The following is a 57,671-nucleotide window of genomic DNA, read 5'->3' on the forward strand; positions in this document are numbered from 1 at the left end:
AGCGCTGCCGCTTCGGCGCGGCGCGCCATGAAGCGCTCGCGCCACAGGCGCAGGGTCTGGGCATAGTGCAGGCGCAACACCTCGATGTCGCAGACCACCAGGCCCGAGCGTTCGATGGCCGGCGTGAACTCGGACATCGACGGTATATGGCCGCCGGGAAAGATGTAGCGTTCTATCCAGGGGTTGTTGAAGTCCGGCACATCGCTGTTGCCAATGAAGTGCAGCAGCATCACGCCGTCGTCGCTGAGCAGCTCATGGCATTTGCGAAAAAAGGCGTCATGAAACCGGGTGCCCACATGCTCGAACATGCCGACCGAGACAATGCGGTCAAAGGGTCCCCGTGTATCGCGGTAGTCCTCCAGCCGGTATTCAAGCTGCGCGGCTTGCGGTGACTGTCCGGCCTTGAGCTGGGCCCCGGCCAGTTGTTCGGTGGACAGGGTAATGCCGGTGACATGGCCCGCACCTGCAACTTCGGCCAGATAGCGCGAAAGCCCGCCCCAGCCGCAGCCTATGTCGAGCACGCGCTGGCCTGGCTCGATGAGCAGCTTGGCCGCGATATGGCGCTTCTTGGCCAGTTGTGCGGTTTCGAGATCTTCATTGCCTTGCTCGAAATAGGCGCAGGAATACTGGCGCTCGCTATCGAGAAACAGCTGATACAGCCTGTCGTCCAGATCGTAGTGGTGTGCCACATTGGCGCGCGATTTGCTGCGCAGATTGTTCTGCAGCAAGGGCCGCAGCTTCATGCGCCAGGCATCCAGCATCTGCACGGTGGCGCTGACAGGCACATGCTTGGCACCGCGCAGCACCAGCTCCAGCACATCGTAGACCGTGCCTTGCTCGACCAGCAGGCGCTGTTGCATGAACATCTCGCCAAAGTTCAGGTCGGGGTCGCGCAGCAGCGCGAAGACGGCGCGTTTGTCGGTGAACCGGATGCGGGCCTGAGGCTGGCCGCCGTCGCCAAATGTCAGCGTGGTGCCTGCAGGCGTGACGACTTGCAGCTGACCAGTCCTGACCAATGGATCGAATGCGCGTTGCAGCAATTTTTCGGTCAACCGGTCCAGCATGTCAGCTCCTTGAAACAAGTTCGCGCGAGGCGTTGAAAGTGATGTTTATCCCGTGTGGCTGGCAGCGATATGCGCTACCAGCCTTTGATTCAATCCGTGTTGTCCAGCCTGCCATGCTGCCAGCGTGGCGGCATCAATCTGCGTGTCCTGTCCGTCTCCGGCACTCAGCAGGCGCTTCCACCAGGTGGCATAGTGCCATGACGACACATCACCTGTGATGTCACTGCCTGTGATCTGTCCGTGCAGCGCATCGATCAACTGGACAGCCTGCTGTTCCAGCATCTGGCCCTGGTCCCAGTTGGTGCGCACAACCTCGGCAGCGAAAACATCCTTGTCAATGCTCAGATAAGTGTCCTGTGGCCAGGCATGCAGATGGTTGGACAGCGCCTTCACCAGCTCCGAGATATTGGCAAAGCTGCGAAATGCCTTGCCCGCGCCCAAGCGCCTGGCCCAGCCGGTGTCCACGCCGCAGCTCCAGTAGGTGAGCTTGCCGGCACGCAGTGGCCGCAGATAGTTCTCCCAGGCATGGCCCGAACCAATATCCTGAGAGGTGATGCCCGCCACATGGACTTGGGAGACTGCAGGGTGCATGGCCACGCGCCGTACCCAGGAGCCGCAATGCACGCCCCAGGGAAAGCGCATATTGTCCGGATGGTTGTCCAGCACCACGACACGCAATGGGCGTGCTGCACTGAAGCCCTGCTGTGCAATGCAGCGCTCTATCAGCGGCCAGCTCAGGTGATGAAAATCACCGCTGCCCATGAGCACCGTGCCATGCCGCTCGGGCAGGGCAGTCTGCATGGCTGCGGTGAAGCATTTGAAGGTGCCAAGGCCGCAGCCAAAGCGCACCCTTTCCTGCCACGGTTGCAGCGGCAGGCGCAGCTCGTCGGCCAGTGGACCCACAGAACCATCCATGTCGAGTATTACGGGTTGCCACACCATGTCATCACTCTCCATAAAACCGGCGCGGCCAAGCTGCGGGACAGCGAGGAAGGGCCGCCCCGCACCGAGGCGGTCGTCCCCCTCTGGGGGAAGGCGCGTAGCGCCCCAGGGGGCTTACTTCCATTGGCTATCGCTTTCAAAATGCCCGGCAAAGCGGCGTCCCAACGCGCGCAGCAAAGGGTTGCGGATAAACACCGCGTGTTGAGTCATGGTGAAGCGGGCGCCAAGCTGGGCCTTGACTTCGGGGTCGGTCCAGCCCGCCACATAGTGGCTCAGGCCGCGCTCCAGTGCGTATTCGAGATTGACCATCCAGCTCACAAAATACAGATTGGCTTCGCGGGCTGCGGGGTAGGACAGACCTATGTATTTGTCGATCAACTTGCCGCCATGCTCGAAGCAGAGATTCCAGCCCAGCAAGGCATTGCTTTGCAGATCCCGGTATTCGAACACCATGCCGCCGTTGTCCGCATCGCGCAGCAAATCGGCAAAGAAAGCACGGGTGAGCTTGTCGAAATGAATTTCGCTTTGTGCATACACGGCTTCGAACAGCGCGTAGTACGCGTCCACGCTTGCGTCATCGGCAAATGCGGGGCCTGTGGGAATGCGCTTGATCGCCAGTTGCGCACGGCTTTTGAGCTTGCGCTTGAGGCTGCTGCGCCGGTTCTTGGACAGGCCCGCCAGGTATTCTTCCGGGCTGGTGAAATCAATGGACACATAGGCCAGGGCCTGGCCTTCCACGGCGATGAAACCCTGCTCCTTCAGCGCCTGCAGCAGTGTGGCGGACGCGGCGTTGTCTTCGCTGCTCAGTAGGGGCGAGGCCTGGGGCAAGTCCTTGACGATGGTGAGCATCCTGCGCCCGGCGTGGTTGCGCAGTTGCTGGGCCAGCTGCATGGCATCTTCAGTCTGAGGCAGCAACGCATATTCGCTGACCGTGGTGCCGACAAAGTCGGTCTGCAGGCGCAGCCTGGAGCTCAGCCAGTGACCGCCCGGAAACGACAAAAGACGCGCCTTGAGCGCGTCATCTGCGGTGGTCAACAGGTCGAATGGGGCGCTGAAGGCAGGTGCCGGCCAGTCCTTCAGCAAGGCAAAGCCTTCTGGGGGGTGGCTGGTGAACTGCCTCAACAGTCCGCTGGGTTCGAGCTGGTTGCGATAAGGCTTGTCCCTCATCATTTCAAGCATACGCAAACAATCAATTCAGTAGCATCAGGCGCTTGTTGGTAAAGCGCTTAATGCTATTTTGACTTGAGTTTTGCTGTATCAGGCAGCCTTTGCCTTGGTCAGCAATTGATCCAGCAGCACCATGGCTTCGTCGATCTCGGGACGCGTGATCATCAGCGAAGGAGCGAAGGTGATGACGTTCTTGTAGTAGCCGCCCACGTCCAGCACCAGGCCGCGTTTCTGGCCGTTGTATTCCAGACCGCCTTCGAGGCCGATGTCGACCATCTTGTCCAGCAGCGCCTTGTTGGGCGTGAAGCCGTCTTCGGTGCAGATCTCGGCACGCAGGGCCAGGCCCAGGCCGTCCACATCGCCGATTTCCTTGTGGCGCTTTTGCAGCTCCTTGAGGCCTTCGAGGAAATAGGCGCCCGATTCGCGCACCTGACGGCCGAAGTCCATCTCGTGGGTCATCTTCATGACTTCCAGGCCCAGGGCCGTGCCCAGCGGGTTGGAAGCGAAGGTGGAGTGGGTCGAGCCAGGTGGGAACACCGTGGGGTTGATCAGTTCTTCGCGTGCCCACAGGCCCGACAGGGCGTTCAGACCGTTGGTCAGCGCCTTGGCGAAGACCAACACGTCGGGGTTGACGCCGAAGTTCTCCACCGACCACAGCGTGCCGGTACGCCAGAAGCCCATCTGGATTTCATCGACCACCATCAGGATGCCGTGGTCGTCCAGCACCTTCTTGAGGCCCTTGAAGAAGTTGGGTGGAGGCACGACGTAGCCGCCCGTGCCCTGGATGGGTTCCACGTAGAAGGCCGCGTATTCGCACTGGTTGGTCTTGGGGTCCCAGACCGCGTGGTATTCGTTCTCGAACTTGCGTGCGAACTCGCGCACGATCTGGTCCGAATACTCCTCGGACGTCATGCCCTTGGGACGACGGAAGGGATAGGGGAAGGGGATGAACTGCGCGCGGTCGCCGAAATGGCCGAAGCGGCGGCGGTAGCGGTAGCTCGAAGTGATGCTGGAGGCGCCCAGCGTACGGCCGTGGTAGCCGCCCTCGAAGGCGAACATCAGGCTCTTGCCGTTGCTGGCGTTGCGCACCACCTTCAGCGAGTCTTCGATGGCCTGGGCTCCGCCCACGTTGAAGTGCACGCGGCCCTTGCTGCCCCACTTCTTTTCGGCGTCCTGGGCGATGAACTTGGCCAGCTCGATCTTGGTCGGGTGCAGGTACTGGCTGGCAACCTGGGGCAGCTCCTTGAGCTGCTCGATCATCTTGGCTTCCAGGCGCGGGTTCTTGTAGCCGAAGTTCACGGCCGAATACCACATCTGCAGGTCCAGATAAGGTGTGCCCGCGTCGTCGTACATATAGCTGCCTTCGCAGCCGGTGAAGATCTTGGGGGGATTGACGTAGTGGACGGTGTCGCCGAACGAGCAGTATTGGGCTTCGTCGGCCAGCAGTTGGGCGGTATTGATCACAGCAGAAAAGACTCCGGAAAGTATGCGGGCGCAGTGTGGCCGTGCAATCTTTCCGACCTGTCGAGCAATTGTGTGCGAATTGTGGAGGCATCCTGCCCAATCACCTTATCAGAGCCGTTGCAGTTACAGCTCCTCGCTTGTCTCTGTGCCATTTCAAGCGCGGCGATGTGTATCTATATCAAATGTGATCAAGTGGTGGATGGATCCAATCCATCCATGAGTTTCCCCATCCCATGCTGTCGATCTTTGCTAAGCTCATGCATCAATGACAAATCCGCCAACCGCTACAGCCGACCATGACGGCTACCGCTTTTCCGACCAAATCGGTCACCTGCTGCGGCGCGTTTACCAGCGGCATGCGGCGCTCTTTCAGCACTACATCCCCGACTCGCAGCTCACGGCGGCACAATTTGTGGTGCTGTGCTCGGTTCGCGACAACAGCGGCAGTTCGCTGGCCGACATCGTCAAGGCCACGGTCATTGACCAGGCCACGATACGCGGCGTGGTTGATCGGCTCAAGCAGCGCGAACTGGTGCAGGTGGACCATGACCGCATCGACCGCCGCAAGGTGGTTATCAGCCTGACCGAGGCTGGCCAGCAGTTGGTGCGCGAGATGGAACCTTTTGCCCAGCAGATCACTGAAAGCACCTATGGCCGGCTCAATCCGGCCGAGCGTCTGGCGCTGGATTTCCTGCTCAAGAAAATGCTGGAGGGCAGCGATTCCGGCTGAGCTGCTGAGCCCTTTAAAAAAGGTAATCCCCACCCAAACCGGACCAGAGTTACGCTGGTCCGACGATGAAACGATGTCCTGAATGTTCCGCAAGCAGGCCCTACAAACTGTCCGATGGACGGCTCAAGTGCCGTGCGTGCGGCAAGCGGTTCAGTTGGACGTCTGTGTGGGATTCGGTACGGTTGAGTAGCCGCAGCAAGACCGGTCTGCTGGAGTTGTTCGTGTTCGGTGTGCCGGTGTATCGGCAGCGTTTTGACACGTCGGTCAGCGATAAATCGCGCGAGCGCTTCTACCGACTGATCCGCGCCTGCATGGCGCAGCAGGAACAGTTGCGTGAGCCTTTCACCGGCGCTCTGGAATGCGACGAAACCACGTTTGGCGGGGCTCAGCACGGCAAGCGCGGCTGGGGAGCTGCTGGCAAGGTCATGGTCTTCGGCATCGTCAAGCGCAATGGCCAAGTGAAGGCTACGCCGATTGCCCGCCACGACCAGGCAGCCATCATGGAGCAGATCCAGGCCCATACCCGCGAGGGCTCGCTGTACTACACCGATGCCTGGCAGGCCTATGCCACCTTGCGGCTACGAGGTGGTCATGTAGTGGTGCGCAAGGAGAAGGGCAAACCGGTTGGACGAGACCACATCAATGGGATCGAGGGCTTCTGGAGTTACGCCAAGAACTGGCTGTATCCATACCGTGGTGTGCCCAGCAAATTTTATTTGGCAGAAACGTGCTACCGATTCAACCATCGCGATGAGGACCTGAAACCCTTGCTGCGTAAGCTTTTGCAGGCAACTCCCACCTTCGAAATTCAACCCATATTGGTCCGATCTGGGTAGGAATTACCTTAAAAAACACAAAGGCCAGAAGGAAAAATCCTTCTGGCCTTGTTGCTGAGCCAGCTCACCAGCGACGCCCTTGCCCTTGTGGCAAAGGCGACTCCGGCCGCTCAGGGAGTCATCAATCCAGCGCTCGGTTGCGCGACTCCACATCCACCGCCCAGATCGAGACCGCACCACCCAACAGCATGGCGGACAGCACGACCAGGGCCAGCGTGAAGTGGGTGGCCATGATGGGAGCGATGATGGCGGGGGCGAACAGGCCCCCGAAGCGGGCCACGGCACCGGCCATGCCCATGCCGCTGGCGCGCAGGTCAGTCGGATAGACCTCCGGGGTGAACGCATACAGCGCGCCCCAGGTACCCAGCAGCGAGAAGCTCATCAGCAGGGTGGAGCCGATGACCACGAAGGGCGACGAGCCCAGGCTGTAGAACATGCAGCCCACGGCGCTGAGCAGCAGGAAACCGATCAGCGTGGGCTTGCGGCCCCAGCGCTCGACGCCATAGGCCGACAGCGCGAAGCCCGGCAGCTGCACCAGCGCCAGCACCACCAGGAAGACCTGGCCGCGCATGAAGGCAAAGCCCTCGCTGCTGAGCTTGACCGGCAGGTAGACGAAGACCCCGTAGTAGGCGATGGAGATCAGCGCCCAGGCCAGGAACAGCGCGAGGCTGCGGCGGCGCAGCTCGCCCGAGAACAGCGCGAAGACCGACTTGCGCTCCTGCTTTTCGGGCTGCAGTTCGGGGATCGGTGCCGAGTTGCCGTTGACCTTGGCGACGCGCTCAAGCACCTTGCGGGCCTGGTCCGACTTGCCGTTGCGGTTCAGGAACATGGGCGACTCGGGGATGTAGAAGCGCAGCACCACGCCGATCAGCGCCGGAATGCCGGTCACGAAGAAGATCACGCGCCAGGCGTCGTCGCCCCAGGACACGGCCACCAGCGCCAGGATGGCCAGGAAGATGGTGCCCACGGCCCAGAACGACTCCAGCAGCACCAGCCAGCGGCCGCGGCGGTCGCTGGGCAGGAACTCGGCCATCATCGTGTGTGTAGTCCACCGGCAGCGTGCCACCCACGCCGATACCGGTCAGGAAGCGCAGGAACAGCAGCCAGGCGAACTCGGGGGCGAAGGCCGACGCCACGCCGCAGCACGCATCGATGACCACCGCCATCATCAGCACCGGGCGGCGCCCGATGCGGTCGGCCAGACGGCCGAACACGAAGGCGCCGATCAGCATGCCGATGAAGAAGAAAGTGCCGGTCTGCAGCGCCTCCGGAACCGTCTTGCCGAAGGTCTTGGCAATGGACGGCGCGCTGAAGCCTATCGACAGCACCTGCATGGCGTCCGCCAGCCAGACCAGTCCGAAGATTACGAAGAGCCGATATTGGAACTGGCCGACACCTGCTGTCTGGATGCCTTTTTCCACAGAAATAAATGAAGATGACATGTAGGAACTCCTCTTTTTAGTCACCGCAACGCTGTTGAATCCGCATTCCGCCAAGACGCCATTCGTTATCGACACGCGCCTTGCCAGAAAACCTCTGGCGCAATAAGCCCCCTCGGCACCATCCGCATGGTCCGATCACGAAAAACCTCTGTCGTTGTCTGGAGCCCCGCATGCAATGCGACGGCCTCTGCCCTGCTCCAGCATCTGATCGTCAGAAGCGGGACCCGAGGGCCGCCTCCTGTATCTGCGGCACCCCTATGCCGCCGCCCGTTTCCACCCTTATTCCGGGTGTGCGTGCACTTGGGCACGCAACCGGCTAATCGTCGTCGTATCGTCTGGCCAAGCTTTCTCCTCCGGTGCAAATCGTTCGCGCAAATAGCCGAGCAGATCGGCGATCTGCCGGTCGTCCAGGCTGTCCCTAAAGCCCGGCATATAGCCCAGGGCGTCATTGGCGGGTGTCTGTATGCCGTTGAGGATGACCTGGACCAGGTTGTCCGGCGCGGCGGCATGCAGGTTGGTGTTCAGGCCCAGCAGCGGCTTGACGCCGAACAGGGTGGGGCCGCTGCCGGCCTCGTGGCAGACGGCGCAGGCGTTCTGGTAGATGCGCTCGCCATTGATGTGGCGTTCGAGCACCCTAGCCGGCGCGTCCTGGACCTTGGCCTGGGCCTGCACCGGTATTTCATGAGCCGCCTGCGGCGCCTGGCCCGGCAACTCCATCAGATAGGTGACCATGGCGCGCACATCGGCCTCGGGTAGTTCGGCCAAGCCGTGGATGACGGGCGCCATGGGGCCGGCGGCCACGCCATGGCGTGCCGAGAATCCGGTGCGCAGGTATTGGTATAGCTCGTCGCGACGCCAGGGCAGCTTGCCGCCGGCCAGCTGGTTGAGCGCCGGCGCGCTCCAGCCTTCGGCCTCGCCGCCGCTCAGGTAATGGATGCCGGTCTTTTCGGCACCCAGAGCATTGCGCGGCGAGTGGCAGGCCGCGCAATGCCCTGCGCCTTCGACCAAGTAGGCGCCGCGGTTCCATTCGGCGCTGCGCGCGGGGTCGGCCTTGAAGGGTGTGGCGTCGTGGAACAGCAGGTTCCAGCCTGCCATGGCCGGGCGCAGGTTGTAGGGAAAGGCCAGCTTCGTCTCGGGAGCCTTGGCCTTCACGGCGGGCTGGGACATCAGGTAGCCGTACAGCGCCTGCAGATCGCCATCGCTGAATTTGGCAAAGGCCGTGTAGGGGAAGGCAGGATACAGCTGGCGCCCATCCTGATGGATGCCGTGGCGCATGGCACGCTCGAAGGCCGCGTAGGACCAGCGGCCGATGCCGGTTTCGTTGTCGGGTGTGATGTTGGTGGAGTAGATGGTGCCGAACGGTGTCTCCAGCCCGAAGCCGCCGGCATTGGCCGCGCCGCCCGGGGCTGTGTGGCAGACCACGCAGTCGCCCGCTGCCGCCACTAGGCGGCCGCGTTCCAGGGCCTGCGGCGAGTACAGGGAGACGTCGGGCCCCTCGGTCAGCGGCAGGGCCGGCTTCAGCGGCCAGGCCATGGCGGCCATGCCGGCAAGGCCTGCGGCGCCCGCAGCCAGCCAGCCCCAGCCACGGCCACGGCCGGACCCTGCAATGGATGGTTTGCCCGCGCCCTCGCCGACCAGTGCCAGGCGCAGCTGCTCGGGCTGGAAAGGCACTTCGCGCAGGCGCACGCCCGTCGCATGGTGGATGGCGTTGGCAATGGCGGCAGCGGCGGGCAAGGTGGCCACACCGTCCAGCGCCAGACTGCCCTGGCGGATGACTGCGACATCGCCGGGCGCATGCTGCGCCAGATCGGAGCCAGGCTTGCCGGCTGCAGCGGCAGAACCAGCCCAGTCATCAAAAGCGGGGGCCGTGCCCAGCAGCCGGCGCGCATCGGCCAGCAATTGCGGGTCCTGCTGGAAGATCTCGGGCCGGGTTCTGGCGGCCTGCGCCGCTTGCAGGGTGCGGCTGTCATGGCCGGCTACCACGCGGGTCACTTCAATCTCGCCTGTTTGCGGATGCACGGCCACCTCGGCCACCCAGGCGCTCCAGGCATGGAGGTCGGCGCCCTGCGCATCCAGGGTCTGCAGCTGGGCGGTGGCAAAGCCCCGGCCCAGCAGGCGGCCATCGGCGCCCTGGTAAGACGGTGCTTGCTGCGATGCCTGCGCACGCTCGGCCACCTGCTGCGCCAGATCGCGCACCGGGCCTTCGGGCAGGTGCTGCAGCCGCCATTGCACGGGATCGCGACCCTGATCCAGCGCCTGCTCATGCCAACGGCTTTCGCGGGCAAAGACCTGGGCGGCGTTTAGATCATCGACGCCGGCATGCCGCAGGCTGGCTGCCAGCTTGCGCTCGTGCACTTCACCGGCATCGAGTACGGTGGCCAGGGCAGCAGCGCGCGCCAGCTCGGGCTGGCTCAGCAGGCGCGCCATGCTGGGGCGCACGGCCCAGGGCGTGTCGGACTGCAGCAGGTCCGGCTGCGGCGATGTATTGACCACATGGAGCTGCGCCTGCGTGTCGGAGGCAAACCCCTGCGAAGGCTGCACATCCACGCGCAGCACCAATTCACGGCTGTCTGCGGTGCCCGCAGCCCAGGCATCGCAGGCCACGCTGACTGGCCGGCCCACAGCCTGCGACAGCAGGGCCGCATCTGCGGCAGCGTCCATGAGGTCCAGCGCATGCGGGGTGCCGGCCGCCGGGGCCGGCAGGCTGAACAGCCGCAGCGCGGACTCCGTACATTGCAGCAATGCGGCCAGTTCGCGGCTGATCATCTGCCGCACATCGGCATCGCAGGGCGGCAACCAGATGCTGGCATGGCCGTCCAGGCACCACACGGCTGTGCGTGCAACACCTTCGCAAGACATGGCGCCCGCCATGCGCCAGATATAGCGGCCGGAATCGGGCAGGTCGGCCTTGTCGGCCAAAAGGGGCACGCTGGCGGCCTTGGCTTCCTGTCGGTTATCCCAGGCAGGAGCCAAGCTGGCAGCAGCCTGCCGGGCATGGACAGGCGCCACGGCCACCACGCCCAGAAAATGCCCGCGCTGCACCGAGGCCACCACGCCGGCCATGGCCTGGGCGTCCTGCAGCCGTGCATGCAAGGGCACGCTGCCCCGATAGCGCAGCCCGTCCCAGGCCGCAACGGGCGGGCGCAGCGCCAGACCGTGCAACAGGTCGGAAGGTAGGGCGGGGGCGCTGGCGGCCTGGCTCATGGCTGGACCTCGCCCGCGCAGGAAGATGGAAATTCGGTGGGCGCCTGCAGCGCGGCGCGGTGCGCACGCAGCTCCACGGCCCGCAGGGCGGCTTGCATGATTTCCACATGCGTGCCACAGCGGCACAGGTTGTGGTGCAGCTCGTTGCGCAATTCCTGCTCGGAGGGATTCGGGATACGGCGCAGCAGGGCCTCGACGGTCATGATCATGCCGTTGAGACAGTAGCCGCACTGCGCTGCCTGGCAGTCGATGAAGGCCTGCTGCGTGGGGCCGGGGCACTGGCGCGAGCCCAGTCCTTCCAGCGTGGTGATCTCGCGGCCCACGGCAGCGCGCACGGGGATCACGCAGGAACGCGCGGCCACGCCATCGATCAGCACCGTGCAGGCACCGCACTCGCCCAGCCCGCAGCCGTACTTGGGCCCGTTCAGCTCCAGGTCGTTGCGCAGCACATGCAGCAGCGCCGTCTCGGGCGCTGCCGGCACCTCGCATGCGCGTGCATTGACCTGCAGGCGGATGGGGTAGGTGTTACTGCTGGAATGAATTGGAGTTCCCATGGGGTCAGGCTCTTGCAACTTGGCTGCGGTTCAGGATGTCGACGTTCTGCGGCCGAACAAGAGGGGCACGCCCCCTTTGTCCGGCAGGCAGCGAGTATCAGGCCGCTACCTTGACCTTGGGCTCAGCCAGGGGCACGTTGAACACGTCATAGCCAAAACACCACGACGGATCCTCGTTCGTGCGCAGCCAGGTGTTGTCGTGCGAGATGCGCTGCACCTTGCTGGCGCGCTCGGCCCGGTTGGCTTCGTAGAGCGCGAAGGCCAGCTCATGGTTGCTGGCGCCGACCTCCTTGAGGCAGCGTGCCAGCATGGCGCCATCCTCGATGGCCATGGCCGCGCCCTGGGCCATGTGCGGCTTCATCGGATGGCAGGCGTCGCCCAGCAGCACCAGACGGCCGCGGCTCCACAGCGGCAGCGGATCGCGCTCCAGCAGCGACCACTTGGTCACCTCCACCGTCGCGTCGATCAGCGCCTGCACCGTGGGGTGCCAGCCGGAGAAGGCCTCGCGCATCTCGTCCTTGCTGCTGGGCAGCCAGCGGTCGTCGAGGTCCCACTGCTCGACCGGCACGCCGGTCACGTAGTACAGCTCGTCGGCCTTGCCGGTGACGAAGTAGGTCATCATGTGGCGGTCGTCGCTCCACCACTTCACGCAGGCATCGAAGGGCAGCATGCCGGCCTTGACCTCGGGCGTGGGGAACACGGCGCGGTGCGCCAGGTAGCCCGCGTACTTGGGCAGCTCGGGGCCGAGCAGTTCCTCGCGGATGCGCGAGTTCACGCCGTCGGCGCCGATCACGATGTCGGCTTCCTCGGTCGTGCCGTCGGCGAAGTGCATCACCACCACATGGCCGCGGTCCTCGACCTTGGTCAGGTGCTTGCCGTAGGCCATCACGCTGTCGGGCAGGGCCTCGATCAGCAGCGCGTGGAAGTCGCCGCGGTGCACCGTCAGGTAGCTGGCACCGTATTCCTTGACGGCGTAGTCGCCCAGCGGGATCTGGGCCAGCACGTCGCCGGTCTGCCAGTGGCGGCTGTACCAGTAGTCGGGGTGCGAGCCCTGCTGGTTGAGTGCATCCTCAATGCCGATGCGGCGCAGGATCTTCATCACATTCGGCCCCACGTGGATGCCTGCTCCCAGGCGCGAGAAGCTGGGCGCCTGTTCATAGACACGGACATTGAAGCCTTCCTGCAGCAGCAGCTTGGCGGCAGCAGCGCCGCCGAGGCCGGCACCGACGACAGCGATACGAGGGGATTGGGACACGGTTTTCTCCTTGCGGGAATGTTGAGAGTCAGACAGAACGGCCGTCGCTTCAGCCGGGTCTTGCAGCAGGTACAGCAGGATCCATGCCAAGAGTCAAAAAGCCTTAATTCAGGTGTATACACTTGATTTTTGATCGGTATCAATTGCACCACGAGGCGGCAGAATAAATTGATTTATGCTTTTTATGGTGCAATTTATGCACCATTTAAGTACAAACACCGATAAAAATGAGGTTTGCAAGACGGCACGTCTTTTGCAAGAATAAAGCGTACACACTCATTTGATATTCATCAAACCCTCGCAAACCCGCAACAAGGCAAGTCATGACCAAAACGTTCCGCATCGGCCAGATCGTCCCCAGCTCCAACATCACCATGGAGACCGAGATCCCGGCCATGCTGCGTGCCCGAGAGGGCATCCTCCCCGAGGAAAGCTTCACCTTTCACAGCAGCCGCATGCGCATGCACAAGGTCACCAAGGAAGAGCTGGCCGCGATGAACAAGGAAGGCCTGCGCTGCGCCGCCGAGCTCGCCGACGCGCGGGTCGATGTGATGAGCACCGCCTGCCTGGTGGCCATCATGGCCATGGGCCTGGGCTACCACCGCCAGACCGAGCAGGAACTGACCGCAGTGGCGCGAGCCAACCAATGCCTGGCCCCGGTGATGACCTCGGCCGGCGCGCTGGTGGAAGGGCTGAAGATCATGGGCGCCAAGCGCGTATCGATCATGGCGCCCTACATGCGGCCGCTGACCGACCTGGTGGTGCAGTACATCGAGCACGAAGGCATCGAGGTCATCGATTCCATTTGCTTCGAGATCCCCGACAACCTGGAGGTGGGCCGCCGCGATCCGCTGCAGCTGCTGGACGACGTGAAACGCCTGAACACCAAGGGTGCCGACGTGATCGTGGCCTCGGCCTGCGTGCAGATGCCGTCGCTGCCCGCCATCCAGCGCATCCAGGATGCGACCGGTATCCCCACCGTCTCCACGGCCGTGTGCACGGTGCGCCGCATGCTGGACCACCTGGGCCTGGAGCCCATGGTGCCAGGCGCTGGCGCGCTGCTATCGGGCGCCTATCCCAGCAACTCCAAGGCCTGAGGAGCATTCGCATGAGCAATACCACCAGCACCTTCCTCCATGGCGGCAACGTGCACGCCAACGGCATCCGCCAGCACTACCTGCGTTACGGCGGCGCAGAGGGCGAACGAGCACAGCGCGACGCCGTCATCCTGATTCCCGGCATCACCAGCCCGGCTGTGACCTGGGGCTTCGTCGCCGAGCACCTGGGTCGCCAGTTCGACACCTATGTGCTGGACGTGCGCGGGCGCGGCCTGTCGTCCTCGGGACCGGGCCTGGACTACGGGCTGGATACTCAGGCCGCCGACGTGGCCGCCTTCGCCCAGGCCCTGGGTCTGTCGCGCTGGGCCCTTATGGGCCATTCGATGGGCGGACGCATCGCCGTGCGCGCTGCGCGCAGCCAGCCGGCCGGTCTCACGCGCCTGGTCATCGTCGATCCGCCGGTCTCCGGCCCCGGCCGCCGCGCCTACCCGGCCGCCCTGCCCTGGTATGTCGATTCCATCCGCCAGGCCACGCTGGGCATGGATGCCGAGGCCATGCGCGCCTTCTGCCCCACCTGGACCGAGGAGCAGCGCCAGCTGCGCGCCCAGTGGCTGCACACCTGCCATGAGCCGGCCATCGTCCAGAGCTTCGAGGACTTCGGCCGCGACGACATCCACGCCGACCTGCCCCACATCCGGCACCCGCTGCTGCTGGTCACGGCCGAGCGCGGCGACGTGGTGCGCGCCGAGGACGTGGACGAGTGGCAGGGTCTGGCACCCCAGACCGCGCATGTGCGCGTGCCGAACGCGGGCCACATGATTCCCTGGGACAACGAGGCCGGCTTCTATGCGGCCCTCGGTAACTTCCTCGGTGCACGGGTGGACTGAATGCCCGCCAACCACCTTTGTCCATCCACCGCGACGCCAAGGAGAGCCACATGTCCGTCAGCGATATCGATCTGATCCACGCCTGGAAGCAGGTGCTCACGCTGTCCCGGCTCGAAGCCGGCCAGACCATCACCGTGCTCACGGGTGCCGACACGCATCCGCAGACGCTGCGCTGCGCCATTGCCGCCTCCAGCGAAATGGGGGCGCGCGTCAACCGCCTGGACCTGCCGCCCGTCAATGCCGAAAAATCCCTGAGCCGCGACTCGCTGGCCTACCTGGGCACGACGCCGCTCACCGGCAACCCGGCCGCCATCGCCGCGCTCAAGGCCAGCGACCTGGTGCTGGACCTAATGACGCTGCTGTTCTCGCCCGAGCAGCACGAGATTCTGCAGACCGGCACCAAGATCCTGCTGGCCGTGGAGCCGCCCGAGGTGCTGTGCCGCCTGGTTCCCACCGAGGCCGACCGCGCGCGCGTGCAGGCGGCGGCCAAGCGGATCGAGGCAGCCAGGCAGATGCACATCACCTCGGCTGCGGGCACCGACCTGCACTGCCGGCTGGGCAGCTTTCCGGCCATCAGCGAGTACGGCTTCGTGGACCAGCCCGGCCGCTGGGACCACTGGCCCAGCGGCTTCGTGCTGACCTGGCCCGACGAAGGCGAAAGCAACGGTCGCGTGGTCCTGGACCGGGGCGACATCCTGCTGCCCATGAAGGACTACGTGATCGAGTCCATCGAGCTGGTCATCGAAAAGGGCTACGTCACACGCATCAGCGGCGGCCTGCAGGCCGACCTGCTCAAGGAGTACATGGCCTCCTACGAGGACCCCGAGGCCTATGCGGTCTCGCACGTCGGCTGGGGGCTGCAGCCGCGCGCCCACTGGTCCATGCTGGCCCACTACAACAAGGAAACCCACATCGGGATGGACGCCCGCGCCTTTGAGGGCAACTTCCTGTGGTCCATGGGCCCGAACAACGAGGCCGGCGGCAGCCGCACCACGGCCTGCCACATCGACATTCCCATGCGCCGCTGCTCGGTCGCGCTCGACGGCCGCCCGGTCGTTATCGCCGGCGTGGTGCAGGACGAGCAGGGACTGGCGCGCGCCGCCAGACAGCCGAAGCAACGAAAGGACATCGCATGACAACCACCACCAGCGCCCAGAGCATCCCCACCGAGGGTGTGCAGGGCGACATCTCCGCCTATGCCCGCCAGGGCTTCGGCACGCCGCTGCCGCTCAAGGCGCCCTTTGGCCTGCTCATCATCGACTTCGTCAACGGCTTTGCCAACCCGGCCGTCTTCGGTGGCGGCAACATCCCCGAGGCCATTGCGCAGACGCGCCATCTGCTGGCCCACGCGCGCGAGCGCGGCTGGCCGGTGGCACACAGCCGCATCGTGTTCTCGGACGACGACGCCGACAGCAATATCTTCTGCCTCAAGGTGCCGGGCATGCTCACGCTCAAGGAGGGCAGCCACGACAGCGCCATCGTGCCCGAGCTGGCGCCGGCGCCGGGCGAGTATGTGGTGCGCAAGGCCACGCCCTCGGCCTTCTTCGGCACGATGCTCGCGCCCTGGCTGGCCCAGCGCGGCGTGCAGACCCTGCTGGTGGCCGGCTGCGTGACCAGCGGCTGCGTGCGCGCCAGCGTGGTCGACGCCATGCAGTCGGGCTTCCGCCCGCTGGTGGTGGCCGACTGCTGCGGCGACCGCGCGCTGGGCCCGCACGAGGCCAACCTGTTCGACATGGCGCAGAAATACGCGGCGGTCATGCCATTGACTCAAGCCCTTTCCGACACCGACTCCCTCGCGCGCTGATCCCACCGCAAGAACGCGTCTATAGGGGCCGGCAACCCGTGGCCGGCCCCGCACGCATGCATGATTGGCGTGCCAGCGAAGAACACTGCCCCATGAACCTGCCCCAGCCCCAAGCCCTGCACACGCAGTTGCTGACCCGCCCCGCCACCTTGCTCGTGGTGCGCCAGCCGGTGGCGCCGCCACGGCCCGCGCCAGGCCAGCCCGGCACGGCCACCGACTATGTACAGTCCACGCCCGAGATATTCGTGGCCGTACTAGCCGACGACAGCGCCCCACAGGGCTGGCGTGCCATGGCCTTCAACGGCCATGTGGACCTGGGCACGGGCATACGCACGGCCCTGGCCCAGATCGTGGCCGAAGAGCTGGAAGTACCCCTGGACCGGCTGGAGATGGTGCTGGGCCACACGGCTGCTGCGCCCAACCAGGGCCCGACCATTGCCAGCGCCAGCATCCAGATTTCCGCGGTACCGCTGCGCCGCGCAGCCGCCCAGGCGCGCGAGCAATTGCTCGCGCTGGCCGCGCAGCAATGGAACGTGGCGGCAGGCCTGCTCCAGGCCCGCGAAGGCGTTGTGCGCTTCACTGACGGCAGCGATGCCCGCGCACTTGGCTATGGCCAGTTGCTGCGCGGCCAGCAGTTGCAGCTGACGCTGGCCCCGCCCGATCAGGACGTGAAGCTCAAGCCCGCCAGTGAATACCGGCTGGTCGGCCGTGGCGCGGCGCGCGTGGACATCCCCGCTAAGGCCTCCGGCGAGCTGAGCTTTGTCCACGATGTGCGCGTGCCCGGCATGCGCCATGGACGCGTCGTGCGCCCGCCGCACCCGGGCCGCGACGGCGGCGACTTCATAGGCCGCTGCCTGATCGCCGTGGACCGCGAGTCCGTCGCCCGCCTTCCCGGCAATGTGCAGGTGGTCACCGAAGGCGACTTCGTCGGCGTGGTCGCCGACCGCGAGGAGCAGGCCATCGCCGCCATGCGCGCGCTGCGCGTGCAGTGGCGAGCCGTTCCGCCCGCGCCCGACCTGAACGACTTGGCCAGTGCCATCCGATCCAATTCCGCCCAGCATCGCGCCCTGGTCAACGAGGGCGATATGGATGGTGCCTTCGCAGGCGCCGCCACCGAGCTGCGCCGCAGCTATGTCTGGCCCTACCAGATGCATGCTTCCATCGGCCCCTCCTGTGCCGTGGCTGACTTCCAAGACGGGCACCTGAAATTGTGGGCTGGCACGCAGAACCCGCATATGCTGCGCACCGACCTGGACCGGCTGCTGCAACTGGGCGAAGACCGCATCGAGATCGTGCGCCTGGAGGCGGCCGGCTGCTATGGCCGCAACTGTGCCGACGACGTCTGTGCCGACGCGGCCCTGCTGTCCATGGCCGTGGGTGCGCCCGTGCGCGTACAGCTCACGCGCGAGCAGGAACACCAGTGGGAGCCCAAGGGCACGGCCCAGCTCATGGACGTGAGCGCGGCCATCAATGCGCAGGGCGAACTGCTGGCCTACGACTTTGCCGTGCGCTACCCCTCCAACGACGCGCCGCTGCTGGCTCTGCTACTCACCGGCCGCATCCCGGGCCAGCCGCGCACGCTGGAGATGGGCGACCGCACGGCCGTGCCGCCCTACCGCTACGCCAGCCAGCGCATCGCATGCCATGACATGGCGCCCATCGTGCGCTCCTCCTGGCTGCGCGGCGTCTCGGCCCTGCCCAATTCCTTTGCCCACGATTGCATGATCGACGAGCTGGCCCATGCGGCGGGCGCTGATCCCGTCGACTACCGCCTGCGTCACCTCGATGACCCGCGTGCCGTCGAGTTGATCGAAGCCACGGCACGCCACGCAGGCTGGCAGCCAAATCAAACGGGAAGCCGGGGCAGATCCGGCACCGATGGACTGCTGCACGGGCGCGGCGTGGCCTATGCACGCTACGTGCACAGCCGCTTTCCCGGCTTCGGCGCGGCCTGGGCGGCCTGGGTCATCGACATCGACGTAGACCCCGCCAGCGGCCGCATCGCGGTACGTCGGCTGGTCGTGGGCCAGGACACGGGAATGATGGTCAACCCCGACGGCGTGCGCCACCAGATCCACGGCAATGTCATCCAGACCTTGAGCCGCAGCCTGATGGAGAAGGTCGCCTTCAATGCGCAAGGCGTGGCCAGTCGCGAATGGGGCAGCTACCCCATCATCGGCTTCCGCGACCTGCCGCCCATCGAGGTGGTGCTGATGCCGCGCCAGGACAAGCCCCCCATGGGTGCAGGCGAATCGGCCTCTGTACCCGGCCCGGCCGCCCTGGCCAATGCCTTGTTCGATGCCACGGGCCGACGCTTTTATGCGGCACCGTTCACGCCGGATGTGGTGCGTACCAGAATGCAGGCACTTGCAGCATAAGAACGTATCTTCTTACCTAGAACCATGACAACTACACATTCATATGCGCCGCGGCAAGGCCACGGCCTGCCCCACGACCCTTTCAACGCGATCGTGGGCCCCCGCCCCATTGGATGGATTTCCACCTGCTCCGCGGCAGGCGTGCTGAACTTGGCGCCTTACAGCTTTTTCAATGCGTTCAATTACGTGCCGCCCATCATCGGCTTTGCCAGCATCGGACACAAAGATACATTGGCCAATATCGAAGCGACCGGCGAGTTCGTATGGAATCTGGCGACCGAGGCCCTGGCCCAGCAGATGAACCAAAGCAGTGCCTCGGTACCTCCCGAGACGGATGAATTCACCCTGTCCGGCCTGACTCCTTTAACGTCTTCACAGGTGCGGCCACCCCGCGTGCAGGAAAGTCCCGTTTCCATGGAATGCCGGCGGACACAGATCATCCAGCTGCAAGGCGCTGATGGCTCGACCGTGCCCACATGGCTGGTGCTGGGCGAAGTGGTGATGGTGCATATCGACACATCGCTACTGGACAACGGAATTTTCCAGACTGCACGTGCCCGCCCGTTATTGCGAGCGGGCGGTGCGGGGGACTACTTCACAATCAGCATGCAAGGGCATCTTGATATGCGCAGGCCGAAATAAGCCGGCCGTTACACGCCAACCACCCTCAGCACCTCGGCGCCATAGGCCTCCAACTTCTTGGCACCCATACCGCTCACGCCTTGCAGGTCCTGCAACGATTGCGGATTGAGCTCGGCAATCGTCGCCAGCGTGGCATCGTGGAAGATCACATAGGCGGGCAGATTGTGCGACTTGGCCACTTCGGCGCGCCAGGCCTTGAGGTTGATGAAGCGCACCTGGGCATCGGGCCCCAGATTGATGGCCGCCGCATTCGCCGCCGACTTCTTGCTCTGCTTCTTGCTGCGCGATGCGGCCACGGCCTCGCGTAGCTGCACGGTCACCTCGCCCTTGAGAACGGCGCGCGAGCCGGGGGTCAGGCATAGCGTGTCGAACACATGGCCACTGTTCTCGCTGACCACCTTGTGCAGGCCCAGGGCGCCCGTGGCCAGCAACTGGCGCATCACGGCGCGCAGCTGCGGCTCGCTGTATTCCTTGCCTATGCCGAAGGTCGATACCTTGTCATGGCCGTACTGAGCAACCTTTTCGGTCTCCTTGCCGCGCAGCACATCCATGATGTGGCCCGCGCCATAGGTGAGTTTGCTGGCTTCGTGCACGCGGAAGATGGTGGACAGTAGCTTGCGCGCCGCATCCGTGCCATCCCATAGCGCAGGTGGCTCCAGGCAGTTGTCGCAGTTGCCGCATTCGGTCCTGGCCACGGCCTGCAAGGGGCGGCCTTCGCTGGCCGGACCCAGGCCGTACTGCTCGCCGAAATAGGCCAGCAGGCGCACGCGGCGGCAGTCCGTGGCTTCGGCCAGGCCCAGCAGCGCATCTAGCTTGCCGCGCATCACCTGCTTGAATTCTTCCTCGGCCGGGCTTTCGTCGATCATGCGGCGCTGGTTGACCACGTCGGACAGGCCATAGGCCATCCAGGCGTCGGCCGGCAGGCCGTCGCGGCCCGCGCGCCCGGTTTCCTGGTAGTAGCCTTCGATATTCTTGGGCATGTCCACATGGGCCACAAAGCGCACATCGGGCTTGTTGATGCCCATGCCGAAGGCAATCGTGGCGCACATCACCACGCCTTCCTCGCGCAAAAAACGGTCCTGGTGGCTCTGGCGCATGTCCTGGGGCAGGCCCGCGTGATAGGGCAGGGCATTGATGCCGTTCTGCACCAGGGTCTGGGCCAGCTCCTCGACACGCTTGCGCGACTGGCAATAGACCACGCCGGCCTCGCCCTCGTGCTCGCGCTCGATGAAGCGCAGCAACTGGTTCGTGACGTCTTTTTTTTCGGCGATCTTGTAGCGGATATTGGGCCGGTCGAAGCTGCTGATGAACTGCTGCGCGGCCTCCAGGCGCAGGCGCTCGATGATGTCGGCGCGCGTCAGCGCGTCGGCCGTGGCCGTGAGCGCGATGCGCGGCACACCCGCATAGCGCTCGTGCAGCACCGTCAGTGCCCGGTATTCGGGGCGGAAGTCATGACCCCACTGGCTCACGCAATGCGCTTCGTCGATGGCGAACAACGACAGCTTGCCCTGGGCGTGCAGATCGTCGAGCAGGCCCAGAAAGCGCGGCGTGTTCAGGCGCTCGGGCGCCGCATAGAGCAAGGTGATGTCACCGCTTTGCAGGCGCAGCTCCACCTCGCGGGTTTCGTCGTAGCTGAGGGTGGAGTTCAGATAGGCAGCGCTGATGCCGGCCTCGTGCAGCGCGCCGACCTGATCGTGCATCAGCGCAATCAGCGGCGAGACCACGATGCTCACCCCATGGCCCAGCTGCTGACGCGCAATGGCCGGCACCTGATAGCACAGCGATTTGCCGCCGCCCGTGGGCATGAGCACCAGCGCATCGCCACCCGCGATCACATGCGAGACGATGGCCTGCTGCGGGCCACGAAATTGCTCGTAGCCAAAGACGGCTTGCAGAATGGATTGCGCGGAAGACACCGGGTACTCTTTAAACAATAGCTGAAAGCGCTTGATCCTATTGGGTTAGAGGTCGTTTTTCCTCTAAGCCTGCAGCGCAAAAAATAGCGCCTATTGTGCGCTGCGCGGGGCAGAGCTGCCCATGGCGGGTTATGAGAGGCTCAGGCCGAGCCGACCGCCGAAGGGGAAAAATGTGCGTCCAGTTCGTACAGGTCGGCGGGAAAGGTCAGCCGTACAAAGGTGATGGGCAAACGCCCGGTCCAGGTGCAGCGGTCTATGACCAGGCAGGGAAAGCCTGGGGCCACCTTGAGCAGGCCCGCCGTTTCTGCGCTGGCCGCTTCGGCGCGGATGCGGTGCTCGGCCGAGCTCCAGGGCACATGGTTGACCATCCAGGAGCTGGGGCTTTGCTCCGTGAACATCTCCTGCTCGGCATCCGGTACGGCTTCGAGGTTGATCAGGCGGTCCTCGATACAGAATGGGCGCATCCCCGCCATATGCAGGCATAAGGCATGCACCACGGAGCTGGTCTTGGACATGCGCATGGCGTCCATGTCTTCGCGCGTGCTCCGGCGCTGGAGACGGCTGAGCAACTGGCTGGTATATTCCTGCCCCATGCCCAGCACCACCTGGCGCAGATCGGGAATCTCCAGCACGGCAGAGCTGGTATGAGGCCGCGTGACAAAGCTGCCTGCCTTGCGCTTGCGCTCCAGCAAGCCAGCCTGGGCCAACTGTGTCAGCACCTTGTTGACCGTCATGCGTGAGCAGCCGTAGTGCACGGTAAGCTCCATCTCCGAGGGGATGCGGAAACCCGGCGGCCAGCGGCCGCTGAGAATGTTCTGCTCGATCTCGGTGAGGATTTTTCCGTGCAGCGACATGGCGGAGTGTTTATCCATGCGGCAATTACACCAGCAAACACCCCGGTATCGGCATCATGGCAAAAATTTGCGCTCACACCCCCTGAAGAACCGAGCGCGCGATGATGGTGCGCTGGATCTCGGAAGAGCCCTCGTAGATGCGCAGAATGCGCGCGTCGCGCACATAGCGCTCCAGTGGCATCTCACGCGTGTAGCCATAGCCGCCGTGGATCTGCAGCGCTTCGTCGGTCACGAAGCCCACCATTTCCGAGGCGTAGAGCTTGGCCATGGCCGACTGCTGGGTGAAAGGCTGGCCGGCCTGGCGCAGGGCAAGTGCCTGCATGGTCAGGCCCCAGGCCGCTTCGAGGCGCAGCTTCATCTCGGCCAGCTTGAACTGAATGGCCTGCTTGGTGGCGATGGGCTCGCCGCCGACCAGGCGCTGATTGGCCCAATCGACTGCCGCCATGAGCGCGGCCTCGGCAATGCCCAGCGAGGTGGCGGCCACATCGAGGCGGCTGTTGTCCAGCACCTTCATGGCGATCTTGAAGCCCGTGCCTTCGGCCCCCAGTCGGTTGGCTGCGGGCACGCGCACGCCGTCCAGCGACACCTCGAAGGCATGGCCGCCGCGTATGCCCATGAGCTTCTCGGGCGAAGACACCTGGATGCCAGCCAGATCGCGCGGCACGATGAAGGCGCTGACGCCGCGCGCGCCGGCCTCCAGGTCCGTCTTGGCAAAGACCACCATGAAGGCCGCTTCCGCGGCGTTGGAGATAAAGTGCTTGACGCCCGTGATCACGTACTCGTCGCCATCGCGCACAGCGCGGGTGCGCATGTCCGCAGGGTGGGAGCCGCCGCGCGGCTCGGTCAGCGCGAACGCGGCCAGCCACTCGCCGCTGGCGCAGCGCGGCAGCCATTGCGCCTGCTGCTCGGCGCTGCCGCCGAGGTGAACCGCATCCGTGCCCAGGTAATGGGCACCGATCATGGACGAGGTGGCCGCGCAGGCACGCGAGATGGCCACCAGCGACATCAGCATGGCCGTGGGCGTCACGCCCGGGCCGCCCAGGGACTCGGGCAGGTTCATGCCCATCACGCCCAGCGCCGCCAGGCCCGGCACATGGCGGGTGGCGGAAAACGCCTCCTCGTCCATGGCCTGGGCCACGGGGGCCAGGGTTTCGTCGGCAAAGCGCGCCACGGCGTCGGCAATGGCCTGGTCGTCCTCGGTGCTTCCCAGTCTCAGAAAGTTCATATCGTTAGCTCGCAAGGTGAAAAGTGGATTCGCGGGTCAAGCGTCAATGCGCGGGGCCCAGGGCGCCGGCCTCGCGCAGCGCGGCTATGGCCTCGCCGCTGCGGTTCAGCCAGCTCGAAAGCAGCAGCTCGGTGTGTTCGCCCAGGGCGGGCGCACGCTGGGCGCGGTTGGCGCAAGCGCCGTTGAAATGAACAGGCTGGGTGGGCAGGCGCAGGCCGGGCAGGCGTTCGTCGTCGACCTCGCGCAGCAGGCCGCGCGCCTGGATCTGCTCGGACTCGAGCGCCTGCGCTATGTTCCAGATCGGCGCCACGGGCACGCCCGCGGCCTCCAGCCTGGCCACCACCTCGGCCACCTCGTGCTGCATGGCCCAGCCCTCGAGCGCGGCGCGCAGCGCTGGCTCGTGGGCAGAGCGGCTCTCGTCCGTGGCAAAGCGCGGGTCACCCGCCAGCTGCGGCAGCTCCATGGCCTGCACCGTGGCGTCGAACAGCTTCTTGTTGAGCACGGCCAGCGCAAAGTGGCCGTCGCGCGCTTGGTAGACGCCGAACGGGGCCGACAGCGGATGGCGGTTGCCCACGCGCCGCGCGGGCTGGCCGGTGAACAGATAGCGCGACATGGAGGTGGCCAGAAACGTCAGCGTGGTGTCGAACATGGACACGTCCACATGCTGGCCCTCTCCAGTGCGCTGGGCCTGCAGCAGCGCGGCCAGCGTGGCCCAGGAGGCGAACAGGCCAGCCACCACGTCGCTGACGGCCTCGCCCACCAGCGTAGGGGCGCCCTGGGGCTCGCCCGTGGCTTCCATCAGCCCGCTCATGGCCTGCACGATGATGTCGTAGGCCGGGCGGTGGGCCAGCGGGCCGGTCTGACCGAAGCCCGAGACGCTCACATAGACCAGCCGGGGATTGAGGGTGCGCAGCGCCGCTGGCCCAATGCCCAGGCGCTCGGCCACGCCGGGGCGGAAGTTCTCGACCACCACATCCACCTGTTGCGCCAGTTCATGCACCACGGCCACGGCCTGCGGATGCTTGAGGTCCAGCACCAGGCTTTGCTTGTTGCGGTTCATCACCGTGAACAGCGCGCTCTGGCCGTTCCTCATGGGGCCTATGGCGCGGTAGTCGTCGCCCTGGGGCGGCTCCACCTTGACCACTTCGGCGCCCAGGTCGGCCAGCAAGGCCGTGGACATGGGGCCGGCCAGGACCCTTGTGAAGTCCAGGATGCGGATGCCGTCCAGCGGGAGCGGCTTGGATAGGGTTTGGGCAGCGGTCATGGGATTGCGTGTCGGGCCTGAAAAGAGGGTCCATGCTGCGCCGATATCGAATCAATGGAAAATATTCATTTCACATGCATTGAATTCAAAAAATTGATTCATCTCAATCTGCGCCAGCTCGAATACTTCGTGGCCGCGGCCCGCCATGGCAGCACCTCCAGGGCGGCACAAGCCATCAACGTCTCCCAGCCTTCGATCTCCAAAGCCATTGCCGATCTGGAGCTGCAATGGAAGGAGGTGCTGTTCGTGAGAAAGCATGCCAAGGGGCTGGATCTGACGGCTGCGGGCGCGAGCCGCAGCCAGGAGGCCATGGCGCTGCTGGCCGCCGCCGAAAAGCTGCAGCAGCGCCGCCAGCACGGCCTGGCCGGCGTGCTGCGCCTGGGCTTTCTGAGCACGCTGGGCGCGCTGTGGATTCCGCAGATCCTGACCCAGATGCAAAAGCGCCATCCCGACATCCGGCTGGAGCTGGTCGAGGGCGATATCGCCTCGCTCACCCGTCAGGTGGAGCAGGGCGAGCTGCACGCGGCGCTGCAGTACGGGCTGGGACTGGAGAGGCCGGGCCTGAGCACCCTGGCCGTCGCGGCCTTGCCGCCCTATGTACTGCTGCCACAGCGCCATCCGCTGGCAGCGGCGGCCAGCGTGAGCGTGGCCGAGCTGGCACGTTCACCCCTGCTGCTGATCAATCTGCCGCAGAGCCGCGAGTACTTTCTGTCCCTGTTCCGCGAAGCCGGCGTCACGCCCACGGTGAGCTATGAGTTCTCGTCGCTGGAGCTGCTGCGCTCCATGGTGGCCAACGGGCATGGGGTCAGCATTCTGACCACCCGCCCCGCCGTGGATCGCACCCATGACGGCAAGCGCCTGGTCTGCAAGCGCATCAAGGGCCGGGTGGCCAAGCAGCCCGTGGTGCTGTCCGTGCCCAGCAGCAATGCCTCGCCGCTGATTGCACCGTTTCTGAGCGTGGCCAGAAGCGTGATCGCACCGCAATAGGGCCGCCCGCCGGCTTTCCACCCCGCTGCGCCGGCCTCTTCGGGCGCGGCCGGGGCGCAGGCAAATTGGCACGCGGCTTGCAAAGACAACGGTGTCGGCTTGGCAGTTCTACCGGTTAACCCTGTGCTCTTCGTCAGTCTCGGGTAAGCCTGTATATACATGACTGCACAACAAAAACACACTGCGTTGTCCGTACTGCCTGCCAGGCCGACAAACCCATTTCTGCAATCTTGCTACTCACCCTGATCGAGGAGGGTCTTATGACATCGACAAACCCATTGCGTCGCATCCCCGCCTGGCCAACCGCACTGCAAATGGCGCTGGTTTCCGCTTGCCTGGCCGCCGCCGCACCGCAGGCCGGGGCCCAGGAAACCAAGATCGTGCTAGGCATGTCCGGCTGGACCGGCTTTGCGCCGCTGACCCTGGCCGACAAGACCGGAATCTTCAAGAAAAACGGCTTGAACGTCGAGCTGAAGATGATTCCGCAGAAGGACCGCCACCTGGCACTGGCCTCAGGCGCCATCCAGTGTGCCGCGACCACCATCGAAACCCATGTGGCCTGGAACACCAACGGCGTGCCGATTGTCCAGCTCTTCCAGATGGACAAGTCGTACGGCGCCGACGGCATTGCCGTGCGCAACGACGTCAAGAGCTTTGCCGACCTCAAGGGCAAGACCGTGGCTGTGAGCGCGCCCGGCACGGCCCCCTACTTCGGCCTGGCCTGGATGCTGCACAAGAACGGCATGACCATGAAGGACGTGAAGACCGTGTCGCTGGAGCCACAGCCAGCGGCCCAGGCCTTTGTGGCAGGCCAGAACGACGCGGCCATGACCTATGAGCCCTATCTGTCCACCGTGCGCGCCAACCCCGCGGCCGGCAAGATCCTCGCCACCACCATCGACTACCCCATGGTGATGGACACCGTGGGCTGCGATCCCAAATGGCTCAAGGCCAATGCCCCCGCCGCCAAGGCCCTGGCCCAGTCCTATTTCGATGCCGTGGCCATGATCGCCGCCGACAAGGACAAGAGCTACGAGATCATGGGCGCGGCCGTCAAGCAAAGCGGCGAGCAGTTTGGCAAGTCGGCCTCCTTTCTCAAGTGGTCGGACAAGGAAGCCAACCAGAAGTTTTTCGCCAATGACCTGGTTCCCTTCATGAAGGAATCGGCCGTTATTCTCAAGGAAGCCGGCGTCATTCGCAGCATCCCCGAGAACTATGGCGTCATGTACGACGCCAGCTTCATCAAGTAAGCGCGAGGCTCCCATGGAAGCGGTATCCCCTTCTGTTCACTCTGCACCCCCCACCATGACCAAGGTGATAACGCCTTCCGTGTCCCCGGTACGCAAACGCCGCATGGCTCCGCTGGAGCCTGTCAGCCCCACGATGAAATGGGTACTGGGCACCGGTTTCTTCGTGCTCTTCGTCGTGATCTGGTCCACCGTCACGCTGGGCGGCTTTGTCTCGCCCACCTTCCTGGCCAGCCCCATGACCATGGTGCGCGAAGGCATCACGCTGTTCACCGAGTACGACTTCCTGCACGACATAGGCATGACGGTGTGGCGCGTCATGGGCGGCTTCATCCTGGCCTCCATCGTCGCAGTCCCTCTGGGCATCGCCATGGGCGCCTGGAAACCCGTCGAAGCCTTTTTCGAGCCCTTTGTCTCGTTCTGCCGTTACCTGCCGGCCTCGGCCTTCATCCCGCTGCTGATCCTCTGGGCCGGCGTGGGCGAGACGCAGAAGCTGCTGGTGATCTATATCGGCTCGGTGTTCCAGATCACGCTGATGGTGGCCGTCACCGTGGGCGGCGCGCGCAAGGACCTGGTTGAGGCGGCCTATACCCTGGGCGCCAGCAATACCGGCATCGTGCGCCGCGTGCTGATTCCAGGTGCCGCCCCCGGCATTGCCGAGACACTGCGCCTGGTGCTGGGCTGGGCCTGGACCTATGTGATCGTGGCCGAGCTGATCGGCTCGTCCTCGGGCATAGGCCACATGATCACCGACAGCCAGGCCCTGCTCAATACCGGCCAGATCATCTTCGGCATCATCGTCATCGGCCTGATCGGCCTGGTGTCCGACTTCATCTTCAAGACGATCAACCGCCGCATGTTCGAGTGGAGCACTCTGTGATGAATCTTTTGTCCATTCAAGGTGTATCGCGCACCTTTACCAGCCATAAAGGCACCCAGACCCAGGCTCTGTTGCCCGTGGGCTTCGAGGTGCGCGAGAACGATTTCGTCACCATCCTCGGCCCCTCGGGCTGCGGCAAGTCGACCATGCTGCGCATCGTGGCGGGGCTCGATTTTCCGACCACGGGCCAGGTCCTGCTGGACGGCCAGGCCATCGACGGCCCCGGCGCCGACCGTGGCATGGTGTTCCAGAGCTATACGCTGTTCCCCTGGCTGACCGTGGCCCAGAACATCCGTTTCGGCCTGCGCGAAAAAGGCGTCTCCGAAGCCGTGCAGAAGGAGCGCAGCGACTACTTCATCGCCAAGGTGGGCCTGCGCGGCTTCGAGAACCACTTCCCCAAGCAGCTCTCGGGCGGCATGCAACAGCGCACGGCGATCGCCCGCGCGCTGGCCAACGACCCCAAGATCCTGCTGATGGACGAACCCTTCGGCGCGCTGGACAACCAGACCCGCGTGGTGATGCAGGAGCTGCTGCTGGGCATCTGGGAGGCCGAACGCAAGACCGTGATGTTCGTGACGCACGACATCGACGAGGCCATCTTCATGGCCAACCGTGTCGCGGTCTTCAGCGCCCGGCCCGGCCGCATCAAGGCCGACATTCCCGTGAACCTGCCCCATCCCCGGCACTACACCGTCAAGACTTCGCCGGAGTTCATGGAACTCAAAGCCCGGCTGACGGAGGAAATTCGCGCCGAAGCCCTTGCGGCTGCAGCACACTGAGGGCTGTTCCAACTCTGTCTGCCCCCATGACTTCCCGTGCCGCCCCCTCCCGCTCCGCTGCCAGGTCCGGCCGCGACCTGCCCGTCGCGCTGTACCAGCAGGTCAAGGACCATGTGCTGCAGAAGATCGGCAACGGTTCGCTGACCGCCGGCGCGCGCGTGCCTTCCGAGCAGGAACTGGTGCAGGAGTTCGGCGTGGCCCGCATGACGGTCAACCGCGCGCTGCGCGAGCTGGCCGAGCAGGGCGTAATCGTGCGGGTAGCCGGCGTCGGCTCCTTCGTGGCCGAGGAAAAGCCCCAGTCCACGCTGCTGCGCATCGCCAATATCGGTGAGGAGATCACGCAGCGCGGGCACGACCACCGCTTCGAGCTCATCAGCATGCGCCGCGCCTCGGCCTCGCCCGAGGTGGCGGCGGCGCTGGACCTGGCCGTGGGCGCTTCGGTCTTCCACCTGCAGGGTGTGCATTTCGAAAACGAGGTGCCGGTGCAGCTCGAGGACCGCTATGTGAATCCGCGCCTGGTGCCGGACTTCATGGAACAGGATTTCTCGGCCGTCCAGCCCTCGGTCTATCTGGTGCGCAACGTGCAGTACGACCAGATCGAGCATGTGGTCGACGCCATCCTGCCCACCGCGGAGCAGGCGCACTGGCTGCAGATGGCAGCCGACCAGCCCTGCCTGATGCTGACACGCCGCACCTGGCTGCGCGGCGTCCCCATTACCTGGGTGCACTGCGTGCATCCGGGCATGCGCTACCGGCTCGGTAGCCGCTTCCGCACGGACCCGGTACACGGCGGCTGAAGAACGCTGTAGAAAGATCTATGCGGGGTTTTTTGACTTCTCAACTGTATAGACAGGTATAGCCATGAACACCATCACCACTCCAGGAATTTCATCTTCCAAGCTGGAACTGCGTCCCGGTCAGGTCACGCTGGCCCAGCTGCGCGCCATCCAGAGCGGCGGTGTACAGCTGAGCATGGCGGCTTCGGCCTACGAAGCCATGCGTGCAGCCCAGGCCCATGTGCAGCACATCGTGGACGAGGACCAGGTGGTCTACGGCATCAACACCGGCTTCGGCAAGCTGGCCTCGACCAAGATCGCCCACGACCGTCTGGCCGAACTGCAGCGCAACCTGGTGCTGTCGCACAGCGTGGGCACGGGCGAGCCGCTGCCCGACCATGTGGTGCGCCTGGTCCTGGCCACCAAGGCCGTGAGCCTGGCACGCGGCCATTCGGGCGCCCGGTCGGCCCTGGTCGACGCGCTGCTGGCCCTGGCCAATGCCGACGTGCTGCCCGTGATTCCGGCCAAGGGCTCGGTAGGCGCCTCGGGCGACCTGGCGCCGTTGTCGCACCTGGCCTGCGTGCTGATCGGCGAAGGCCAGGCCAAAGTCAACGGCAAAGTGGTATCGGGCCGTGAAGCCATGAAGCACATCGGTCTCGAGCCTTTCGTGCTCGGCCCCAAGGAAGGCCTGGCCCTGCTCAACGGCACCCAGGTGTCCACTTCGCTGGCTCTGACCGGTCTGTTCCAGGCCGAAAGCGTGCTGGCCGCGGGTCTGGTGGCAGGCTGCCTGACGCTGGAAGCCATTCAGGGTTCGATCAAGCCTTTCGATGCGCGCATCCACGAGGCGCGTGGTCAGCTGGGCCAGATTGCCGTGGCCGCCGCCGTGCGCGAACTGCTCGACGGCAGCGCCATCGACCCCTCGCACCCCAACTGCGGCCGTGTGCAGGACCCGTACTCCATCCGCTGCGTGCCCCAGGTCATGGGTGCCTGCCTGGACAACCTCGGCCACGCGGCGCGCGTGCTGGCAACCGAGGCCAATGCGGCCTCCGACAACCCGCTGGTGTTCGACAACGGCGACGTGATCTCGGGTGGCAACTTCCATGCCGAACCCGTGGCTTTTGCGGCCGACATCATCGCGCTGGCGATCGCCGAGATCGGCGCCATCTCCGAGCGCCGCATGGCCCTGCTGCTGGACACCGGCCTGTCGCGCCTACCGGCCTTTCTGATCGAGGACAGCGGCGTGAACTCAGGCTTCATGATTGCCCAGGTCACGGCCGCCGCGCTGGCCGCTGAAAACCAGTGCCTGGCCAACCCCAGTAGCGTGACCAGCCTGCCCACCTCGGCCAACCAGGAGGACCATGTCTCCATGGCCACCTACGGTGCGCGCCGCCTGGCCGACATGGCCAGCAACACAGCCGTGATCGTGGGCGTGGAGGCCATGGCCGCCGCGCAGGGCATGGATTTCGACCGCCGGCTCAAAAGCTCGGCGCTGATGGAGGAGCAATACGCGCTGATCCGCAGCAAGGTGGCCTATCTGGACAAGGACCGCTATCTGGCGCCCGACATCGAGACCATGCGCCTGTGGGCGCTGGAAACCGACTGGCCCGCCGCGCTGCAGCGCATTCTGCCGAGCACGCTCTAAAGCTGCTGCCTACGACCCACACCGCAAAAATTGCCAGCGCCCCAGGCCAGGGGCGCCGAGCAAGAGCCTCAGCCGGCCGCACCGCCTCGCAGCGAGGGCGCCGTCCCCCTCGGGGAAGCGGCGCAGCCGCCCAGGGGGCATCAAAAGCTCCCGGTGAACTTGTAGCGGGAGGCAGGATGCCACAGTGCCGACACCGAAGCCACCTGGCCCTGGGAGCGCGTGGCACGGCGCAGCACCAGGCAGGGCTCGCCGGTCTCCATATGCAGCAACTCGGCCACGTCGGCGGCGGGCATGCTGGCCTCGATGGCGAACTGCACGCCCTGCAGCGGTGCCACGCGCGTCAGGTAGGCGTTGGGCGTCTGGCTGGCGAAGTCCTGGGTCAGGTAGTCGGGCGCGACCGCAGGATTGACGTAGCGATCCTCGACCTGGATGGGCACGTCGTTCTCGAAGTGCACCACCACCGAATGGAACAGGGTCTGGGCGGTGGACAGCTCGAACTGCCGCAGCAGGGCCGCATCGGCGCGGCAGCGCTCAAGCTTTTGCAGCTCGCCGCGGTGCCTGTGGCCGCGCGCCGCGATCTCGTCGGCGATGTTGCGCAGTTGGACCAGGGTGGACTGGTATTTCTGCTGGGCCACGAAAGTGCCCGAGCCCTGCACGCGCGTCAGCGTCTGCTCGTCGCTGAGCTCGCGCAGTGCGCGGTTGACCGTCATGCGTGCCACCTCGAACTGCCTGGCCAGGGCCGCTTCGCTGGGAATGGCATCGCCTTCCTGCCAAGTGCCGCTGTGGATCTGCTGCAGCACATAGTCTTTGATACGTTGGAAGGCCGGAACGGCCGCCGGAGATGGCGCACGAATGGGGCTGGGCATAGGGTTTGTTCGGATCAGAAAACCTGTATAGACGATTGACGGTGCGGGGAGTAAAACACAAAATTGGTCTATACAACTCTAGATGAATTACCTAGAAGTTGTATGCACATAAAAGCACCCAGAGGGAATGACGGAGCATCCATCCCATGAGCATTGAGACAAACGCGCCGGTTTCGACCGGTCCCATCGAAACCCGAACCATAGACATGGTTCCCGAGCGGGAGCGCCACGGTTCGCCCTCCAGCCAGTTCACCCTCTGGTTCGGTGCCAATATGCAGATCACGGCCGTGGTCGACGGCGCCCTGGCCGTGGTCTTCGGCGCCGAGGCCACGACGGCCATACTCGGCCTGCTGATAGGCAACATCCTCGGCGGCATCGTCATGGCGCTGCACTCGGCCCAGGGCCCGCGCCTGGGCCTGCCGCAGATGATTTCCAGCCGCGTGCAGTTCGGCGTCAAGGGCGCGGCCCTGCCTCTGCTGCTGGTCATCCTCATGTACCTGGGCTTTGCGGCCACGGGCACGGTGCTCTCGGGCCAGGCCATCAATCTGATGTTCGGCTTCAGCACCCCGGCCGCCGGCATCATCATCTTCGGCGCGCTGACAGCCCTGGTGGCCGTGGTCGGCTACAAGCTGATCCACGTGGTGGGCCGCATCTCCACCGTGGTCGGCATCCTGGGCTTCGGCTACCTGGCCTGGCAGCTGTGCCACCAGTACGACGTGGCCAGCGCCTTCGGCCAGAAGCCCTTCACCTGGACCAGCTTTCTGACGGCCATGGCCCTGTCGGCCGGCTGGCAGATGACTTTCGCGCCCTATGTGGCCGACTATTCGCGCTATCTGCCGAGCAAGACCTCGACGGCCGCCACCTTCTGGACTACCTTCGGCGGCAGCGTGATCAGCGCCCAGCTGGCCATGACCTTCGGCACGCTGGTGGCGGCCCTGGGCGGCAACTTCATCAAGAACCAGGTCGGCTTCCTGGGCGAGCTCGCGGGCCCGCTGGCCGTGGTGATCTATCTGGTCATCGTGACCGGCAAGCTCACGGTGAACTGCCTCAACGCTTATGGCGGCGTCATGACCATGCTGACCACGGTCAGCGCCTTCAACGACAAAAAGCAGTTCTCGCCCGCCACCCGCCTGGTCTACATCCTGGGCTTTGTGCTGCTCACGGTGCTGGTGGCCCTGCTGGCCAGCTCCAACTTCCTGGCCACCTTCAAGAACTTCGTGCTGCTGCTGCTCACGGTGTTCGTGCCCTGGAGCGCCGTCAACCTCGTGGACTACTACCTGATCTCCAAGGAGAAGGTGGACATCCCCGCGCTCTACAACAGCCAGGGCCGCTACGGCGCCTACAACGGCGTGGCCCTGTTCAGCTATGTGCTGGGCATCGTCGTGCAGATCCCGTTCATCAACCAGGCCATGTACGAAGGCCCGCTGGCCAAGGCCATGGGCGGCGCCGACATCTCCTGGATCGTGAGCCTGATCGTCACCTCGCTCGTCTACTACCCGCTGGCCAAGAAGACCATGAAGGTCCCCGACCAGATGATTTACCCGGCCGATCAGGCCGGCACCTCCAACAGCAGCGGCAAGGCCGCCTACCTGAACACCGCATCCGCCTGAGCCACAGGGCCGAGCTTTTCACCGTTTTTTCATGAAGGATCAGACCATGAACGCCAACGACGCCATCCTCCAAGCCGCAGCCGATCCCCGCTACGACGCCAGTCGCGTCATCCGCGCTCCCCACGGCAGCCAGCTGCATTGCAAGAACTGGCTGGCCGAGGCCGCCTACCGCATGCTGCAGAACAACCTGGACCCCGATGTGGCCGAGAACCCCAAGGCCCTGGTGGTCTACGGGGGCATCGGCCGCGCGGCGCGCAACTGGGAATGCTTTGACGAAATCCTGGCCCAGCTCAAGAAGCTGGAGGCCGACGAGTCGCTGCTGATCCAGTCGGGCAAGCCCGTGGGCGTGTTCAAGACCCATCCCGACGCACCGCGCGTGCTGCTGGCCAACTCCAACCTGGTGCCCAAGTGGGCCACCTGGGAGAAGTTCAACGAGCTGGACCAGAAGGGCCTGTTCATGTACGGCCAGATGACGGCCGGCAGCTGGATCTACATCGGCAGCCAGGGCATCGTGCAAGGCACCTTCGAGACCTTTGTCGAGGCCGGCCGCCAGCACTACAACAACGACCTGACCGGCAAGTGGATTCTCACGGCCGGCCTGGGCGGCATGGGCGGCGCCCAGCCCCTGGCCGCCACCTTGGCCGGCGCTTGCTCGCTGAACATCGAGTGCAAGCAGAGCAGCATCGACTTCCGCCTGCGCACCCGCTATGTGGACAAGCAGGCCAAGGACATCGACGACGCGCTGGCCCTGATCAAGCACCACACCGAAAAGGGCGAGGCCGTCTCCATCGCCCTGCTGGGCAATGCGGCCGAAATCCTGCCCGAGCTGGTCAAGCGCGCCAAGGCCGGCGGCCCTCGCCCCGACATTGTGACCGACCAGACCTCGGCCCACGACCTGATCAACGGCTACCTGCCCGTGGGCTGGACCGTGGCGCAGTGGGAAGCCGCTGCCGCCGACCCCGGCCAGCATGCGCGCCTGAGCAAGGCCGCCGCCCAGGGCTGCGCCCAGCATGTGCAAGCCATGCTGGACTTCCAGGCCATGGGCATCCCCACGGTGGACTACGGCAACAACATCCGCCAGGTGGCGTTCGACGAAGGCGTGAAGAACGCCTTCGACTTCCCCGGCTTCGTGCCCGCCTATATCCGCCCGCTGTTCTGCGAGGGCAAGGGCCCGTTCCGCTGGGTAGCGCTGTCGGGCGATCCCGAGGACATCTACAAGACCGACGCCAAGATCAAGGAGCTGTTCCCCGAGAACAAGCATACCCACCGCTGGCTGGACATGGCGCGTGAGCGCATCGCCTTCCAGGGCCTGCCCTCGCGCATCTGCTGGCTGGGCCTGGGCGAGCGCCACAAGGCGGCCCTGGCCTTCAACGAGATGGTCAAGAACGGCGAGCTCAAGGCCCCCATCGTCATCGGTCGCGACCACCTGGACTGCGGCTCCGTGGCCAGCCCCAACCGCGAAACCGAAGCCATGAAGGACGGCACCGACGCCGTCTCCGACTGGCCGCTGCTCAACGCCCTGTTGAACACGGCGGGCGGCGCGACCTGGGTCAGCCTGCACCATGGCGGCGGCGTGGGCATGGGCTACTCCCAGCATGCGGGCGTGGTCATCGTGGCCGACGGCACCGACGAAGCCGCCAAGCGCCTGGGCCGCGTGCTGTGGAACGACCCGGCCACGGGCGTGATGCGCCATGCGGATGCGGGCTACGAGATTGCCGTGGAGGCGTCCAAGCGCCATGGGCTGAACTTGCCGATGGTGAAGTAATCACCCCCTGAGGCGCTGCGCGCCTTCCCCCCTCTCTCTACGCGCTGCGCGCTAGGGGAGGGGGACGGTGCCTTCGCCGCGAGACGGCTCTTGCTCGGCACCTCTGAGTTGGGGCGCGCCAGTTTTTACGGATATCTACCCTCATGCAACGCTTTGACCTGAACCAGATTGCGCCCAGCCCGTGGAAGAACGGGGGCGGCAGCACGCGCGAGATCGTGTGTTTTCCGCCTGGAGCAGGCATGGACAGCTTTGCTTGGCGCATCAGCGTGGCGATGATTTCCCAGGCGGGGCCGTTTTCGGCATTTCCGGGCATAGACCGGCAGATCATGCTGCTGGACGGCGACGGGGTGCAGTTGGTCAGCGCCGCGGCGGGCATAGACCATGCGCTGCAGCAGCGCTGGCAGCCGTTTGCGTTTTCTGGCGATGTGGCGCTGGACTGCAGCCTGCTGGGCGGCACGTCCACCGACTTCAACGTCATGACGCGGCGCGGCCAGTGGTCGGCCGAGGTGAGCATTCATGACGCCGCGGTACGGCCGGGTCGCAGTGCCGCGGGCCTTTGCCTGGTGCTGCAGGGCGGCTTTGTCCAGGGCCGGACCCTGCTGCAGGCCGGCCAGGGCCTGTGGTGGGACGCTGCCGAGGATGCCGAGCCTTTGCTGCCTCATGATGCACACAGCCGGCTGGTGCTGGTGAGCCTGCACCAGGCCGCATAGGCTGCTATTCAAAAAAGAGCTTCCGGCGCTAGGTACATAGGTCATTGGATATGAAATCCTTCTGAAACCAATGCACAACCAGCGCTGGAAGCTATCGAATCAGAGAATCATTCAAAGGAACCCATGCCATGACGCAAGCCGCAAAGCCTCACACTTCCGCCGACGGGCGCTGGCTCAATCTGCGTCTGGCGCCCGAGTTGTTCGCGGCCGATGTGCCGCTGGCCGATGGGCAGCCGGCCTGCATCGTGGTGCAGCAGGGCCGCATCGTCTGGGTGGGTCCGCAGGACCAGGTTCCCGCCGTCTACGCCGGCCTGCCCGCCCATGACGGCGGCGCACGCCTGGCCACGCCGGGCCTCGTCGACTGCCATACCCACCTGGTCTATGGCGGCGAGCGCGCCAACGAATTCGCCATGCGCCTGGCCGGCGCCACTTACGAGGAAGTGGCCAGGGCCGGCGGCGGCATCGTCTCCAGCGTCAAGGCCACGCGCGAAGCTTCCGAGGAAGAGCTGATCGCCCAGGCCTTGCCGCGCCTGGATCAGCTGCTGGCCGAGGGCGTGACCGCCATCGAGATCAAATCGGGCTACGGCCTGTCACTGGAGCACGAGCGCAAGCAGCTGCGCGTGGCGCGCCGCCTCGCCGAGCTGCGCGGCGTGACCGTGCGCACCACCTTTCTCGGCGCCCATGCGCTGCCGCCCGAGTACGCGGGCAAACCTCAAGGAAGCCAGGACTACATCGACCTAGTCTGCCGCGACATCATGCCCGCGCTGGCTGCCGAAGGCCTGATCGACGCCGTGGACGTGTTCTGCGAGCGCATCGCGTTTTCGCTGGCCGAGACCGAACAGGTCTTTCAGGCCGCACAGGCGCTGGGCTTGCCCGTGAAGCTGCATGCCGAGCAGCTGTCGAACATGGAAGGCGCGGCGCTGGCCGCGCGCTATGGCGCTCTGTCCTGCGACCATATCGAGCATCTGTCCGAGAACGGCATCGCCGCCATGCGGGATGCGGGCACCGTGGCCGTGCTGCTGCCCGGCGCCTTCTACACGCTGCGCGACACAAAGCTGCCGCCTATCGACGGTTTGAGGGCCGCCAAGGTCCCCATGGCCGTTTCCACGGATCACAATCCAGGTACCTCCCCGGCTCTGAGCCTGCTGCTCATGGCCAATATGGCTTGCACGCTGTTCAGGCTCACGGTGCCCGAGGCCCTGGCCGGCATTACCCGCCATGCGGCGCTGGCCCTGGGCCTGCAGCACGAGCAGGGCCTGATCGCCGCGGGCCGGCCTGCCAACTTCGTGCTGTGGCCGGTGCGCCATGCGGCCGAGCTGGCCTACTGGTTCGGCTACAAGCCCGATTGCACCGTGGTGCGCCAGGGCCGGATCGCCCGGACCGGCGGCTGAGCACGGGGAGCCTGAAAGGCTAGCCGATGTCACACGAAAAATTTCTCGATGAACTGATTTCCACCCTGGGTGCCGACGTGGCGCAGCGCGGCGCCGACGTGCCCGAGCGCTACCACACGGACTGGAGCGGCACGCCGCCGCAACGCCCCCTGGCGCTGGTGCGTCCGCGCAGCACGCAGGAGGTCAGCGCGGTGCTGCGCCTGTGCACGGCCCACAAGGTGGCCGTCGTGCCCCAGGGCGGGCTCACGGGCCTGGCCGGCGCCGCCGTGCCCAGCCAGGGCGCCATTGCCCTGTCGCTGGAGCGCATGAATACCATCGAGAGCACCGACACCCGCGCCGGCCTGATGCAGGTGCAGGCCGGCGTCACGCTGCAGGCCGTGCAGGAAGCGGCCGTGGCCGTAGGCATGGTCTTCGGCGTGGACCTGGGCGCGCGCGGCAGCTGCCAGATCGGCGGCAATGTCGCCACCAATGCGGGCGGCAACGGCGTGCTGCAGCACGGCATGATGCGCGAGCAGGTGCTGGGCCTGGAGGCGGTGCTGGCCGACGGCACGGTGCTGCCCATGCTGCGGCCCATGATCAAGAACAACACGGGCTACGACCTCAAGCAGTTCTTCATCGGTGCCGAGGGCACGCTGGGCGTGGTTACGCGCGTGCTGCTGCGTCTGCGCCCCGCGCCCCAGGCCACGGCCACCACGCTGGTGGCCATGCCCGATTTCGACGCGGCCCTGGCCGTACTCAAGCGCATGCAATCGCGCTTCGGCAACAGCGTGGCGGCCTACGAGCTGATGTGGGACAGCTTTGTGCAGGCTTCGCTGTCCTGGCTCAAGCTCAGTGCGCCGTTCGCCGAACGCCATCCGCTGCTGGCGCTGATCAATGTGGACGGCAAGAACGAATCCCAGCTGCAGGGCGACGTGCAGCAGGTGCTCGAGGAAGCCATGGAGGCCGGCGAAGTGCTGGACGCCATCGTTGCCCAGTCCGTGGCCCAGGCGCAGACGCTGTGGAAGCTGCGCGAGGCGCCGGCCGAGCTCAACAACAATATGCATCCGGCCATCAACTTCGACGTGAGCCTGCCTCAGGCCGACATCGGCCGGTTTGCCCAGGCCTGCGAAGCCGCGTTCAGCGCGCGCTGGCCGGCCAAGCATGCGCTGTACTTCGGCCATGTGGGCGACGGCAATCTGCACGTCTCGGTGGACGGCAAGACCGTGGGCGGTGAATGCAATGCCGTGGAAGCCGAGCTCTACCGCCTGGTGGGCGAATTCCAGGGCAGCGTCTCGGCCGAGCACGGCATAGGCCTGCACAAAAAGCCCTATCTGCAAGCCAGCCGCACGCCGCAGGAACTGGCCGTGATGCGCTCCATCAAGCAGGCGCTGGACCCTTTGGGCCTGATGAATCCAGGAAAGGTTTTCGACTGATGACTGACTCTCCGATCGCCACGCTGGCGCGCCCCGAAGCGCGTCCTTTGCCCGCCTACAACGCAGGCCTGTCCAACGAGGCCGTGCGCGCGCGCTACGGCGTCACCGACATCGCGCGCCTGGCCAGCAACGAAAACCCGTTCGGCGTCAGCCCCGCCGTGCGCCAGGCCCTGGCCGGCGTGGCCGACGCTGTGGGCAACTACCCCGATGCCCATTGCACGGCGCTGCGCCAGGCGATTGCCGAGCGCAGCGGCATGGCCGCCGACCGCCTGGTGTTCGGCAACGGCTCGGAAGACCTGATCAAGATCCTCTGCGAGGTGTTTCTCTCGCCCGGCGATCTGGTCGTGACCCAGCGCCCCGTGTTCGGCCTGCACGAGATCTACCCGCGCATGATGGGCGCCCAGGTGGAGCTGCTCGAGCTCGACGCCGAACTGGGCTTCGACATCGACGCCTGGTGCGCGGCCATGGCCAAGGCGCCCAAGATCGCCTTTTTGCCCAACCCGTCCAACCCCGTGGGCTGCATGATGGACGTGGCGCAGTTCGCGCGCGTGCTGGAGGCCACGCCCGGCAGCACCATCCTGGTGGTGGACGAGGCCTATTACGAATACGCGCTGCATGACGAGGACTACCCCGACGTGCTGGCCATGCTGGCCGCACGCCAGGGCCCGTGGATCGTGCTGCGCACCTTCTCCAAGGCCTGGGGCCTGGCAGGCCTGCGCGTGGGCTATGGCATGGCCGACAGCGCCGCTTTCGTGCAACTGCTGGACAAGGTGCGTTCGCCCTTCAACGTGAACCTGGCGGCCCAGCGCGCGGCGCTGGCAGCCTGGAGCGATCCCACGCACATGCGCTCGGGCGTCGCGACCACGGTGGCGCTGCGCGAGGCCTTGCGCCACGAGCTGAAGGCCCTGGCCGCGCCCGGCGGACCGCTGCAGGGCCTGCGCATCGCGCCTTCGGTGGCCAATTTCCTGTTCCTCGACATAGGCCGTCCCAACGGCCCCGTGACCGAGGCGCTGCTGCGGCGCGGCGTGATCATCAAGCCCTGGAAGGAGCCGGGTTTCGAGCATTTCCTGCGCGTCTCCATAGGCACCGAGCAGGACAACGCGCGCTTTGTCCAGGCCCTGCTCGTGGCGATGGCCGAGCCCGTCGCCGTCTGATTTTCACCGCACTCTTTGAGCTGACTGCCATGACCGCACCCTCTCTCGCCCCACGTACCTTGTTTGCCGCAGATGCCTTGCTGCCCGCGGGCTGGGCGCGCAATGTCCTGCTGAGCTGGGATGAAAAAGGCCGCCTGACCGAGGTACTCACCGATGTGGATCTGCAAAGCGGCGAGGCTGGCGAGGCCGAGGATGCGATCCGTGCCGCAGGCCCTGTGATTCCCGGCATGCCCAATCTGCACTCGCACGCCTTCCAGCGCGCGTTCGGCGGGCTGACCGAGTTCCGCGGCCAGGCGCAGGACAGCTTCTGGAGCTGGCGCAATCTGATGTACGGCTTTGCCAACCGCATGACGCCCGAGGCGCTGGAAGCGATCGCGACCTGGCTGTATCTGGAGATGCTGGAGGCCGGCTATACCTCGGTCTGCGAGTTCCACTATGTGCACCACGATGTGGGCGGCAAGCCCTATGCCGACGACGCCACGCTGTCGCTGGCCCTGTTGCGCGCGGCCGAGAAGACCGGCATCGTCATGACGCTGCTGCCCGTGCTCTACCAGACCAGCGGCTTCGGCGGCAAGCCGCCGCGCGAGGATCAGGCCCGCTTCATCCGCAGCACGGACAATATGCTCTCTTTGTTGCAGCGCCTGACGCCCGCCACACAAGCGCAGAACGCTGTTCTGGGTCTGGCCCCGCACTCGCTGCGCGCCGTACCGCCCGACAGCCTGAAGGCCGCCGTGGCCGGTCTGCACGCCATGCTGCCCCAGGCGCCCGTGCACATCCATATTGCCGAACAGACCCAGGAGGTCGATGACTGCCTGGCCTGGAGCGGCCAGCGCCCCGTGCAATGGCTGATGGAGCATGCTCCCGTGGACCCGCGCTGGTGCCTGATCCACGCCACCCATATGAAGCCCGAGGAGTACGCGAGCGCCGCCAGGAGCGGCGCCGTGGCCGGCATCTGCCCCACGACCGAGGCCAATCTGGGCGACGGCATCTTCGACATGCCGCTGTGGCTGCAGCATGGCGGCCGCTGGGGCGTGGGCTCGGACAGCCACGCCACGGTGAACGCGGCCGAGGAACTGCTGATGCTGGAATACAGCCAGCGCCTGCACCTGCGCCAGCGCAATGTGCTGGGCGGCGGGCTGCAGCCTCAGGTGGCGACCTCCATGACGCTGCAGGCCGTGGCCGGCGGCGCCCAGGCCTCGGGCCGCGTGGCACGGGGTGAAGTGGCCGGCCTCGTCGTGGGTCGACAGGCCGACTTCGTCGTGCTGAACGCCGAGCATGTGGCGCTGGCCGGCCTGCCGGCCGACAGCGCCCATGCAAGCCATGTGTTTGCCAGCCATCGCACGTCGGCCATTGCCGACGTCTGGGTCAATGGCCGCCTGCGCGTGAGCCAGGGCCGGCACAATGGCCATGAAGCCGCCAAACAGGCCTTCACCAAGGCACGCAGCCAGTTGCTGCGGGCCGCCTGATTTTTCGAGAAAGACGCTCCTCCCATGAGCCCATCCATCCCCCCCTTCATCTTCCACCAGGGCACGGCACCGCTGCTGATCTCCATGCCTCATACCGGCACCCATGTGCCGGCCGACATTGCCGCCAAGCTCACGCCCGAGGGCCGCGAGGTCCATGACACGGACTGGCACATGCCCGCGCTCTATGACTTCGCCAAGGCGCTGGGCGCCTCCATCCTAGTAGCCACGCATTCGCGCTATGTGATCGACCTTAACCGTCCGCCCGATGGCGCCAGCCTCTATCCGGGCCAGAGCGTCACGGGCCTGTGCCCGGTAGACACTTTCGACGACACGCCGCTGTACGCCAGCAAGGCGGACGAGCCGGACGACGCCGAGATCGCGCGTCGCCGCGAGGCCTGGTGGCAGCCCTACCACGGCCAGCTGCGCGCCGAGCTGGATCGCATCAAGAGCGTGCACGGTACGGCCATGCTGTGGGACGCGCACAGCATCCGCTCGGTGCTTCCGCGCTTCTTCGAAGGCAAGCTGCCCGACCTGAACCTGGGCACGGCCGACGGCAAGAGCTGCGACCCCGCGCTGGCCCAGCAGCTGCTGGATATTGCCAGGCAGGCTCCCGGCCACACCAGCGTGCTCAACGGCCGCTTCAAGGGCGGCTACATCACGCGCAACTATGGCCAGCCCGAGCAGGGCTTCCACGCCGTGCAGCTCGAAATGACGCAGTCCAGCTACATGCAGGAGCACATGCCCTTCGACTATCTGCCAGAAGTCGCGGCACGCATCCAGCCCACCATGCAGCGCATGCTGCAGGCCATGCTGGCTTTCGCGCACTCGCGCAAGGCTTGAGCCGCAAGGGGGCGATCATGACTTCCCCTTTGCTGACCGCCCCAGTCTGCGCCCTTGAAGCGGTGGACGGAAATGGATATTCCCAAAAATGGAGGTGCAAAAAAATCAAAATATTGGTTGCTGCAATATTTTGTTTTTCATGCACCCTATCTACCGCTCAAACAGAATTCGATTCCATTGAGTTTGGTGATATTTTTTTGAACAATAAGTCCTTGTACACAAAATTCAACCATCTCAAAAATATCCTCAGCGACAAAGACAACCGAGCAAAGGCTTATCCATCAAAAGATATAAATATTCCTTTCGTGGAATTCAATGCCAATGAGGTGGTGTACAACGTAGCATCCGAGCATATCGTTTACAACTATTCAGAAGAGAGGCCGAATGATATTTTCGTCACCTACGTGAAACCCAGTAAAAATTTCAAAATAAGTTTGGGCGGCAACCTTTTTTTGAGAAAAGGTATCAACGTATCTTCATTGAAGATGGCATATCCCAAATCTTATAATATGCATTTAACCCATCCTGAAAACAACTTCAGACTGGTGGTAAAAAAGAATCATCAATCTGCTTTTCTGGACCTTGTCTTTAAAGACAATCTTTTTCAGGAAATGTACCTGACAACGCAATAGGTTTTTCATTCGCAACCGACCCCGATCAAGTGGAGTCAACCGCTGACTTGTCTGTTTTTTGCAAATCCTCTTTGCACAAGCCCCGTTTTTGGGGCTGTCCAGGCAGTTCAAGTGCACCGCCTGAAAATGGGGCTTCGCAAACGCTTGCCTCCCAGTAACATGGCGCGTAACTTACCGCACCATGCCCGCTACCACCTCCGCACAGTAACATCTAGCGCTCAGTCAAACTGTCATTGAACGTCTGCTGCCCATGACCACGCCTTTTTCCAATGCAGACAAGGCGCTCAGGGAGTATTTGCTGGCCGCCTGGCTGGAAAAGCTGCAGGCCTTGCAGGAATTGGAGCGGCATGCCGAAGCCGCACAGACTGCCGGTGCGCTGGCCAGCCGCCCATCGCGCAGATGCCGCAGATAGGCAGCAGTCGCAATGCGCTCGCTGCCGTGAAAAAGCGGCAGAGCCAGGTGTGCCAGCGTCAGCACGACGCCGGCCAGCACGGCCAGACTTGCGAGCACGCCGTGCCAGCCCATGAGCGAGGCCAGCAGCAGCTCATAGCCGTTTGCCAATGCGGCGGCAAGATTGCAGGCGATGAAAAAGCCCAGCGCCGGGCACAGCAGGCGGCGCAGCTCCCAACGGCTGGCGAACCGGGACGCGAGGGGCGCGCCCGCCGCAAAGCTCAGGGAAAAAGCCGTAGTCAGCTGGCCCGCGACACCCAAGGGAGTCTGTCGGCCTTCTGCCAGTGCCGGCAATATGCCGACGGTGATGTTTTCCGCCAGCCCCGTGACGAAGGTCGCCAGGGCCAGCAGCCAGACGCGAGCGCTCATGCGTTTGCTCCATGCGAAACCGGTGGCGCACCGGGTCCGCAGGCCCTGTCGGCCGACCGTGGTGGTCGAACACACCGGGTTTCGAGGCAGAGCTTCGGTTATCCCGCTAGAGCCGCCATTCTAGGCGGCGCACAATCACAGCGCCCACCCGCCCAAACCCTATGACTCTCCCGCTGTTCGATACCGATGCCGAGCCCACTGCCCCAGAGCGGCTGGACGAGGGCGCACTGCTGCTGCGCGGCTTTGCCACGGCACAGGCCGGGCAATGGATTGCCGAGGTGCAGGCGCTGCAGGCCGTGTCGCCCTTCAGGATCATGCAGGTGCCTGGCGGCAAGTCCATGTCTGTCGCCACCACCAGCTGTGGCGCCTGGGGCTGGATCAGCGACGCTGGCGGCTACAGCTACAGCGCCGTGGACCCGCAGACCGGCCGGCCATGGCCCGCCATGCCGGCTTTCCTGGCCCTCCAGGCCCGGGCTGCGGCGCAGGCGGCCGGCTATGCGGATTTTGTTCCCGACGCCTGCCTGGTCAACCGCTACCGGCCCGGCGCAAAGATGGGCCTGCATCGTGACCAGGATGAGGCCGACTTCGCTGCACCGATTGTTTCGGTATCGCTGGGCCTGGGCTGCACTTTTCTCTGGGGTGGCCTCAGGCGCCAGGACCCGGTCCGGCGCATTGCGCTGGTCCATGGCGATGTGCTGGTCTGGGGCGGGCCCACGCGTCTGGTCTATCACGGCGTTGGCCCGCTCAAGGACGGCAGTCACCATCTGTTGGGCAACGAGCGCTGGAACCTGACTTTTCGCATGGCCAAGGCGGGTTACCCGGACCGGTAGCCGTTGTTGTCGGGCACGGTGTCCACAGGCGCGGCGCCGGATCGTCGATCACCCAGGGCATGGCTGGTTTACCCAGAACTGGGAGCCGGGTCTGTGCAAGCTTCCTACAATGACGAGCTATGAGCCAGCCGAAAAACCTTCCTGCCTATACCCGGGCCCAAGAATTGCCCGCCACTCTTGCCCAGCGCATTGTCATTCTGGACGGCGCCATGGGTACCATGATCCAGCGCTTCAAGCTGGGAGAGGCCCAGTATCGCGGCGAAGGCTATACCGGCGCTGATGGCGCGGGCGAGCGTTTCAAGGACTTTGCCTACGACGTCAAGGGCAATAACGAGCTGCTGTCGCTCACCCGTCCCGACGTGATCCGCGACATCCACGAGAAATACCTTGCCGCTGGCGCCGATCTGATTGAGACCAATACCTTTGGTGCGACCACGATTGCGCAGGAGGACTATCACATGGCCGATCTGGCCTATGAGATGAACCTCAAGAGCGCCCAACTGGCGCGTGCGGCCTGCGACAAATACAGCACGCCCGACCACAAGCGCTATGTGGCCGGCGCCCTGGGCCCCACGCCGAAGACCGCATCGATCAGCCCCGATGTGAACGACCCTGCCGCGCGCAACATCACTTTCGAGCAACTGCGCCAGGCCTATCTGGAGCAGACGCTGGCCCTGATCGAAGGCGGTGCCGACGTGATCCTGGTCGAGACCATCTTCGACACCCTCAACGCCAAGGCCGCGCTGTTTGCCGTGGACGAAGCCTTTGAGCAGACCGGCCAGGTGCTGCCCATCATGATCAGCGGTACGGTGACCGATGCCTCGGGCCGTATTCTCAGCGGCCAGACCGTGACGGCCTTCTGGCACAGTGTGCGTCATGCCAATCCGCTGTCCATAGGCCTGAACTGCGCCCTGGGGGCCAGCCTGATGCGTCCCTATGTGCAGGAGCTGGTCAAGGCCGCACCTGACACCTTCATCAGCTGCTACCCCAATGCCGGCCTGCCCAATCCCATGAGCGACACGGGTTTCGACGAAACGCCCGAGATCACCAGCCGTCTGGTGCATGAGTTCGCGGCCGAAGGTCTGGTCAATATCGTGGGCGGCTGCTGCGGCACCACGCCCGATCACATTGGCGCCATCGCCAAGTCGGTGCAGTCCACGCCGACGCGCAAGCTGTTCTATCCGGCAGAAGCCTGATTCGGTAGGGATTCTTAGTAAAAAATGGCTCTGACGCTTTCCCATAAAGCGCTGGCAGCTCTTTTTTTGATAGTCCGCTGCCGGAGCGGCACAATGGCCTGATTCTGGCTTTGATGCTCAAGCACCGCTGACCGCATGACTGCGCCCCTGCAACCGATCGCCCCTGTTCTGCCCGTGTCCATCCCCACGGGGCAAGCGGCTGCGTCGGCCGGCAATGTGGCCGCCGTCAGTGCCGCAGGCGTACCCGCTGCCCAGCAGGAGCAGGCTGCTCAAGCGGCGTCTCCGGCAACCAGCATCGTTCAGTGGTCGCCGCAAACCTTGCAGAACCTCAAGCTCCAGGCCTTTGAATATCTGATTGCGCAACTGGCCCTGCAGGTGCAAGCCCAACCCGGGGCGCCTGCGGCAAGCTGGCCCAGCCAGGGTCTGCCAGCGGCCGTGCAGCAGTTTGTGCAGAACCTGCTGGCGCAGGTGCAGGTCAACCTGCAGGGACAGGCCCAGCCATTGCAACTGCTGGCCGGCCAGCAGGGATCGGTGGCGCTGATGCAGGCCTTGGCGCAGGCCGCGGTGTCTGGCGCGCAGCCGCCCAGCTCGGCCTTGCAGACGGCAGCAGCCCTGTCGCCCACGGCCGCCGTGGCGCTGGAGCAGGCGCAGCAGGGCACAACTGCGACGCCCGCTGCCGCTGTCACTCCACGTTTGCCTCAGTTGCAGAACTGGCTGGTGCAACAGGGCATGCTGGTCACGCCGCAGGGTGAACGTGGCTTTTCTCTGACACTGCAAGTGCCTGCCGCCTGGGCGCAAGCTGTGGGCGCGGCATCCACCCAGGCTGTTCAGGGGCAGGGGCCGGCCTTGCGTTTGCCCGTGGTGGATCTGGGGGCGTTGAGCAGCGGCCCATTGGCGCTGGTGCTGCAGCCGCAATCTTCAGCGGCGGCCACCCCACTCGCCACCAGCGCCTTGCTGTGGCTGGAGCTGCAACCCATCGCTGCGACCTCCGCCCAGGCTGCGCCTGCACAAATGGCCGGGCAGATGGCCGGTCTGCCTCTGACCATGCCCGCGCCCGCGCTGGCGCAGGAAGTGCAGCAGCTGCTGCAGAACAAGTCAGATCCCTGGCTGATGATGGCCGCCGCTCAGGCTGCCAATGCCCTGCCCGTGCCGCGCCGCAACAGCGAGCATCGCTCGCATCTGTGCAGCACCGAAGGCTGTCAGTACCAGGGCCTGGCACCCTGCGCCCAGCCGTTTTGCAGCGAAATGAACCGCATCTGGGCTGCTTCCGGCGTGGCGCGCAGCGGCTGAACCAAGCTGACGCTGGGCTGGACTCTGCCAAGGCCCCACTTTCATAATGCGTCTCGTTGCCTGCTTTTTGAGCAGGCTTCTCGGGTCGGAATTGGCAGCCCAACTGCCAGCCATGTTCCGGCTGTCTTCAGTGCATCAGGCCGTGCCTGACTGCCTGTCATCGCCTCATCTCACAGGTCTTCGACCTTCTCTGTCTTCTGCTGTGCCAAGGGCTGGCTGCGGGGGCAGTGACTTCACAATTCAAGGAGAACCACCGGCATGCGCTTGCGTACTGGCATTGCTTGTTCCACATGTTTCACTCTTTTGTCTGCCGTGCTGCCTGCGGCAGCGCAGTCTTCCAACGTCAGCATTGGCGGCCTGATTGATGGCGGCATCTTTCGGGGCTTTGATGGCACGGCTCAGGCCGGCACCATCCAGCGCAGCAATCTGGCCATTGCCGGCTGGGAAGACCTGGGCGGCGGCCTCAAGGCCACATTCCGCCTGAGTACCCGTTTCGATATCGACACCGGGACCATGGAGGGCGCGGGCAGCAAGCCGTTCTGGCACGACGAGTCCACGGTGGGCCTGCAAGGCGGCTTTGGCCATCTGCGCCTGGGTCGCGCCCTGTCGGCCATGTGGTCGCAGGACTGGAAGTTCGACCCCTGGGCCAACTTCAACCGCATTTCCTCGCCGGCCTGGTACCAGTGGCACTACCTCACGCCTACCGACCGCTACAGCAACAACGGCACGGCCGAATATGGGCGCATGGCCAACGGCATCTTCTACGACTCGCCCACGGTGGGCGGCTTCACCCTGCATCTGAGCGCCTCGCCGGAGCGAACCGAGGTGCCGCTGACCTTGCGCCGTGAGGGGCGTGGCTATTCGGCCTCCCTCAACTACGACTCTGACAGCCTGAGCGGAATGCTGGCCTTCGAGCGCAACGGCAGCGGTGACAAGGACACTTTCGTGGCTGGTAAATACCGCTTTGGCGCGGCCGCCGTGATGGCCGCCTGGGACTATTCGCGCGTGGCCCAGACGGCACTCTCGGCCAAGGCCCTGACGCTGGGCGCCACCTACCAGATGGGGCAGACCACGCTGAAGGCCGGTTATGGACGCCAGCGCATGCAGGAGCAGACCAATCATTTCTACTCCCTGGGCGCCGACTACGCGCTGTCCAAGCGCACCACGCTCTATGCCAGCCTGGGGCGCAAGAGCTACGAGTACGGCGCGGACTCTGGAACTTCGTTCGGCGTGGGCATGGCTCACGCCTTCTAAGCCCAGGCCTCCAGCCCCATAGCCGCAGCCTTGCTGCGGCTTTTTTGCGCCCGGTGCGAATGTCCAACAAGAGTTGAGGGAATTAAATCCGCCAGTTTGGGGTGTTTGTGCGCCTTTGCACGGGCGGTACAGCACCGTTTCTGGCCCTGATCCAGGCCTTGTCCGGGTAAAAATCGCCAAAAACCGTGTTTTTTGCCGATATCTACGCTCTTCCTCGTTGAAATCCAGGGTCTGAATCTGGTGTATTTCACTTAATTGAGTGCACAAGAGCTCAATTTGGCAGAAGTTATGGCTAGCTGTTTCTAATGAGTGCTGAAAATATGTCAAATGCATTGAAATAGTGCTCAAAAATAGCGCTTCTTGCTGTAACTCTTTGGCTGGCAACTATTTGCATGTGGGCTCTGTAAATCCTTGATTTTTTTGCCCAAAATGCGCGGCATTCCCCCGATTGAGGAGAGACCGCGATGTCCCATTCCGTGCCCGAGCAAGACAACCCAGTGCGTGCCGCCGACGCACAGCAAGCCGCCGGTGGCAGCCAGACCGTGCACTGGCATGCGCCGGCCAAGCCCGCCGCGGCGCCCGAAGTGCAGCGCTGGCCTGTGGAGGCCGTGCAGTCCCTGCTGGATATGCCATTTCTGGACTTGTTGCACCGTGCTCAGAGCGTGCACCGTGAGAACTGGCCTGCAGGCGAGATCGAGCTGGCGACCCTGCTGTCCGTCAAGACCGGCGGCTGCCCCGAGAATTGCGGCTATTGCCCGCAGTCGGCCGAGTTCGATACGGGCGTGAAGGCCGAGAAGCTGATGAGCGTGGAGGAAGTCACCCGCGCCGCCAAGGCGGCCCAGGATGCCGGAGCCACCCGCTTTTGCATGGGCGCTGCCTGGCGCGCGCCCAAGGACCGCGACATCGAGAAGATGAACGAGCTGATCGGTGCCGTGAAGGGGCTGGGCATGCAGACCTGCGCCACGCTGGGCATGCTGCAGCCACACCAGGCGGCATCGCTGCGCGATGCGGGTCTCGACTACTACAACCACAACCTCGATACCGCGCCCGAGTACTACAAGGATGTGGTCAGCACGCGCCAGTACCAGGATAGGTTGGACACGCTGGCGGCCGTGCGCGATGCGGGCATCAGCGTGTGCTGCGGCGGCATCATCGGCATGGGCGAGACCGAGGTCCACCGTGCCGGCCTGATTGCCCAGCTCGCGAACATGGAGCCCTATCCCGAGTCCGTGCCCATCAACAGCCTGGTGCCCGTGCCCGGCACGCCGCTGGCCGACAGCGAGCCGGTGGATCCGCTGGACTTTGTCCGTGTGATCGCAGTGGCGCGCATCACCATGCCCAAGGCCCGCGTGCGCCTGTCGGCGGGCCGCCAGCAACTGGGCGAGGCCGTGCAGACCCTGTGCTTCATGGCGGGAGCCAATTCCATCTTCTACGGCGACAAGCTGCTGGTGACCGGCAATCCAGATGTGGAGGCCGATACCACCTTGATGCGCAAGCTGGGCCTCAAGGGGCTGGGGGCATCGGCCGCAAGCTGATCCCTGAATCTTCCCCGGCCATCGCGCCGGGGCTTTCTCATTGCAAATTGCATGGCCCTGCCTCTGGTGCGGGCCAGGCCGCGCTGCGCCTGCGTTTTGACAAGGCGGGTGATTCGCCTCAGGAGTTTTTGATGGAACACAGTCTTGCCAGCCGCAGCCTGCGCCATGTCTGGCATCCCTGCACCCAAATGAAGCGGCACGAAGCCGCGCCGCCGATTGCCATCGACCATGCCATCGGGCCCTGGCTGGTGGATACCGATGGCCGTCGCTATCTGGACGGCATCAGTTCCTGGTGGGTCAATCTGTTCGGTCACTCGCATCCGCATATCCGGGCGGCGCTGACCGAGCAGTTGCACAAGCTCGATCATGTGATGCTGGCCGGTTTCACCCACGCCCCCGTGGTCGAGCTGTCCGAGCGCCTGGCCGGCCTGACCGGCCTGGGCCATGCGTTCTACGGCAGCGACGGCGCTTCGGCCACCGAGATCGCGCTGAAGATGAGCGCCCATTACTGGCGCAACCAGGGGCATCCTGCCAAGCACCGCTTTGTGGGCCTGGCCGGCGGCTACCACGGCGAGACGGTAGGCGCGCTGTCGGTCACCGATATTGCGCTGTTTCGCGATGCCTATGGCCCCCTGGTGCGCCTGTCGGCCACCGTGCCCAGCCCCGATGCACGTCAGGCCCGGCCTGGCGAAACCGCTGCCGATGTGGCGCGCCGCGCAGCTGAGGGCCTGGAGGCCTGGCTGCAAGCGCATCACCAGGAGACTGCTGCCCTGATTCTGGAGCCGCTGGTGCAGTGCGCCGCCGGCATGGCCATGCATGACGCCGAATACCTGCGTCTGGCCCGGGCGCTGTGCGACCGCTATTCCGTGCATCTGGTGGTGGACGAGATCGCCGTGGGCTTTGGCCGTACCGGCAGCCTGTTTGCCCACCAGCAGGCCGGCATCAGGCCGGATTTCATCTGTCTGTCCAAAGGTTTGACTGGCGGCACTCTGCCTTTGTCTGCCGTGCTGACGACCGATGAGATCTATGCCGCTTTTTACGACGACGATGCTGCGCGCGGCTTTCTGCACTCGCACTCCTATACCGGCAACCCGCTGGCCTGCCGCGCTGCCGTGGCTACGCTGGAGCTGTTCGAGCAGCTGGACCAGTTGGCCGCCAATCGGCAGCTGGCCCGAAAAATCAGTGCTGCATTCGCCGGGCTGAATGCTCACCCCCGCGTCAGCAACGCGCGCCAGCAGGGAATGATCTGGGCCTGGGACATCGATACCTCCTTGCCGGACTTTGCACAGCACTACAACCAGGCGGCGCTGGACCTGGGCCTGCTGCTGCGCCCCATAGGACGCACGCTGTACTGCATGCCGCCCTATGTGCTGGACGATGCCGATATCACCCACCTGGGTCAGGCCGCGCTGGCCGCGCTGAACACCACCTTGCAGCAGGAAGCGGAGCTCGCCGCGAAGAAGGGAAAAGCATGATCGGCTGTTTCGTCACGGGCACCGATACCGGTGTGGGCAAGACCCTGGCCAGCTGCGCGCTGCTGCACGCACTGGCAGCCCATCATTCGCGCGTGGTGGGCATGAAGGCCGTAGCTGCCGGGGCCGATCCCGACGGGCAGGGCGGCTGGGTCAACGAAGACACGGTGGCCCTGCGTGCGGCCTCCACACTGGCCGTGCCGGCAGCGCTGGACAATCCTGTGCTGCTGCCTGATCCCATGTCGCCGCATATCGCGGCCCGGCGCGCGGGCGTGGAGGTGACGCTGGCGCCGATTCTCGACGCCTACCGGCAGCTGGCCGCGCAGGCAGATGCCGTGGTGGTCGAGGGCGCGGGTGGCTGGCGCGTGCCGCTGTCCGAGACTCTGTGCATTGCCGATCTGGCCGTGGCGCTGCAGCTGCCGGTGGTGCTGGTGGTGGGGCTGAAGCTCGGTTGTCTGAACCATGCGGTGCTGACCGCAGAGGCGATTCGCTCCGCCGGCTTGCCGCTGGCGGGCTGGGTGGCAAGCCGTGTGGAGCCGCAGATGCTGGTGCCTGAGGAAAACATGGACTGGCTGCGCAACCAACTGGGACGGCTTGGTGCGCCGCTGCTGGCCGATATTCCGTGGCAGGCCACTCCCGATCCTCGCCTGACCAGTTTCTCTTTGCCCAAGGAATGGCAATGACCGCATCTTCCAATTTCTGGCTGCAGGATATTCCACGGCAGCTGGCAGCGCTCGACGCCGCCGCGCTGCGCCGCACCCGCCGTACCGTAGCGCCCCTGCAAGGCGCGCGCATTCTGGTCGACGGGCAGCCCATGCTGCAGTTCTGCAGCAACGACTATCTGGGGCTGGCCCAGCACCCGGCCATGATTGAGGCGGCCTGCGCCGGTGCGCAGGATTTCGGTGTGGGCTCGGGCGGCTCTCCCATGGTCAACGGCCATAGCACGGCCAATGCTGCGCTGGAGGAAGAGCTGGCCCGTTTTGTGCAACTGCCCCGTGCGCTTTACTTCTATGCGGGGTTTGCCACCAATGCCAGCATCATCCCGGCGTTGGTGGGGGCGGGCGACGCCATTTTTTCGGACGCTCTGAACCACGCCAGCCTGATCGATGGCTGCCGCCTGTCGCGTGGCCAGATCCGCCGTTTCGGGCATGGCGACCTGGCCGCATTGGAGCAGTTGCTGGCTGCTTGCCCGGTGCAGCGCAAGCTGGTGGTGAGTGACGCCGTCTTCAGCATGGACGGCAATTTGGCTGATATCGAGGGTCTGCTGGCGCTGTGCGAGCGTTACGACGCCCTGCTGCTGCTCGACGATGCCCACGGCTTCGGCGTGCTTGGCCCGCAAGGCCGCGGCAGCCTGACGGCTGCAGGGCTGACGGGTGCCAAGGCTTCGCCACGCGTGCTGTACATGGCCACGCTGAGCAAGGCGGCCGGTATCTCTGGCGCCTTTGTGGCAGGCCATGAACTGCTGATCGAGTGGCTGCTGCAAAAAACGCGCAGCTACACCTTTGCGACGGCCGCCCCTGCGATGCTGGCGCGCGCCCTGCAGACCAGCTTGCAGCTGATAGAGCAGCAGAGCGCTTTGCGCGATCAGCTGCAGGCCCGCATTGCCCAGCTGCGCGCGGGTCTGCAGCCTTTGCTGCAGGGCAAGGGCTGGCAGCTTTTGCCATCGGAAACGGCCGTGCAGGCACTGGTGGTGGGCAGCAATGACGCTGCGCTCGGCCTTATGGAAGGGTTGCGCCGTCATGGCCTATGGGTGCCCGCGATTCGTCCTCCCACCGTGCCCGTGGGCACGGCTCGGTTGCGTATCGCACTGTCGGCGCTGCATACCGAGGCCGATGTGAAGCAGCTGCTGGCAGCGCTGCAGGAGCTGGCAGGCTGAGGCCTTGCCGCGCGCTGCTCGCTGTCAGCGGCCTAGTGCCTGCAGCACCTGAGCCAGCTTCCTCGCAGCGACTTCGAGCTCGTGCGGTGTATGTGCAGCAAATCCCATGAGGAAACCCGCCTTGCGCTGGCTCGATGCATGCAACTGCGTCAACCCGAGCAGGTCGATGCCTGCTCTGCGAGCGCAATCCACTGCGGTGCGTTCGGAAATGTCGCGGATCAAGGCACACGGCATCTGCATGCCGCCCGCAGGCACCCGCGGCTCCAGAAAATCCCCCAGATGCTCGCACACCAGCCGCGCCAGCACGTCACGCCGCTCGGCATAGACGGCGCGCATGGTACGCACATGCGCTCCCAGGTGCCCGCCTTCGATGAACCGCGCCAGCGTCAATTGCGCAATGGGTGCGCTGTGTCCATCAAGCAAGGTCCGCGCCACCGTCATGGGGGCAACCAGCGAAGTCGGCAACACCATATAGCCTATGCGCAGCCCGGGGAACATCGACTTGGTGAAGGTGCCGATATAGATGGTGCGCTCGTGCTGATCGAGCCCCTGCACGCAGGCCTTGGGCTTGCCGGCGTAGTGAAACTCACTGTCGTAGTCATCTTCGATGATCCACGCCTGCTCCTGCTGCGCCCAGGCTATGGCGGCGAGCCGGCGATCCAGGGCCAGCGTGGTGCCCGTCGGGAATTGGTGGGATGGCGTCAGGAACACCGCCTTGGCGCACGGCATGGTCTGCAATAGATCCACCTGCATGCCATCGGCATCCAGCGGCACGGGCACACATTCCAGCCCCGCCGCATCGAAGGCTTTGCGTGCGCCGTGATACACCGGGTCTTCGATGAAGATGCGATCACCGACATCGAGCAGTACGTTGGCGCACAGGGTCAGAGCCTGTTGCGAACTGGTCAGCACCAGCACGCGTTCAGGTGTGGCGCGCGCGCCGCGCTCCAGGTTCACATAGGCGGCAATGGCCTGGCGCAAAGCCTCGGTGCCCTGCGGTGGACTGTGCAGCAAAGCCCGGGTGCCGTGCTCCTTGAGCACCTGCCGCTGCAAGCGCTCCCAGGTCTGAAGCGGGAAGTTGCGTGTCTCGGGCACACCGGGCGCAAAAGCGCGTGGCGCGAAGAAGTCACGCAGGCCACCGCCCGCGAACATGGCTGCGCCGCGTTGGCTCAAACGCAGGGCGGGAACGCGCGCCAAAGGACTTTGCATCAGGCCGCGCCCCGGAAGGCGTTGCACCTGCTCGGACACAAAGCTGCCGCTGCCGGTGTGCCGTTCGATAAAGCCTTCGGCATGCAACTGGCCATAGGCGGCCTCCACCGTATCGCGCGAGACGGACAGCGATTGGGCCAGGGCGCGCGATGCCGGCAGGCGCCGGCCCACGTCCAGCGCGCCATCGAGGATCAGCTGGCGCAGGGCTCGCTGGATGCGGACATGCAGCGGCAAGGCGCCATGAGCGGGGTCGCCGATCCAGGCCTTGACGGATTCGAGTTGGGCGTGCTTGAACAATTGGTCTGTATTCCTACAAAAAAGTGGCCGGGAGTATCAGGCCATTTTGATTCTATAAATCGAATGCCCCCAGGGCCGATCCATTTTCAAGAGCTACTGCAAGACATGCCAACCATCCATTCGCCAGCGCGCCTTCGCTGCAACGATCTCCTTCATCCCATCGTGGCAGGCCTGATCTCGGTCATCGTCAACTACGGCGGTACCTTCATCCTTGTGTTCCAGGCGGCCAAGGTGGCGGGCCTCGGCCCCGAGCTGACGGCCTCCTGGGTATGGTCGATTTCGATTGGCGTAGGGGTGACAGGTCTGCTGCTGAGCTGGGTGACGCGTGAGCCCATCATCACGGCCTGGTCCACGCCTGCTGCGGCCTTCCTGGTGACGGCCCTGGCGACCACGCCTTATGCCGAGGCCGTGGGAGCCTATCTGGTCTCCGCGCTGGCTTTCGTGGTGCTGGGGCTGTCGGGATATTTCGAGCGCGTCATCCGGCTGATTCCCGCCGGCATTGCGGCCGGACTGCTCGCGGGCATCCTGCTGCAATTCGGTATCAAGGCGTTTGGTGGCATGAGCGTCGATCCCATGCTGGCGGGCCTGCTGATCGCGACCTATGTGGTGCTCAAACGGATTTCGGCACGCTATGCCGTCGTCGGCATCCTGGTGCTGGGGCTGGTCTTTTTGCTGTCGCAGAATCGGGTCGATCTGTCCGGGCTGGAGTTGCAGCTTGCTGCTCCAGTGTTCACCAGGCCGGAGTTCTCGCTCAATGCCCTGCTCAGCGTCGCGCTGCCGCTGTTTCTCATCACGCTGACCGGCCAGTACATGCCCGGCATGCTGGTGCTGCGCAACGATGGCTTCAAGACCAGTGCCAACCCCATCGTCACGTTCACGGGCCTGGGCTCGCTGCTCATGGCGCCGTTTGGCTCCCACGCATTCAACATCGCCGCGATCACGGCCGCCATCGCCACGGGCCGGGAGGCGCATGAAGATCCCTCCAGGCGCTGGATTGCCGGCGTTGCCGCAGGTCTGTGCTACATCGTGGTCGGCGTGTTCGGTGTGACGCTGGCGGCAGTCTTCATGGCCTTTCCCTCCACCTTCATCACCACGCTGGCAGGTCTCGCCCTGCTGGGCACCATTGGCGCCAGCCTGGCCACGGCCCTGGCGGATGCCAAGGTGCGCGAGGCCGCGTTGATCACCTTCCTGGCTGCTGCCGCCAACATCACGTTGCTGGGTATTGGCGGCGCCTTCTGGGGGCTGGTCATAGGGCTGCTCGCCTATGCGGTCCTCAACGGCAGGATTCCATGGAGCGCACAGCCGGGCGCGACAGCCGCCATCGAACAAGCATGAGGGGATGATCATGACTTCAGAAACCCTGACCCGGCACGACCAACACGGTCTGTACCCCGAGGCCGGCACGGTAGAGGACTTTCGCCGCAACCTCGCCACAGTGCAGGAGCGCATTGCAGCTGCCTGCCAGCGCGTGGGGCGTGATCCAGCCAGCGTGCGCTTGCTGCCCGTCAGCAAGACCAAGCCGCAAGCCAGCCTGCGTCTGGCCCATGCGGCGGGCTGCCGCCTGTTGGGTGAGAACAAGGTACAGGAGGCGTTTGGCAAATGGGAGTCCATGCAGGACCTGAGCGATCTGCGCTGGTCGGTCATCGGCCACCTGCAGACCAACAAGGCCAGGCTGGTGGCACGTTTTGCCAGCGAGTTCCAGGCATTGGACAGCCTGCGCGTGGCAGAGGCGCTGGACAGACATCTGCAGGCCCAGGGGCGGTCGCTGGACGTGTTTGTACAGGTCAATACCTCGGGCGAGGCCAGCAAATACGGCTTGAGTCCCGAGGCTGTTCCGAGCTTCATCCAGCAACTGCCTGTGTTTTCCGCGTTGCGCGTGCGTGGTCTGATGACGCTGGCGCTGTTTTCCGCCGAAGCCGAACGGGTGCGTCGATGTTTCATTCTCCTGCGCGAGCTGCGCGATCAGCTGCAGCAAAGCGCGCCTGCGGGCATGGAGCTGGATGCGCTGTCGATGGGGATGTCCGGCGATTTCGAGATTGCCATTGAGGAGGGCGCTACCGTGGTGCGCGTGGGGCAGGCCATCTTCGGCGCGCGTCCGTTACCCGATAGCTATTACTGGCCAACGCACTTTGATCCAGACACGCCGCGATAAGCCCGCGACCCATGGACAGGGTCGCGGAGCAATCGCAAGTGGTGATGCCTGCTTGGCGCATTGCGGTCGCTGCAAGCCTGCCGGCAAGTCCTGCAGATGCTGCGCCACGCTCGGCAGACGCCATGCACCTGGCTTTTTGACGGAGCAGGGCCGGCTTACCTACCGGCGCCTTCGATCACCTTGGGCACGCGTGCTGTCACATGGCACATCAGCTCATAGCCCAGCGTGCCGGCTGCGGCCGCCACCTCGTCGATGGGCAGCACGGCGCCATTGTGGGCCCGGCCCCAGAGCGTGACCTCGCTGCCCAGCCCGGCCTTGGGCACGGGGCCCAGGTCCACGGCCATCATGTCCATGCTGACGCGGCCCAGCGTACGGGTGCGCACGCCGTCCACCAGCACGGGTGTACCCGTGGGGCAAACACGCGGATAGCCGTCCGCATAGCCGCAGGCCACCACGCCCAGGCGCAGAGGCGCTTCGGCCCTGAATTTGGAGCCATAGCCGACGGAGTCTCCGGCCTTCAGCTCCTGGGTGCCGATGATCCTGGAGGACAGGGTCATTGTGGGCTGCAGGCCCCAGTGGGCGATGTCATGCGCGGGGAAGTCGGGCGAGCTGCCATAGAGCACGATGCCGGGGCGCACCCAGTCGCAGCGCACATCGCTCTCTTCTCCATGTAGCAGGGTGGCGGCGCTGTTGCTGATGCTGCGCTCGCCGGGCAGGTCCAGCGTGGTTTCGTGAAAGACCTTGAGCTGATGGTCGATGCCATGGTCCGCATCGGCATCGCTGAAATGGGTCATGAAGGAGATTTCGTCGACCTGGGGCAGGGCGTTCAGCCGCGCATAAGCCGCACGAAAACGCTCGGGTGTGAAGCCCAGGCGGTTCATGCCGCTGTTCATCTTGA

48 protein-coding genes and 1 pseudogene (2 of these 49 cut by a window edge) are annotated in these 57,671 nt (G+C 64.9%); 33 read left to right on the plus strand and 16 right to left on the minus strand.

What is annotated here, in order from left to right:
* The 4 genes from QMY55_RS00735 to QMY55_RS00750 form a co-directional block, all read right to left on the minus strand.
* On the minus strand, window positions 1-1,064 hold the 5' portion of the coding sequence (locus tag QMY55_RS00735; protein WP_283486821.1) for an SAM-dependent methyltransferase. It extends 238 nt beyond the left edge of the window; the window shows 1,064 of its 1,302 coding nt (coding positions 1-1,064); its start codon is at window positions 1,062-1,064; its stop codon lies beyond the left edge, outside the window.
* A 45-nt stretch (window positions 1,065-1,109) separates the two neighbouring features.
* Entirely contained in the window at window positions 1,110-2,021 is a 912-nt protein-coding gene (locus tag QMY55_RS00740) for a hypothetical protein (protein ID WP_407650582.1), read from the minus strand.
* A 99-nt stretch (window positions 2,022-2,120) separates the two neighbouring features.
* Complete coding sequence (locus QMY55_RS00745; RefSeq protein ID WP_407650583.1) at window positions 2,121-3,185, minus strand: peptidogalycan biosysnthesis protein; 1,065 nt, start codon at window positions 3,183-3,185, stop codon at window positions 2,121-2,123.
* Between the two features lie 78 nt (window positions 3,186-3,263).
* Window positions 3,264-4,637, minus strand: coding sequence for an aspartate aminotransferase family protein (locus tag QMY55_RS00750; protein WP_283486824.1), 1,374 nt, complete (start codon window positions 4,635-4,637; stop codon window positions 3,264-3,266).
* A gap of 265 nt (window positions 4,638-4,902) precedes the next feature.
* Between QMY55_RS00750 and QMY55_RS00755 the strand changes: the two genes are divergently transcribed.
* Window positions 4,903-5,367, plus strand: a complete 465-nt coding sequence (locus tag QMY55_RS00755) for a MarR family winged helix-turn-helix transcriptional regulator (RefSeq protein WP_283486825.1) — start codon at window positions 4,903-4,905, stop codon at window positions 5,365-5,367.
* 221 nt (window positions 5,368-5,588) lie between these two features.
* Window positions 5,589-6,203: an IS1595 family transposase gene (locus QMY55_RS00760; protein WP_283486826.1), complete on the plus strand. Its 615-nt coding sequence runs from the start codon at window positions 5,589-5,591 to the stop codon at window positions 6,201-6,203.
* Between the two features lie 121 nt (window positions 6,204-6,324).
* Here QMY55_RS00760 and QMY55_RS00765 read toward each other — a convergent pair.
* From QMY55_RS00765 to QMY55_RS00780, 4 genes and pseudogenes are all read right to left on the minus strand, one after another.
* A pseudogene (locus tag QMY55_RS00765) lies at window positions 6,325-7,645 on the minus strand (MFS transporter).
* Between the two features lie 279 nt (window positions 7,646-7,924).
* On the minus strand, window positions 7,925-10,849 hold the full coding sequence (locus QMY55_RS00770; RefSeq protein ID WP_283486827.1) for a c-type cytochrome: 2,925 nt from the start codon (window positions 10,847-10,849) through the stop codon (window positions 7,925-7,927).
* Entirely contained in the window at window positions 10,846-11,403 is a 558-nt protein-coding gene (locus tag QMY55_RS00775) for a (2Fe-2S)-binding protein (protein WP_283486828.1), read from the minus strand. Before QMY55_RS00775 ends, QMY55_RS00770 begins: the two co-directional genes overlap by 4 nt.
* A gap of 97 nt (window positions 11,404-11,500) precedes the next feature.
* Window positions 11,501-12,658 (minus strand): FAD-dependent monooxygenase, encoded by a 1,158-nt coding sequence (locus QMY55_RS00780; RefSeq protein ID WP_283486829.1) that lies wholly within the window; start codon window positions 12,656-12,658, stop codon window positions 11,501-11,503.
* A gap of 323 nt (window positions 12,659-12,981) precedes the next feature.
* Here QMY55_RS00780 and QMY55_RS00785 point away from each other — a divergent pair, with 323 nt between their 5' ends.
* The 6 genes from QMY55_RS00785 (at window position 12,982) to QMY55_RS00810 (ending at window position 19,427) form a co-directional block, all read left to right on the plus strand.
* Complete coding sequence (locus QMY55_RS00785; RefSeq protein WP_283486830.1) at window positions 12,982-13,755, plus strand: maleate cis-trans isomerase family protein; 774 nt, start codon at window positions 12,982-12,984, stop codon at window positions 13,753-13,755.
* 11 nt (window positions 13,756-13,766) lie between these two features.
* The gene (locus tag QMY55_RS00790; protein WP_283488854.1) at window positions 13,767-14,603 is read left to right on the plus strand and encodes an alpha/beta fold hydrolase; all 837 of its coding nucleotides are present in this window, start codon (window positions 13,767-13,769) and stop codon (window positions 14,601-14,603) included.
* Between the two features lie 50 nt (window positions 14,604-14,653).
* Entirely contained in the window at window positions 14,654-15,739 is a 1,086-nt protein-coding gene (locus QMY55_RS00795) for a M29 family metallopeptidase (protein WP_283486831.1), read from the plus strand.
* Window positions 15,736-16,407: an N-carbamoylsarcosine amidohydrolase gene (locus QMY55_RS00800; RefSeq protein ID WP_283486832.1), complete on the plus strand. Its 672-nt coding sequence runs from the start codon at window positions 15,736-15,738 to the stop codon at window positions 16,405-16,407. The genes QMY55_RS00795 and QMY55_RS00800 overlap by 4 nt, the downstream gene beginning before the upstream one ends.
* Window positions 16,408-16,499: 92 nt before the next feature.
* On the plus strand, window positions 16,500-18,785 hold the full coding sequence (locus QMY55_RS00805) for a xanthine dehydrogenase family protein molybdopterin-binding subunit (protein ID WP_283486834.1): 2,286 nt from the start codon (window positions 16,500-16,502) through the stop codon (window positions 18,783-18,785).
* Between the two features lie 24 nt (window positions 18,786-18,809).
* Window positions 18,810-19,427, plus strand: coding sequence for a flavin reductase family protein (locus QMY55_RS00810; RefSeq protein WP_283486835.1), 618 nt, complete (start codon window positions 18,810-18,812; stop codon window positions 19,425-19,427).
* Between the two features lie 8 nt (window positions 19,428-19,435).
* Here QMY55_RS00810 and recQ read toward each other — a convergent pair whose 3' ends face one another.
* The 4 genes from recQ to QMY55_RS00830 form a co-directional block, all read right to left on the minus strand.
* On the minus strand, window positions 19,436-21,343 hold the full coding sequence (recQ, locus tag QMY55_RS00815) for a DNA helicase RecQ (protein ID WP_283486836.1): 1,908 nt from the start codon (window positions 21,341-21,343) through the stop codon (window positions 19,436-19,438).
* Window positions 21,344-21,483: 140 nt separating this feature from the next.
* A complete protein-coding gene (hutC, locus tag QMY55_RS00820; RefSeq protein ID WP_283486837.1) occupies window positions 21,484-22,215 on the minus strand; it encodes a histidine utilization repressor in 732 nt (243 codons plus the stop codon).
* A 55-nt stretch (window positions 22,216-22,270) separates the two neighbouring features.
* On the minus strand, window positions 22,271-23,422 hold the full coding sequence (locus QMY55_RS00825; protein ID WP_283486838.1) for an acyl-CoA dehydrogenase family protein: 1,152 nt from the start codon (window positions 23,420-23,422) through the stop codon (window positions 22,271-22,273).
* A 43-nt stretch (window positions 23,423-23,465) separates the two neighbouring features.
* Window positions 23,466-24,686, minus strand: coding sequence for a CaiB/BaiF CoA transferase family protein (locus QMY55_RS00830; RefSeq protein WP_283486839.1), 1,221 nt, complete (start codon window positions 24,684-24,686; stop codon window positions 23,466-23,468).
* Window positions 24,687-24,779: 93 nt separating this feature from the next.
* Between QMY55_RS00830 and QMY55_RS00835 the strand changes: the two genes are divergently transcribed.
* The 6 genes from QMY55_RS00835 to hutH all read left to right on the plus strand — a co-directional run bounded on the left by QMY55_RS00835 (window position 24,780) and on the right by hutH (window position 30,997).
* Window positions 24,780-25,673: a LysR substrate-binding domain-containing protein gene (locus QMY55_RS00835; RefSeq protein WP_283486840.1), complete on the plus strand. Its 894-nt coding sequence runs from the start codon at window positions 24,780-24,782 to the stop codon at window positions 25,671-25,673.
* Window positions 25,674-25,987: 314 nt separating this feature from the next.
* Window positions 25,988-26,923, plus strand: a complete 936-nt coding sequence (locus tag QMY55_RS00840; protein ID WP_407650677.1) for an ABC transporter substrate-binding protein — start codon at window positions 25,988-25,990, stop codon at window positions 26,921-26,923.
* Between the two features lie 55 nt (window positions 26,924-26,978).
* Entirely contained in the window at window positions 26,979-27,800 is an 822-nt protein-coding gene (locus tag QMY55_RS00845) for an ABC transporter permease (RefSeq protein WP_283486842.1), read from the plus strand.
* On the plus strand, window positions 27,800-28,579 hold the full coding sequence (locus QMY55_RS00850; protein WP_283486844.1) for an ABC transporter ATP-binding protein: 780 nt from the start codon (window positions 27,800-27,802) through the stop codon (window positions 28,577-28,579). Before QMY55_RS00845 ends, QMY55_RS00850 begins: the two co-directional genes overlap by 1 nt.
* Before the next feature lie 26 nt (window positions 28,580-28,605).
* The gene (gene hutC, locus QMY55_RS00855; RefSeq protein ID WP_283486845.1) at window positions 28,606-29,376 is read left to right on the plus strand and encodes a histidine utilization repressor; all 771 of its coding nucleotides are present in this window, start codon (window positions 28,606-28,608) and stop codon (window positions 29,374-29,376) included.
* 64 nt (window positions 29,377-29,440) lie between these two features.
* A complete protein-coding gene (gene hutH / locus QMY55_RS00860; RefSeq protein WP_283486846.1) occupies window positions 29,441-30,997 on the plus strand; it encodes a histidine ammonia-lyase in 1,557 nt (518 codons plus the stop codon).
* Window positions 30,998-31,137: 140 nt separating this feature from the next.
* Here hutH and hutC (QMY55_RS00865) read toward each other — a convergent pair whose 3' ends face one another.
* Window positions 31,138-31,863 carry a histidine utilization repressor gene (gene hutC / locus QMY55_RS00865; RefSeq protein WP_283486847.1) on the minus strand — a complete coding sequence of 242 codons (726 nt, stop codon included), beginning with the start codon at window positions 31,861-31,863 and terminating at the stop codon, window positions 31,138-31,140.
* A gap of 146 nt (window positions 31,864-32,009) precedes the next feature.
* On the opposite strand from hutC (QMY55_RS00865), the gene QMY55_RS00870 reads away from it, so the two are divergent.
* The 9 genes from QMY55_RS00870 to QMY55_RS00910 all read left to right on the plus strand — a co-directional run bounded on the left by QMY55_RS00870 (window position 32,010) and on the right by QMY55_RS00910 (window position 42,843).
* On the plus strand, window positions 32,010-33,473 hold the full coding sequence (locus QMY55_RS00870; RefSeq protein ID WP_283486848.1) for a purine-cytosine permease family protein: 1,464 nt from the start codon (window positions 32,010-32,012) through the stop codon (window positions 33,471-33,473).
* A gap of 46 nt (window positions 33,474-33,519) precedes the next feature.
* The gene (hutU, locus tag QMY55_RS00875; RefSeq protein WP_283486849.1) at window positions 33,520-35,238 is read left to right on the plus strand and encodes a urocanate hydratase; all 1,719 of its coding nucleotides are present in this window, start codon (window positions 33,520-33,522) and stop codon (window positions 35,236-35,238) included.
* A 143-nt stretch (window positions 35,239-35,381) separates the two neighbouring features.
* Entirely contained in the window at window positions 35,382-35,948 is a 567-nt protein-coding gene (locus QMY55_RS00880) for a HutD/Ves family protein (protein WP_283486850.1), read from the plus strand.
* A 128-nt stretch (window positions 35,949-36,076) separates the two neighbouring features.
* On the plus strand, window positions 36,077-37,339 hold the full coding sequence (hutI, locus tag QMY55_RS00885) for an imidazolonepropionase (RefSeq protein ID WP_283486851.1): 1,263 nt from the start codon (window positions 36,077-36,079) through the stop codon (window positions 37,337-37,339).
* 26 nt (window positions 37,340-37,365) lie between these two features.
* Window positions 37,366-38,751, plus strand: coding sequence for an FAD-binding oxidoreductase (locus QMY55_RS00890; protein WP_283486852.1), 1,386 nt, complete (start codon window positions 37,366-37,368; stop codon window positions 38,749-38,751).
* Window positions 38,751-39,905 (plus strand): histidinol-phosphate transaminase, encoded by a 1,155-nt coding sequence (locus QMY55_RS00895; RefSeq protein ID WP_283486853.1) that lies wholly within the window; start codon window positions 38,751-38,753, stop codon window positions 39,903-39,905. The genes QMY55_RS00890 and QMY55_RS00895 overlap by 1 nt, the downstream gene beginning before the upstream one ends.
* Window positions 39,906-39,934: 29 nt before the next feature.
* Entirely contained in the window at window positions 39,935-41,371 is a 1,437-nt protein-coding gene (locus QMY55_RS00900; RefSeq protein WP_283486854.1) for a formimidoylglutamate deiminase, read from the plus strand.
* Between the two features lie 24 nt (window positions 41,372-41,395).
* Window positions 41,396-42,211 carry an N-formylglutamate deformylase gene (gene hutG / locus QMY55_RS00905; protein WP_283486855.1) on the plus strand — a complete coding sequence of 272 codons (816 nt, stop codon included), beginning with the start codon at window positions 41,396-41,398 and terminating at the stop codon, window positions 42,209-42,211.
* A 17-nt stretch (window positions 42,212-42,228) separates the two neighbouring features.
* Window positions 42,229-42,843 carry a hypothetical protein gene (locus QMY55_RS00910; protein ID WP_283486856.1) on the plus strand — a complete coding sequence of 205 codons (615 nt, stop codon included), beginning with the start codon at window positions 42,229-42,231 and terminating at the stop codon, window positions 42,841-42,843.
* A 222-nt stretch (window positions 42,844-43,065) separates the two neighbouring features.
* On the opposite strand, the gene QMY55_RS00915 is transcribed toward QMY55_RS00910, so the two are convergent.
* Window positions 43,066-43,662: an MFS transporter gene (locus tag QMY55_RS00915; protein ID WP_283486857.1), complete on the minus strand. Its 597-nt coding sequence runs from the start codon at window positions 43,660-43,662 to the stop codon at window positions 43,066-43,068.
* Window positions 43,663-43,823: 161 nt separating this feature from the next.
* On the opposite strand from QMY55_RS00915, the gene alkB reads away from it, so the two are divergent.
* The 8 genes from alkB (at window position 43,824) to bioF (ending at window position 53,115) form a co-directional block, all read left to right on the plus strand.
* Window positions 43,824-44,492, plus strand: coding sequence for a DNA oxidative demethylase AlkB (gene alkB, locus QMY55_RS00920; protein ID WP_283486858.1), 669 nt, complete (start codon window positions 43,824-43,826; stop codon window positions 44,490-44,492).
* 119 nt (window positions 44,493-44,611) lie between these two features.
* Window positions 44,612-45,688, plus strand: coding sequence for a homocysteine S-methyltransferase family protein (locus QMY55_RS00925; RefSeq protein ID WP_283486859.1), 1,077 nt, complete (start codon window positions 44,612-44,614; stop codon window positions 45,686-45,688).
* A 135-nt stretch (window positions 45,689-45,823) separates the two neighbouring features.
* Entirely contained in the window at window positions 45,824-46,978 is a 1,155-nt protein-coding gene (locus QMY55_RS00930) for a Fe-S oxidoreductase (protein WP_283486860.1), read from the plus strand.
* 258 nt (window positions 46,979-47,236) lie between these two features.
* Window positions 47,237-48,232, plus strand: coding sequence for a porin (locus tag QMY55_RS00935; protein WP_283486861.1), 996 nt, complete (start codon window positions 47,237-47,239; stop codon window positions 48,230-48,232).
* Between the two features lie 464 nt (window positions 48,233-48,696).
* A complete protein-coding gene (bioB, locus tag QMY55_RS00940) occupies window positions 48,697-49,767 on the plus strand; it encodes a biotin synthase BioB (protein WP_283486862.1) in 1,071 nt (356 codons plus the stop codon).
* Window positions 49,768-49,898: 131 nt separating this feature from the next.
* Complete coding sequence (gene bioA / locus QMY55_RS00945; protein ID WP_283486863.1) at window positions 49,899-51,242, plus strand: adenosylmethionine--8-amino-7-oxononanoate transaminase; 1,344 nt, start codon at window positions 49,899-49,901, stop codon at window positions 51,240-51,242.
* A complete protein-coding gene (gene bioD / locus QMY55_RS00950) occupies window positions 51,239-51,922 on the plus strand; it encodes a dethiobiotin synthase (protein WP_283486864.1) in 684 nt (227 codons plus the stop codon). Before bioA ends, bioD begins: the two co-directional genes overlap by 4 nt.
* Window positions 51,919-53,115: an 8-amino-7-oxononanoate synthase gene (gene bioF / locus QMY55_RS00955; RefSeq protein ID WP_283486865.1), complete on the plus strand. Its 1,197-nt coding sequence runs from the start codon at window positions 51,919-51,921 to the stop codon at window positions 53,113-53,115. Before bioD ends, bioF begins: the two co-directional genes overlap by 4 nt.
* 24 nt (window positions 53,116-53,139) lie before the next feature.
* On the opposite strand, the gene pdxR is transcribed toward bioF, so the two are convergent.
* Window positions 53,140-54,621: a MocR-like pyridoxine biosynthesis transcription factor PdxR gene (gene pdxR, locus QMY55_RS00960; protein WP_283486866.1), complete on the minus strand. Its 1,482-nt coding sequence runs from the start codon at window positions 54,619-54,621 to the stop codon at window positions 53,140-53,142.
* A 105-nt stretch (window positions 54,622-54,726) separates the two neighbouring features.
* Here pdxR and QMY55_RS00965 point away from each other — a divergent pair, with 105 nt between their 5' ends.
* Window positions 54,727-55,956 (plus strand): benzoate/H(+) symporter BenE family transporter, encoded by a 1,230-nt coding sequence (locus QMY55_RS00965; RefSeq protein ID WP_283486867.1) that lies wholly within the window; start codon window positions 54,727-54,729, stop codon window positions 55,954-55,956.
* Window positions 55,957-55,960: 4 nt separating this feature from the next.
* Entirely contained in the window at window positions 55,961-56,773 is an 813-nt protein-coding gene (locus tag QMY55_RS00970) for a YggS family pyridoxal phosphate-dependent enzyme (RefSeq protein ID WP_283486868.1), read from the plus strand.
* 155 nt (window positions 56,774-56,928) lie between these two features.
* Here QMY55_RS00970 and alr read toward each other — a convergent pair whose 3' ends face one another.
* Window positions 56,929-57,671: the 3' portion of an alanine racemase gene (gene alr, locus QMY55_RS00975; protein WP_283486869.1), read on the minus strand. Its footprint extends 364 nt past the window's final position; 743 of the gene's 1,107 nt are visible here — the last part of the coding sequence; its start codon lies beyond the right edge, outside the window; its stop codon occupies window positions 56,929-56,931.

The organism is Comamonas resistens (assembly GCF_030064165.1).
In the GTDB taxonomy this organism is placed as follows: Bacteria; Pseudomonadota; Gammaproteobacteria; order Burkholderiales; family Burkholderiaceae_C; genus Comamonas; species Comamonas resistens.

Bases quoted from the DNA above. Each gene is read 5' to 3' on its own strand.
- QMY55_RS00740 (WP_407650582.1), bottom strand. From the start codon at position 2,021: ATGGAGAGTGATGACATGGTGTGGCAACCCGTAATACTCGACATGGAT.
- QMY55_RS00745 (WP_407650583.1), bottom strand. From the start codon at position 3,185: ATGCTTGAAATGATGAGGGACAAGCCTTATCGCAACCAGCTCGAACCC.
- QMY55_RS00755 (WP_283486825.1), top strand. From the start codon at position 4,903: ATGACAAATCCGCCAACCGCTACAGCCGACCATGACGGCTACCGCTTT.
- QMY55_RS00770 (WP_283486827.1), bottom strand. From the start codon at position 10,849: ATGAGCCAGGCCGCCAGCGCCCCCGCCCTACCTTCCGACCTGTTGCAC.
- QMY55_RS00775 (WP_283486828.1), bottom strand. From the start codon at position 11,403: ATGGGAACTCCAATTCATTCCAGCAGTAACACCTACCCCATCCGCCTG.
- QMY55_RS00785 (WP_283486830.1), top strand. From the start codon at position 12,982: ATGACCAAAACGTTCCGCATCGGCCAGATCGTCCCCAGCTCCAACATC.
- QMY55_RS00790 (WP_283488854.1), top strand. From the start codon at position 13,767: ATGAGCAATACCACCAGCACCTTCCTCCATGGCGGCAACGTGCACGCC.
- QMY55_RS00795 (WP_283486831.1), top strand. From the start codon at position 14,654: ATGTCCGTCAGCGATATCGATCTGATCCACGCCTGGAAGCAGGTGCTC.
- QMY55_RS00800 (WP_283486832.1), top strand. From the start codon at position 15,736: ATGACAACCACCACCAGCGCCCAGAGCATCCCCACCGAGGGTGTGCAG.
- QMY55_RS00805 (WP_283486834.1), top strand. From the start codon at position 16,500: ATGAACCTGCCCCAGCCCCAAGCCCTGCACACGCAGTTGCTGACCCGC.
- QMY55_RS00810 (WP_283486835.1), top strand. From the start codon at position 18,810: ATGACAACTACACATTCATATGCGCCGCGGCAAGGCCACGGCCTGCCC.
- hutC (WP_283486837.1), bottom strand. From the start codon at position 22,215: ATGGATAAACACTCCGCCATGTCGCTGCACGGAAAAATCCTCACCGAG.
- QMY55_RS00825 (WP_283486838.1), bottom strand. From the start codon at position 23,422: ATGAACTTTCTGAGACTGGGAAGCACCGAGGACGACCAGGCCATTGCC.
- QMY55_RS00830 (WP_283486839.1), bottom strand. From the start codon at position 24,686: ATGACCGCTGCCCAAACCCTATCCAAGCCGCTCCCGCTGGACGGCATC.
- QMY55_RS00840 (WP_407650677.1), top strand. From the start codon at position 25,988: ATGGCGCTGGTTTCCGCTTGCCTGGCCGCCGCCGCACCGCAGGCCGGG.
- QMY55_RS00845 (WP_283486842.1), top strand. From the start codon at position 26,979: ATGACCAAGGTGATAACGCCTTCCGTGTCCCCGGTACGCAAACGCCGC.
- QMY55_RS00850 (WP_283486844.1), top strand. From the start codon at position 27,800: ATGAATCTTTTGTCCATTCAAGGTGTATCGCGCACCTTTACCAGCCAT.
- hutC (WP_283486845.1), top strand. From the start codon at position 28,606: ATGACTTCCCGTGCCGCCCCCTCCCGCTCCGCTGCCAGGTCCGGCCGC.
- hutH (WP_283486846.1), top strand. From the start codon at position 29,441: ATGAACACCATCACCACTCCAGGAATTTCATCTTCCAAGCTGGAACTG.
- hutC (WP_283486847.1), bottom strand. From the start codon at position 31,863: ATGCCCAGCCCCATTCGTGCGCCATCTCCGGCGGCCGTTCCGGCCTTC.
- QMY55_RS00870 (WP_283486848.1), top strand. From the start codon at position 32,010: ATGAGCATTGAGACAAACGCGCCGGTTTCGACCGGTCCCATCGAAACC.
- hutU (WP_283486849.1), top strand. From the start codon at position 33,520: ATGAACGCCAACGACGCCATCCTCCAAGCCGCAGCCGATCCCCGCTAC.
- QMY55_RS00880 (WP_283486850.1), top strand. From the start codon at position 35,382: ATGCAACGCTTTGACCTGAACCAGATTGCGCCCAGCCCGTGGAAGAAC.
- hutI (WP_283486851.1), top strand. From the start codon at position 36,077: ATGACGCAAGCCGCAAAGCCTCACACTTCCGCCGACGGGCGCTGGCTC.
- QMY55_RS00890 (WP_283486852.1), top strand. From the start codon at position 37,366: ATGTCACACGAAAAATTTCTCGATGAACTGATTTCCACCCTGGGTGCC.
- QMY55_RS00895 (WP_283486853.1), top strand. From the start codon at position 38,751: ATGACTGACTCTCCGATCGCCACGCTGGCGCGCCCCGAAGCGCGTCCT.
- QMY55_RS00900 (WP_283486854.1), top strand. From the start codon at position 39,935: ATGACCGCACCCTCTCTCGCCCCACGTACCTTGTTTGCCGCAGATGCC.
- hutG (WP_283486855.1), top strand. From the start codon at position 41,396: ATGAGCCCATCCATCCCCCCCTTCATCTTCCACCAGGGCACGGCACCG.
- QMY55_RS00910 (WP_283486856.1), top strand. From the start codon at position 42,229: ATGACTTCCCCTTTGCTGACCGCCCCAGTCTGCGCCCTTGAAGCGGTG.
- QMY55_RS00915 (WP_283486857.1), bottom strand. From the start codon at position 43,662: ATGAGCGCTCGCGTCTGGCTGCTGGCCCTGGCGACCTTCGTCACGGGG.
- alkB (WP_283486858.1), top strand. From the start codon at position 43,824: ATGACTCTCCCGCTGTTCGATACCGATGCCGAGCCCACTGCCCCAGAG.
- QMY55_RS00925 (WP_283486859.1), top strand. From the start codon at position 44,612: ATGAGCCAGCCGAAAAACCTTCCTGCCTATACCCGGGCCCAAGAATTG.
- QMY55_RS00930 (WP_283486860.1), top strand. From the start codon at position 45,824: ATGACTGCGCCCCTGCAACCGATCGCCCCTGTTCTGCCCGTGTCCATC.
- QMY55_RS00935 (WP_283486861.1), top strand. From the start codon at position 47,237: ATGCGCTTGCGTACTGGCATTGCTTGTTCCACATGTTTCACTCTTTTG.
- bioB (WP_283486862.1), top strand. From the start codon at position 48,697: ATGTCCCATTCCGTGCCCGAGCAAGACAACCCAGTGCGTGCCGCCGAC.
- bioA (WP_283486863.1), top strand. From the start codon at position 49,899: ATGGAACACAGTCTTGCCAGCCGCAGCCTGCGCCATGTCTGGCATCCC.
- bioD (WP_283486864.1), top strand. From the start codon at position 51,239: ATGATCGGCTGTTTCGTCACGGGCACCGATACCGGTGTGGGCAAGACC.
- bioF (WP_283486865.1), top strand. From the start codon at position 51,919: ATGACCGCATCTTCCAATTTCTGGCTGCAGGATATTCCACGGCAGCTG.
- QMY55_RS00965 (WP_283486867.1), top strand. From the start codon at position 54,727: ATGCCAACCATCCATTCGCCAGCGCGCCTTCGCTGCAACGATCTCCTT.
- QMY55_RS00970 (WP_283486868.1), top strand. From the start codon at position 55,961: ATGATCATGACTTCAGAAACCCTGACCCGGCACGACCAACACGGTCTG.